We start from the raw sequence: 54212 nt of genomic DNA, 5'->3' as shown, positions 1-54212 counted from the left end.
TCAGGTGCTGACCCGGCTCCGTCAGGATGTGCCGGCGCTCTCCGCGCACCTGCCGAGGGTGGCTTGTGCCCAGGGCGAAAGCCTGGTGCGGCGGTCTGACGCAGTGGATCCGCGCCAGCCCCTGGTGTTGTTGCCCCCGGTCAGTGGTGGTGGCGGCCCCGGTCAAGGGAGGAGCGCGTGATGCAGCGGATTACCGAAGCTCCGCTGGACGTGAACACCCTTCTGGCGGAGACCGAGAACGACACCTGCGGCGCATTCGTGGTCTTCGGTGGGGTTGTGCGCAACCACCATCAGGGGCGCGGCGTTGCGGGCATGCGTTACACCGCATATGGCCCCATGGCCGAAAAGGTACTGGAAGAGCTGGAGCAGGAGACGGTGCAGCGGTTCGGTGTTGCGGAGTGCCGCATCATGCATCGCATCGGCGAGCTCGGGATTGGCGAGGCAAGCGTGCTGGTGGCAGTGCGCTCCGCGCACCGGGCGGACTCCTTCAACGCCGGCCAGTACGCCATCGATACCCTCAAGGAGCGTCTGCCGGTGTGGAAGGAGGACTTCTACACCGATGGCAGCAGTGGCTATCAGGACGGTGTGCCCCTGGAGACGTCCGAAGTGGCGGAGTCGGGGCGGGGGAGCGGTGACCATGAGTGATGCCGTGACACCGGACGCGAGCGGCTTTGTGTCTCTCCCCATCGCGGTGCTGACCGTCTCGGACAGCCGCACCGTTGACGACGACAAGTCCGGCGACCTGCTTGCCGGCCGCATTACCGCCGCCGGCCACACCGTTGCCGATCGCGCGCTGGTGCGTGACGACGTCTACCAGGTGCGCGCGGTGGTCTCCCGCTGGATCGCCGATGAAGGCGTCAAGGTGGTGATCAGCACCGGCGGCACCGGCATTACCGGGCGCGACACCACCCCCGAGGCCGTCACGCCGCTGCTGGACATGGAAGTGAGCGGTTTCGGCGAGCTGTTCCGCCACCTGTCCTGGCAGGAGATCGGCAGCTCCACGATCCAGTCCCGTGCCGTCGGTGGCGTCGCCAACGGCACGCTGGTGTTCGTGCTGCCGGGCTCCTCGGGCGCCTGCGCCACGGCGTGGGACGGCATTCTGCTGGCACAACTGGATCGCCGTCACAAACCCTGCAACTTCGTGTCCCTGATCCCCCGGCTCCGGGAGCATCTGCACCGTTGACGCCCGGTGGCGCGGTTGTGTGGGCGGCGGCGGTGGCTATGCTGTAGATTGAACAACAGCGAACAATACAGACCACCCATGGAGGCCCCATGAAGCCACGTCATCTTCTACTCATCTGCGCGGCAGCGACGTTGCCGCTGGCCATGCAGGCCCACGCCGTCGAGGATACGCCCCAGGCGAGCGCCGAGTTCCTGGATAACGACGGCGAGGTCGTCGGTCACGCGCGCATCGAGCAGGGGCCTGTTGGCGTAATCATCAATCTGGAACTGAGTGATCTTCCCGAAGGCTGGAAGGCCATTCACATCCATGCCAAGGGTGAGTGCCACGACCACGAGGATGGGTTCCAGGCCTCCGGCGGGCACCTGAACCCGGACGATGCCAAGCATGGCTTCATGAACCCCGAAGGCCCCGATGCCGGCGATCTGCCCAACTTCTACGTCCACGACGATGGCACTGCCATGGCCGAGATGTTCAACGAGCGGGTCAGCCTGGACGGCAGTGTCGGCGCCAACATGATGCATGAGGATGGCACCGCCCTGGTTATCCACGAAGCGCCCGACGACCACATGAGCCAGCCCATCGGTGGCGCCGGTGCGCGGATCGCGTGTGGTGTGGTGGAATCCGACGACTGATCGTCACGGCGAGGGCGCCCGCCGCGGCGCCCTCGCGTCATCTGCAGGACAATCTGGCCCGGGATGGCCCCTATGGTGAGAGGGTGCCTATGCGTCGCAGAAGCTTCGTGACAGCGTGCGCTGTTGGTGTGGGGTGTCTTGGGGCCGGGCCGAACTGGCTGTTTGCCAATGGCGAGGCAACACCGCGCCGCTATGAGTCCGTGCGGCTCGTCGATGGACGCGGGGAGCCCCTGCGGGCCGGCGACGTCGAGGAAGGCCGGAATTACGTTTTTCATTACCCCTACAAGGCGACCCCCTGCTTCCTTCTGGATCTCGGCCGGTCCGTCGAGGCGCGCAACGGTCTGCGTACCCGGGATGGGGCCACATACGACTGGCCCGGCGGGGTGGGGCCGGCCGGCTCGCTGGTCGCATTCTCCGCCATCTGTGCCCACAAGATGGCCCACCCCACCTCCCAGGTGAGCTACATCGGTTTCCGCAAGCCCGGCGAGGGCGCCAACGGCGGCAAGATCACCTGCTGCGCCGAGAACAGCGTGTACGATCCCTACGCGGGCGGCGATGTGGTCTCGGGGCCGGCGGAGCAGCCGCTGGCGGCGGTGCTGCTGGAGCACGACGCGGACGACGATGGGCTCTATGCCACGGGGACACTCGGCGGCGAGCTGTTTCAGCGCTTCTTCGACGAGTTCCAGGCGCGGCTCGCCATGGAGTATCCCGGTGGTGAGCCCGATGCCCGGGTCAGGGACTACTCGGAAGTGCTGCCCATGTCGCAGTTCAGCGGGAACGTCATGCGCTGTTGAGCGCCGGGCCGGCTCAGCTGCGGCGTGCCTGGCGCAGCAGGCTCAGCACCTCGTCCGCGCCGCTGCGGCGGGCAATGGTCTCCACGGAGTTGCCGGCGTTGTCCTCGGCGCCAGCGTCCGCGCCCAGATCGAGCAGGGTGCGCACCATGTCGCGGTCGCCCCGCTCCGCGGCGCGCATCAGGGGCGTCCAGCCGTAGACGTCGCGGGCGTCCTTGTCAGCACCATGCTCCACCAGCAGGGTGACCGTCTCCCCGTGGCTCTTGGCGGCAGCCAGCAGCACCGGATTCCAGCCGTGACGGACCGTGTGGTTCGGGTCCGCCCCGGCCTCGATCAGGCGCTCCGCCGTTGCCGCGTGGCCGTTGACGGCGGCATACATGAGTGCGGTGCCGCCCTTGGCGTTGCGGGCGTCGACGCTGGCCCCCGCCTCAAGCAACGCGTTCACCAGCGCCAGCTCCCCCGACTCGGCGGCCCACATGAGCGCGGTCTTGTCCTCATGCTCCCCCGCGTCCATGGCGGCATCCGCGTTGACCCCGTCATCGAGTAGCGCCGCCACCTGCCCGGTATCCGCGTCGCGCACGGCGTCGATCAGAGCGCTCTCCGAGGCATGATCACCGTCATGATGCCCCGGAGCCGGTGCCGAGGCGACGAAAAGCAGCAATGGAAACGCCAAGAACCGCACACGATGCGTTATCATGGATTTTGGATTCCCGTTTGCAAGAACACAGTGATCACCAAGCAAATAACACCCGTGGCGGGAATGCAAGCACAACCCGCACGGGCCCGGCGGAGGTTGGTATGAGCGAAGTAACCCGGACGGACGTGGAAGCCCGGTTGCAGGCGTACACGGAACCCCATCTGGGCAAGGATCTCGTTGCGGCGGACTGCGTTGAAGACATCCGCGTCGCCGGCAGCAGGGTCGCCATTGATCTGGTTCTCGGGTTCCCGGCCAAGCGGTGGGAGCCGGGTCTGCGCCAGGCCGTGCAGGAGACGGTGCTGGAGCTGGACGGCGTGGACGAGGTCCAGGTTGGCATCCGTTCCGCCGTGGAGACCTACGGTACGCAAAGCGGCACGTCCCTGGTCCAGGGGGTGAAGAACATCATCGCGGTTGCGTCCGGCAAGGGTGGCGTCGGCAAGTCCACCACCGCAGTCAATCTGGCACTGGCGCTCGCCACGGAAGGGGCGCGCGTGGGCATTCTTGACGCTGACATCTACGGCCCCAGCATACCGCGGATGATGGGCATCAGCGGCAAACCCGATTCCCACGACGGCAAGAAGCTCGAGCCCTTGCAGAACTACGGCGTGCAGGTCATGTCGTCGGGCTTTCTCATCGACGAGGAAACCCCCATGGTCTGGCGTGGGCCGATGGTCACCCAGGCCCTGGAACAGCTACTGCGGGACACCAACTGGCAGGAGCTGGACTACCTTGTGGTGGACATGCCGCCCGGCACCGGCGACATCCAGCTGACCCTGTCGCAGAAGGTGCCCGTCAGTGGTGCCGTGATCGTGACCACGCCCCAGGACATCGCACTGCTGGATGCGCGCAAGGGGCTGCGCATGTTCGAGAAGGTGAACGTGCCGGTGCTCGGCGTGATCGAGAACATGAGCACCCACATCTGCAGCCAGTGCGGCCACGAGGAGCACATCTTCGGCGACGGCGGGGGTGCCCGCATCGCGGAGCAGTACGAGGTGGACCTGCTCGGGTCGTTGCCGCTGTCGCTGCACATCCGTGAACAGGCCGACGGTGGCAAGCCCACGGTGATCTCGGAGCCGGACAGCGCCGCCGCCGAGACCTACCGCGAGATGGCGCGACGGGTCGGTGGCAAGCTGTCGCAGCAGTCCACGGACAAGGGCAGCCGCTTCCCGAAGATCGTCGTCAACAAGGAAAGCTGAGTCCCGGGTGCCGCGCTACGGCGCGTCCCCGGCTTCTGCCGCCAGCATCGCTTCGTAGCCCGAGCGGTAGTCCGGGTAGAGAAAGCGGTAACCGCTGTCGAGCAGGCGCTGATTGCGGCAGCGCTTGTTGCTGCTGCGCACGCCACCGGCGCTGCCCTCGGTGCGGGGGCAGGGCGGCAGCCCAAGGCGCTCCGCAAGCCAGTCCACCAGTTCCACCTGGGTGCACGGGGTGGAGTCGACGCCCAGATAGACCGGCGCGGGATCCGCCAGCGTGAACGCGTGCAGCAGGGCGCCCACGCAGTCATCCCGGTGGATGCGGTTGGTGTACTGGGGTGGCTCGGCCACCACCGGGTCGCCGTTGCGCACCTTCTTCAGCATGCGCGTCCGCCCCGGCCCGTAGATGCCCCCGAAACGCAGGATCACCGCCGGGTGCCGGCTTGACCGCAACAGGGTCTCCGCCTCCAGCAGGCGCTTGCCGGAGAACCCGTCCGGCTCGGTGGGCGTGTCCTCATCCACCCAGCTGCCATCGGTGACGCCGTACACGGCCGTGCTGGTGACCATGATGATGCGCCGGGGCGACTGCGCCTGGGCGTCCAGCTGCGCCAGCAGGTTGCGCATGCCTTCGACGAACGCGAGCCGGTAGGCCTCGTCCTCGAAGCGCCCCGGTGTTGCGATGAAGTAGACCGTGTCCAGATCGGGGGGCAGCTCCGGCAGCCCGTCGGGCCGGGAGAAGTCGCCTGCCACGGGCGTGATCGCCGCCGGGACCAGCTCCGGGCGGCGCCGCAGTCCCCATACCGAGTGACCCTCCGCCGCCAGCCGTTCGCCAACGCCGCCGCCCAGGTCACCACAGCCGGCGATGAGTACGTTCGCCATGACGCATCCTCTGGTTGTCTCGTCGGTTGTCGTAGAATACGGCGTTTCCCGCGCCGCCGCGCGGGCTGCCAATGCCCCGGGATGCTACTGGAACCACGCCCATGAGTGCGAGTCGTCTGCAACGAATCCAGCAGGTGCTGAACCAGCGCCAGCCCGACCTTACCGCCGTCATGGCGGGCGTCCACAAGGAGCACAACGTCTCCGCCGTCATGCGCACGTGCGACGCCGTTGGCGCCTGGGAGATCCACAGTGTCGGCCAGGACGGGCGCCTCGTCATCAAGCGCACGGCGGCGGCCGGCGTGCAGCGCTGGGTGCGTTTACACCAGCACCCCGACGTGGCCGAGGGGTGTCGCGCGCTGCGGGATCGTGGCTTTCAGCTGGTCGCCGCGCACCTGTGTGACGAAGCCGTGGATTTCCGGGAGGTGGACTACACCCGCCCCACGGCGCTGGTTCTGGGTCGGGAGAAGCTGGGAGTGCCGGAGGCCGCCCTGGCGCAGGTGGACACCGCCATCCGCATTCCCATGGCTGGTTTTACCGACTCCCTGAACGTGTCCGTCGCCGCGGCGGTCGTGCTCTACGAGGCGCAGCGCCAGCGGCTGGAAGCGGGCCTGTACGACCAGCGCCGGCTGGATGACGAGACCTACCGGCGGACGCTGTTCGAGTGGGTCCAGCCGAAGATCGCCCGCTACTGTCGCCAGCGCGGGTTGCGTTACCCGGAACTGGACGATGAAGGGCATGTTGTCGGCGGTATCGAAGCGCTCCAGGGGGTGGATGCATCCTAATGGGCGTACCAGCGCCGCTCCATGGCGCGGTAGACCCGTTCCGGGTACCAGGTCTGGCCGAGACTGCCGTTGTAGCGGGCCAGCGCGCGGGTGAGGTTGCCGTTCTCCTTGTCCAGGTAGTGGCGGAGAATGGTCGTGCCGAAGCGCAGGTTGGTCTGGATGTCGAACAGGTTGTCGTCGTCCTGGCCGATTTCGTCGAGCCAGAACGGCATGATCTGCATCATGCCGCGGGCGCCCACCGATGAGATGGCGTAGCGGTTGAAATTGCTCTCCACCTCGATCACGGCCAGCACCAGCTCCGGGTCGAGTTCGGCGCGCGTCGCTTCGAAGTGGATCATGCGCAGGAGTTCGAGGCGTTGGTCTGCGTCCGGCACCTGGCTCGCCAGCCGCTGACTCATGTCCATGAGCCAGACCTGGGCGACGTAGCGGTTCTCGAAACTCTCCGACTCGTCCACCGCCTGCTTGAGCCGCTCGCGGAGTTCCGGCTCCACGGGTTGCCGGTCGGCGTCCTCCCGGGCAGCGGCCGGCTGCACGATCAGGGCCAGGGCCAGCGCCAGAAGGCCCAGCCGCAGGCCGGTCTGCCGGCGGGGCTTACTGCCCGAGCCTGGCGAGCAGATGGTCCACCACGTCATCGACGGCGACGTCCTGGTTGTCCGTGTCGCGGCGTCCGCGGTACTCCACGGTGCCCTGATCGAGCCCGCGTTCGCCAATGGCGATGCGGTGCGGGATGCCAATGAGTTCCATGTCGGCGAACTTCACGCCCGGGCGGGCGTCCCGGTCATCGAGCAGGGCATCCACACCGGCGTCCAGCAGCGCCTGATAGATGCGCTCGGCGGCGGCCGCAACCTTCTCCGACTTGTTCATGTTGATGCCCACCACCGCGACGGTGAACGGGGCGATGGCCTCGGGCCAGATCATGCCGTTGGCATCGTGGTTCTGCTCGATGGCTGCGGCGACGATGCGGGAGACGCCGATGCCGTAGCAGCCCATGGCCACGGGCTTGCTGGCGCCGTTTTCGTCCAGCACGGTGGCGTCCATGGCTTCACTGTACGTGGTGCCGAGCTGGAAGATGTGGCCCACCTCGATGCCCCGGGCGACACCGAGGGTGCCCTTGCCGTCGGGGCTGGGGTCGCCGGCGCCGGCATCGCGCAGATCGGCGGGCTGGGGCTCGCCGGCATCGCGCGCCCAGTTGACGCCGGTCAGGTGCTCGCCGTCGCGGTTTGCCCCGCAGACGAAATCGGCCATGACCGTGGCGGCGTGATCGGCGATCAACGGCACGTCCAGGCCCACCGGCCCCACGGAGCCGGGCCCGCACCCCGCGGCCTGGCGGATCGCCGCCTCGTCGGCCATGGTCAGCGGCGCGGCCACGGCCGGGTGCTTCTCGGCCTTGAGCTCGTTCAGGCTGTGGTCGCCGCGCAGCAGCAGGGCAACCACCGGGGTGTCGGTGCCGCGCACCAGCAGCGTCTTCAGGCAGCGCTCCAGGGGCACGTCCAGGGACGCCGCCAGTTCGTCCATGGTGTGAACGCCGGGGGTCGGCACTGTGGTCATGTCGGCGGCCGGGGCCGGACGCGGCCGTGTTGGCGGCAGGGTCGGCGCCAGCTCCACGTTGGCGGCATACTCACTGCCATCGGAGAAGACGATGGCATCCTCGCCGGAGTCGGCCAGCACGTGGAACTCGTGGGAGACGCTGCCGCCGATGGCGCCGGAGTCGGCCTGCACCGGGCGGAAGTGCAGTCCGGTGCGCTCGAAGATGCGGCTGTAGGTGTCGTACATCACCTGGTAGGTCTCGGCGAGGGAGTCGTGGTCCAGGTGAAAGGAGTAGGCGTCCTTCATCAGGAACTCGCGGGCCCGCATGACACCGAACCGCGGGCGGGTCTCGTCGCGGAACTTGGTCTGGATCTGGTAGAGGTTGAGCGGCAGCTGCTTGTAGCTGCGGATCTCCCGGCGCACCAGGTCGGTGATCACTTCCTCGTGGGTGGGGCCATAGCAGAAGTTGCGCTCGTGGCGGTCCTGGAAGCGCAGCAGCAGGGGACCGAACTTGTCCCAGCGGCCGGTCTCTTCCCACAGCTCACCCGGCTGTACCGCCGGCATGAGCAGCTCCACGGCGCCGCTGCGGTTCATTTCTTCACGCACGATGGTTTCCACACGTCGCAGTACGCGCAGCCCCAGTGGCATCCAGGTGTACAGGCCGGCGGCCAGCTTGCGGATCATGCCCGCGCGCAGCATCAGCTGGTGGCTGACGATCTCCGCATCCGCGGGGGTTTCCTTGGTGGTCGACAGTGGGAAGCGCGACAGTCGCATCGGTGATTGTGATTCCTTGTTGACGAATGGAACGGGCGCCGTGTCCGGCCGGGCCGCACAGAATACCCCACCGGCGCGCCGCGAGCGAAGATCGGCGAATCGAGCCGGGGTCGCCGGTCAGCAGTGCTCGTCCAGGAACGTCTGCGCTTCATCGAGCCGCGCTTCCCGTTCCTCCGGCTCCAGGATCTGGACGTCGCCGTCTTCCGTCTGCACCCGGCGCACCGATTCGTCGGCATAGACTTCCGCATTGTGCCGGGCGTCCTCGCACGCTTCGGCCAGCACGCCTTCCGGCTGCTCTTCATCGGCCCCGGACTCCTCCTCGACGGCCGGTTCGTCCGAAGGCCCCGAGTCCGCCTGGTCGTCGTCCGTTGCCGGTTCCTCGGGTTGGCTTGCCGGCCCCGGGGCGCCGTCCAGGCGTTCGGCATCCACCTCGGGGGGAGGGTTTTCGCCGAAGTGGACGTGGCCGTCGTCGTCGGTCCACTGGTAGATGCCGGCACTGGCGGTCGTCGCCACCAGCAGGGCCAGGCTTGTGAAGATCAGTCTGTTCATGGGTCTATCAACTCCTTGTCGCCTTGACGTCCCTGGTGATCCACAGTAATTTTGCCCCCTTTCACCGGTTCCCGGGCAAGGGCTGCGGTGTGCGTCGCCGGCCGTAACAGGTGGCGCCCCTGGCGGTTTGCCCGTGGGCTGTTTCTCATGCGTTTGCCACTGCCGTCGGGCGCCTTGGCCATGTCGATCCGCTGCGGTCTGTCAGGCCCCGCGGCGGGAACGCTGGACGGATTCCTGGATTTATGCGGCACATCATATCCATCCTGGTCGAGAACGAGTTCGGTGCCCTGTCCCGGGTGGCCGGCCTTTTCTCGGCGCGGGGCTACAATATCGAATGTCTGACGGTGGCGCCCACCGACGATCCTACACTTTCGCGCATGACGCTGGTGACGATCGGCGACGACAGCATCATCGAACAGATCATCAAGCAGCTCAACAAACTGCTGGATGTGGTGAAGGTCATGGACATGACCGAGGGCAGCCATATCGAGCGGGAGATGATGCTGGTCAAGGTGGCTGCGTCCTCCGGTGAGTCCCGGGAAGAGATCAAGCGCCTCAGCGATATCTTCCGTGGCCGCATCCTCGACGTGACGGAACGCATCTACACCGTGGAGCTGACCGGGAACAGCGCCAAGCTCGACGCCTTCATCGACACGCTGGGCCACAACACCATTCTCGAGGTGGTGCGCTCTGGCGTGATCGGGATTTCCCGGGGCGAGAAACACCTGCGGGTCTGATCGGCACACTGGACAGCCGCGACCCGACTCAACGCGACGAATTCAACCTGACTGTAACGGGGGCAGAATGAAAGTTTACTACGATAAGGACGCCGACCTTTCCATCATCCAGAACCGGAAGGTGGCCATTATCGGCTACGGCTCGCAGGGTCACGCCCACGCGAACAACCTGAAGGAGTCCGGTGCCTCCGTGGTGGTTGGTCTTCGTGAAGGCTCCGCGTCCGCCGAGAAGGCGCGCGCCGCCGGCCTGGATGTGGCCAGCGTCGAAGAGGCCACCAAGCAGGCGGACTTCGTCATGATTCTCACCCCGGACGAGCACCAGGGGCGGATCTACAGCGACAGCATCGAGCCCAACCTGAAGAAGGGCGCCACCATCGCGTTCGCCCACGGTTTCAACATCCACTACGGCCAGATCGAGCCGCGCGCCGATCTGGACGTGGTCATGGTGGCACCGAAAGGGCCGGGCCACCTGGTGCGTTCCACCTATGTCGAGGGCGCCGGCGTGCCCTGCCTGGTGGCGATCCAGCAGAACAGCTCCGGTCAGGCGAAGGAAGTGGCCATCTCCTATGCCTCCGCCGTGGGTGGCGGCCGCGCCGGCATCATCGAGACGTCCTTCCGTGAAGAGACGGAAACCGACCTGTTCGGTGAGCAGGTGGTGCTGTGTGGCGGTCTGACCGCGCTGATCCAGGGCGGCTTCGAGACCCTCACGGAAGCGGGCTACAGCCCCGAGATGGCGTACTTCGAGTGCCTGCACGAGGTGAAGCTGATCGTGGATCTGCTCTACGAGGGCGGTATTGCGAACATGCGCTACTCCATCTCCAACACGGCGGAGTACGGTGATTTCGTCAGCGGTCCCCGCGTGATCAACGAGGAGTCCCGCAAGGCGATGAAGGAAATCCTGCAGGACATCCAGGATGGCACCTTCGCCCGCGACTTCATGCTGGAGAACCAGGCCAATGCGCCGACCCTCAAGGCGCGTCGCCGGATCGCCCGCGAGCACTCCATCGAGGTGGTGGGCGAGAAGCTGCGGGACATGATGCCCTGGATCCGCCAGAAGCAGCTGGTGGACCGCAGCAAGAACTGAGTGCCACGGCCGGGCCCGGCCCCTGCAACGGGGGCCGGGGCCGCTTCGGGCCCCTTGGCCCGACCGCATCTATGTTATTGTCGGAGCCTGCCGACATTGCTTTCTCCAGCTGAGCGGATCGACCCGGCATGGCCGTAGAGCAGCAACCCAAAAGACGGCGGGGCATTTATCTACTGCCCAACCTGTTCACCACCGCAGGCCTCTTCTTCGGTTTCTTCGCCATTATCTCCGGCATCAACGGCGAGTTCCATCTGGCGGCCATCGGGATCTTCGTGGCCATGGTCATGGACGGGCTGGACGGCCGGGTCGCGCGCCTCACCAATACCCAGAGCGATTTCGGTGTGCAGTTCGACAGCCTGTCGGACATGGTCTGCTTCGGTCTGGCGCCGGCACTGATCATGTATCAGTGGGCCCTGGGTGATCTGGCCGGGCTGGGGACCATCTGGAGCAAACTGGGCTGGATCGGCGCTTTCACGTATGCCGCCTGTGCCGCCCTGCGTCTGGCCCGCTTCAATACCCAGGCGGGGGTGGCCGAGAAGCGCTACTTCCAGGGGCTGCCAAGCCCGGCGGCAGCGGCCGGGCTTGCGAGCATGGTGTGGTTCGGGACCTCGCTCGGGTTCGACGGCAGCGCCGCCAAGGTGTTTGCCCTGATGATCACGGTCGGGGCGGGGCTGCTCATGGTCAGCAACTTCCGTTACTACAGTTTCAAGGAAGTGGACTTCCGCTACCGTGTCCCCTTCATCTTTCTTGTGGCACTGGTGGTGGTCATCGCCTTTGCCTCGGTTCATCCGCCGCTGGTGCTCTTCATCGGGTTTCTTGTCTACGCGCTCTCCGGCCCCGGCATGACGCTCGTGCAGCGGCGGCGCCAGCGGGTTGGTGCGCGCCGGGGACCGTAATGGACAACCGCCGGTTGCAGCTGTTGCAACGCATGGGAGTGGACGTCTGGGTGCGCCGCGAGGCGGAGGCACAGGGCGACCCGGTGCCCGACGTCGGGGAACCGGAGCCGGTAACGCCGGTCACCGCGACCGCGGAGGAGGCGTCGCGCCCCGGGGCCCCTGCCGCTGACACCGCCCCCGCCCCACCCGACGCCACGGCCGAAACCGGCATCGAGTCCATGGACTGGGAGGCGCTGGCGGAGTCCGTGGCCGGCTGTACCCGGTGTTCCCTCTGCGAAAGCCGCACGCGCACGGTCTTCGGCGTTGGCCGCCGGGACGCCGACATTCTCGTGGTCGGTGAGGCGCCCGGTGCGGAGGAGGATCGCCAGGGCGAGCCTTTTGTCGGGCGTGCCGGGCAGTTGCTGGACAGCATGCTGCGGGCGCTGGGCTATGGCCGGGAACAGGTCTTCATTGCCAACATGCTGAAGTGTCGTCCGCCCCGGAATCGCGACCCGGATCCTCGGGAGGTGGAGGCGTGCCGGCCCTACCTGGCGCGTCAGATCGAGCTGGTCCAGCCCGCTGTCATCCTGGCGGTGGGCCGTATCGCGGCGCAGAACCTCCTGGGTGACGAACGCCCGCTGCGCATGCTCCGCCGCCAGGTCCATACGCTGCAGACCCACGCCACCCCGGTGGTGGTGAGTTATCATCCGGCGTATCTCCTGCGCTCGCCGGCCGACAAGGCCAAAGCGTGGGACGACCTCAAACGGCTGCGCGAGCTGGTGCCCGCGCGATCAGGTGAAGGGGGAACGGCATGAATGCGGTGGTGACCGCGGAATCGCCGGAAATGCGCCGAATGCGCGAGCACGACGTGCCGGAGGTGCTGGCCATCGAGCGCAGCGCCTACGCGTTTCCCTGGACCGCGGCCGTGTTCCGTGACTGCCTGCGCGTCGGCTACGGGTGCTGGGTGCTCCTGAACGAGGGGCGTGTCTCCGGCTACCTGGTGATGTCGGTGGTGGCCGGTGAGGGCCATGTGCTGAATCTGTGTGTCGATCCGGCCTGCCACGGCCGCGGGTTCGGCCGCCAGTTACTGGAGTCCGGTATCGAGCATGCCCGGCGCCTGGGGGCGGAAACGGTCTTTCTGGAAGTGCGCCCGTCCAACCGTCGGGCGGTGGATCTTTACTACCGCAACGGCTTCTGTGAAGTGGGTGTGCGCCCGCAATACTACCCGGTCGCGGGTGGGCGGCGAGAGGATGCACTGATCCTGGCGCGAGACCTCGGGAGTGTGTCGCAGGCCGGCCAGGGTGATGTGCACGGGGACAGTGATGGATGAGGGAGTGGACATGAGTGACCACGATGGCGAGCAGCGCAAGCCGACAGTCTGGGAAGTCGTCCAGAGCGTGCTGGCGGGAGCGCTCGGCGTCCAGACCAACGAAGCCCGCAAGCGGGATTTCAAGAGCGGCAGCCCGATGCCTTACATCATCGGCGGTGTGATCTTCACCGTGGTGCTGATCGTGGTGCTTGTGGTGGTGGTCAACGTGGTGCTGAGCAGCGCCGGCGTCTGAGCGGCTCCGGCGCGGCGTGCCGGGGGCGGCGGAACGCCGCCCCCGGGTGGTCCTTACAGCCGCTCGATGCGTGCGTACTGGTCGTCAAGCTGTTGCAGGGTGGCGCGCCGGTCGTCCTGACGCTGGCGCTCCTGCTCCACGACGCTGGCCGGCGCTTTCTCCACGAAACTGCTGTTGGCCAGCTTCTGCTCGGTTTTCTCCAGTTCCTTGCGAACCTTGGCGCGCTCCTTGTCCAGCCGGGCCAGTTCCGCATCCTTGTCGATCAGCCCTTTCATGGGCACGAGGATCTGCATCTCCCCCACCAGGGCGATGGCGGCTTCCGGCGGCTCGTCGTTGCTCTCCAGCCACTGGATGCGCTCCAGCCGGGCGAGGTGGCTGACGAACACGCCGTAGTCGTCCAGTCGGCGCCGATCGTCTGCACCGCCCTTGTTCAGCAGCACCGGCAGGGCCTTGTTGGGGGAGATGTCCATTTCGCCCCGGATCCGGCGCACACCGAGGATGAACGTCTGGATCCAGTCCACGTCGGCCTCGGCCGCGGTGTCCTTCAGGGTGTCGTTCTCGACCGGGAAGGGCTCCCGCATGACCGTGGGGCCGGCCTTGCCGGTAAGCGGGGCGATGCGCTGCCAGATCTCCTCGGTGACGAACGGGATCATGGGGTGGGCGAGGCGCAGCACGGTCTCCAGCACGCGCACCAGGGTCTGGCGCGTCCCCCGCCGCAGGGCGGCGTCGTCGGATGTCTGCAGGACGGGCTTGGAGAGCTCCAGGTACCAGTCGCAGTATTCGTTCCAGATGAATTCGTATAGCGCCTGGGAGGCCAGATCGAGCCGATAGGCGTCGATGTTGCGGTTGACCTCCTCGATGGTGCGCTCCAGCCGTGAGCGGATCCAGCGATCGGCCACGCTGTAGCGCACGTCGGCGGTGGCGTCGACACCGCAGTCTTCGCCTTCCGTATTCATGAGCACGTAGCGGGCGGCGTTCCAGAGCTTGTTGCAGAAGTTCCGGTAGCCGTCCGCGCGCCCCATGTCGAAGACCACGTCGCGGCCGGTGGTGGCCAGCGAACAGAAGGTGAAACGCAGCGCGTCGGTGCCGTGGGAGGCAATACCGTCGGGGAATGCCTTGCGGGTCGCCTTGTCGATCTTCCGGGCGAGCTGGGGCTGCATCATGCCGGAGGTGCGTTTCTCCACCAGGGATTCCAGGTCGATGCCGTCGATGATGTCGATGGGGTCGAGCACGTTGCCCTTGGACTTGGACATCTTCTGGCCTTCGGAGTCACGCACGAGGCCGTGGATGTACACCTCCCGGAACGGCACGTCGTCCATGAACTTCATGCCCATCATGATCATGCGGGCAACCCAGAAGAAGATGATGTCGAAGCCGGTGACCAGCACGCTGGTGGGGTAGAACGTGCGCAGGGCGTCCGTGTCCTCCGGCCACCCCAGGGTGGAGAAGGGCCACAGCGCCGATGAGAACCAGGTGTCGAGCACGTCTTCGTCCTGGGTCAGGCTGACATCCCGGCCGTGGTGGGCACGCGCCTTTTCGTGGGCGGCCGCCTCGTCGCGGGCGACGAAGATGTTCCCCTCGTCGTCGTACCAAGCCGGAATGCGATGACCCCACCAGATCTGACGGGAGATGCACCAGTCCTCGATGCGGCGCATCCACTCGAAGTAGGTGTTCTTCCAGTTGTCGGGGACGAAGCGGATACGGCCGTCCTCGACCGCCTCGATGGCGGGCTTCGCCAGCGGCTCAGCGCGGACGAACCACTGATCGGTGAGAAACGGCTCGATCACCGCGCCGGTGCGGTCTCCACGGGGGACCATGAGCGTGTGTTTCTCGGTGGCGGCCAGCAGGCCTTGCGCGTCCAGGTCGGCGACAATGCGTTCGCGTGCGGCGTAGCGGTCCAGCCCCTGATACGCCGCCGGTGCATTGTCGTTAATGTGCGCGTCTTCCGTGAGGATGTTGATCTGTTCCAGGTCGTGGCGCTTGCCGACCGCGTAGTCGTTGAAATCGTGGGCCGGCGTGATCTTCACGCAACCGGAGCCGAACTCCGGGTCCACGTAGTCGTCGGCGATCACCGGGATACGGCGGCCGGTGAGGGGCAAGTCCACGGTCTGGCCGATCAGGTGCTGGAAGCGCTCGTCCTCCGGGTGCACGGCCACGGCGGTGTCACCCAGCATGGTCTCCGGCCGGGTGGTGGCGACGGTGACGTGCCCGCTGCCGTCGGTCAGCGGGTAGCGCATGTGCCAGATGTGGCCTTCTTCCTCTTCGGAGACCACTTCCAGGTCAGAGACGGCGGTAAGCAGCACCGGGTCCCAGTTCACCAGGCGTTTGCCGCGATAGATGAGGTCTTCGTCGAACAGGCGCACGAACACCTCGCGCACGGCGCGGGAGAGGCCGTCGTCCATGGTGAAGCGCTCGCGCGACCAGTCCACCGAGGCGCCCATGCGCCGCAGCTGCCGCGTGATGGTGCCGCCGGACTGCTGTTTCCACTCCCAGATGCGTTCCACGAACGCCTCGCGCCCGAGGTCGTGCCGGCTCTGGCCCTCGGCATTGAGCTGGCGCTCCACCACCATCTGGGTGGCAATGCCGGCGTGGTCGGTGCCCGGCTGCCACAGGGTATTGTGGCCATGCATGCGGTGATAGCGGGTCAGCACATCCATGATGGTGTCCTGGAACGCGTGCCCCATGTGCAGCGTGCCGGTGACGTTGGGCGGCGGGATCATGATGGAGTACGGCGTGCCTGTGCCGCTGGGGGCGAAGTGGTTTTCGTCTTCCCAGCGGGCGTACCAGCGCTGCTCGATCTGGTGAGGGTCGTACGTCTTGTCCATGCCTAGCCTTGTCAGTCAGTTGGTCGTCTCAGGAGTGTCCGCGTCTGTGTCGCCGTCGCGCCGGTCGAAGCCCAGGCTGTTGCGCAGTGTTGCCGTGCCGGCACGCAGCGCCCGTTTCCGCACCACCGGCAGGATCCGTTCGGCCCGGTACTGGAGGTCCATGGAGATAGACTCCGGCCACGCGGCGGCCAGGCCTTCTCTGGGGACCGGTCGGGTCGGCAGCCAGAGCCCCTGGGCGCGAAGCCGCTCGCCCGGTATGACCGCGTCCCTCAGCACGGGAATGCGCCGACGTCTGTTCATGTCTGCCCCACCTTGCGGTGCTCGGGTTCGATGCCCTGGTCGCGATACCAGCGAAAGCGTTGCCGTGCACTGCGTCGCACATCCGGGTCGTTGTCACCGATCTCCACGATGCGCTGGAAGGCCTTCGGTTCAGCCACCGGTTTGCCGGCCAGGTTCACCAGCAGGTCGCCGGTACCGTGCGAAGGTGCGTCGCCCGTGCCGATCAGGACCGGCTCGTCAGGCGCGCCAGGGCCGTCGATGGCGTGCGGAATGAAGCTGCGATCCCGGAATGTCCACAACAGCTCGTCCAGCGTCTGCGCCGTGCCGTCATCGTCCACACGCAGAAAAACGCGATGCCCGCGCTCACGCGCCTTGTCGGTCAGGCGGCAGGCGTAGACCAGCCGCGCGCGTGCGTCGTCGGAATCCAGGATGTGGAAGTCGACCTGAACCACGGCCTAGCGCTTCACACGATCAATGAGCCACTGGGCGAGCAATGGCACCGGTCGGCCCGTAGCGCCCTTGTGTTCGCCCGATTTCCACGCCGTGCCGGCGATATCCAGATGCGCCCAGCGGTATTTTCGCGCATAACGGCTCAAAAAACACCCGGCGGTAATGGTGCCGGCCGGCTGGCCGCCGATGTTGGCCATGTCGGCGAAGTTGCTCTTGAGCTGCTCCTGGTACTCGTCACCCAGAGGCAGCTCCCATGCACGGTCCCCGGCGCTCTTGCCGGCCCCGAGGAGCTCGTTGACCAGCCCGCCGTTGTTGCCCATCAGGCCGTGGGTGTGGTGGCCCAGGGCGACGATGGCGGCGCCGGTCAGCGTGGCGATGTCCACCACCGCCGCGGGGTGGAAGCGCTCGGCATAGGTGAGGGCGTCGCACAGCGCCAACCGGCCTTCGGCGTCGGTGTTGAGGATCTCGATGGTCTGACCGGACATGCTGGTGACGATGTCCCCGGGCTTGATGGCCCGACCGTCGGGCATGTTCTCCGCCGCTGCCACGATCCCCACCACGTTGATGGGCAGGCCCAGCTCCGCGACCGTCTGCATGGTGCCGAACACGCTGGCGGCGCCACACATGTCGAATTTCATCTCGTCCATGGCCGCGGAGGGCTTGAGCGAGATGCCGCCGGTGTCGAAGGTGATGCCCTTGCCCACCAGGGTGTACGGCGCGCTGTCCTCGTCGCCGCCACGGTAACGGAACACGATCAGGCGCGCCTCTTCCTGGCTGCCGCGGGACACGGCGAGCAGGGCGCCCATGCCGAGTTCGTCCATGGTGTTCTCGTCCAGCAGCTCCACTTCCAGCCGCGTATGGCGCGCGGCGAGATCCACCGCCTGTTCGCCGAGGTGCCGGGGCGTGCAGTAGTTCCCGGGCAGATTGCCGAGATCACGGGCGGCGTTCATCCCGCGGCCGATTGCCGCCCCTTCCAGCGCGGCCTGTTCGCCGTCGGCCAGCTCCCGGCGGCTGGGGACGCTGAACGTCATCCGCCGCAGGTTCAGCCGGGCGGATGGTTGCTTATCCGTCTTGAGGCGGTCGAAGCGGTACTGCAGCGTTTCGATGGTGCGGGTCGCGGTGCGGATGCGCCAGAAGATGTTGCGCCCCTTCACGCTGATCTCGGGCAGGTAGCAGGTGGCTTCCACGGCACCGGAGTTGCGCAGCGCCTCCGCCATGGTCTCGACGGCCTTGATGTAGGCGCGATCATCGCAGTCGCGCTCCCGGCCAAGACCCACGAGCAACACCCGGTCACAGACGAGCTCGGAAATCCGGTGGAGCATGAGTGCCTGGCCGGCGCGCCCGTCCATGTCGCCGCGCCGGACCAGCTGCGACAGATAGCCATCGCAGGCCTGGTCGAGCTGGGCCGCGGCGCTGGAGAGGCGCCGGTTCTCGAAAACACCCACGACCACGCAGGCTGAACGCTGCTTCTCCGGATTACCGCTCTTGACGGTGTAGTCCATGTGCAACTCCTCGGCCGCTGCCTTGTCCGTGAACACAACCGCGATGTAGTTCTGAGACGCGCGTCGCCCGGCCCCGGCTGGTATGCTCGGGGGCCATTCGTTAACGTGCGCGCCGGGCAGTCTAACGCAGATTTTCCCGAGAATCCCGGGTGCCACCGTTGCAGAGGAGAGGGTCCGGCTTGGGGCTTTCCATCGTCAGTCGCTACCTGATCAGGGAGATCGCACAGGCCTGGCTGGCGGTCACGCTGGTGCTGACAGCCGTGCTCTTCACCAACCGGCTGGTGCGATATCTGGGCGACGCGGCCAGCGGCAGCCTTCCCGGCGACATGGTGCTCCAGCTCATGGGGTACAAGGCCCTGAGTTATCTGGCACTGGCCATTCCCGGCGCTTTCTTCCTCGGTATTATCCTGGCGCTGGGCCGGCTGTACCGAGACAGCGAGATGGCGGCTCTCGGCGCCTGCGGGATTGGTCCCCGGGAGCTCTACAAGGCGCTGATCCTGCTCGCCGCCCCCCTGGCGCTGTTGATCGCCTGGCTGGCGCTGGAGGTGGGCCCCTGGGCGGCGCGCGAGGGGCGCGAGGCGGAGCAGCTCGCCAGCGAGGCGGTGGAGATTCAGGCCATTCGTCCCGGCCGGTTCATCCAGTCCGGGCAGGCGGACGGTATGTTCTACATCGAGCGCTTCTCGGAAGACGGTGAGCGCATGCGCAACGTCTTCCTGCAGACCCGCCAGGGCGGTGAGCAGATCCTGCTGGCCGCGAACGAGGGCTACGTGGAGGCAGACCCGGACACCGGCGATCAGTACCTGGTGCTGCTGGACGGGCGTCGCTACGACGGCGACCCGGGTGGCGGGCGCTGGCGCGAGTACGAGTACAAGGTCCATGGTGTCCGGATTGCGGAGGGCGAGCCGCCGGATGTGCGCGTGCGCCGTGACGGCATGCCCACCAGGGAGCTGCTGGCCTCGGACGATCTGCGGGACATCTCCGAGTTCCAGTGGCGGGTCTCCATGCCGATCATGGTGATCACCCTCGGGCTCATGGCCATCCCGCTCAGCCGCAGCTCGCCTCGGGATGGTCGCTACGGGCGACTGCTGCTGGCCGTGCTGGTGTATGCCATCTACTCCAACGGCCTGACCGTCAGCCAGGGCTGGCTCGAGGACGGCACCGTGCCACCGTGGATCGGGCTGTGGCCCGTGCACCTCCTGGTGGCTGCCATCGCCGTCGTCTGGCTGTCGCGCCAGTACGGCCTGCTGCGACCTCGACGCCGTCCGGACACCGGCGGGGAGGGCGCCACATGAGAATCCTCGACCGCTACATCGCGAAAGCGGTAATCGGTGGCAGCCTGACCGTGCTGATGATCATCGTCTCCATGGAGCTGATCTTCTCCTTCGTGGAGGAGAGCGGCGACATCGACGGTGAGTACACCGCCTTCCAGGCGCTGCTGCACGTGGGGCTGACCGGCCCGCAGCGCGCCTACGAGGCCTTCCCCATTGCGACGCTGATCGGCAGCCTCATGGCCCTGGGCGGCATGGCCGCCCGCTCCGAGCTGGTGGTCATGCGGGCCGCCGGCATGTCGGTGCTGAACATCGGACGGTCGGTGATGATTGCCGGGCTGCTGCTGGCGGCCCTGTCGGCCGCCATCGGCGAATGGGTGGCGCCACCGGCCGAGCGCGCCGCGCAGGACGTGGAGGCGCAGGCGCGCGGCGGCGACGTGTCCATGCTCAGCCGTGATGGTTTCTGGGCGCGCGACGGGCGGCGTTTCATTCGCGTGGGTGCGGCGCCGAACGCCGAGTTGCTGGAGGACGTACAGATCTATGCCTTTGACGAGCGCCGTGCACTGGAGCACGTGATCACCGCCAACCGCGCCGAGTTCCAGGGCGACGGCTGGCTGCTGCACGGCGTGGAACAGAGCCGGTTCGGTGGCAACGGTGTCGCCGTGGAGCGTGACGACACCTACCTGTGGGAGGCGGGCCTGCACCCGGATGTTCTCGACGTGGTGGTGGTCGACCCCCAGACGCTCTCCATGGCGGAGCTGTGGACCTACATCGGCTATCTGCAGCGTAACGACCTGGAGAGCGAGCAGTACGAGCTGGCGCTGTGGCTCAAGATCGGCACGCCGCTGGCCACCCTGACCATGCTGCTGCTGACCATTCCACTGGCGTTCGGAGCGCTGCGCTCCACCGGCGCCGGGCAGCGGATCTTCGTGGGGGTGATGATCGGCATCGCGTTCTACCTGTCGAACCGGCTGCTCAATCACCTGGGGCTGGTGTACGGCATCCCGCCCATGATCAGCGCGCTGCTGCCGACCATGGTCTGCCTTGCCGTCGCCATCTACTTCACGTCGCGGATTCGTTAGGGGAACACGGAATCAGTCCCGTCGCGCGCGGTGTTCGATCAGGGGGAGCGGGGCGTGGCCGGTTCGTGTACCAGCTGCGTTCCCGCCAGCAGATCGTGCCAGGCCGGCCTGCGCCGGCCACCCAGGCTCCACAGGAAGACGCCCACCAACGGGAGCCACGCGATTGCGGCAAGCCCGGCCGTGAAGCTCCAGAGGTAGATCAGAAACAGCGGCAGCCACGCCATCACTGCAGCGCCATAGCGCAGCGCCGCGTCGCGCAGGGTCACGGGCCGCCCGTCAGCGCGCAGCACCCGGAGCCGCCAGGAGCGCATGCCCAGGGTCTGTCCGCCGCGGGTCCAGCAGATGGCGAAGAAGCCGAAGACAACCAGCAGCAGGTACGCCTGGTAGAAGACGGTCCGGGGGCCCAGCCCGTCCAGCGCCTCGCCGCCCGTCACGGGTAACAGCAGTGCGGTCGCGGCCATGATGATGGCCAGCACCAGCATCGAGTCGTAGGTGAGCGACGCCAGTCGCCGCAGCAGGCTCGGTGCGGTTGCAGTGGCGGTCATAAGGTTTCGCGTCAGGCTGTGTTGGTCGGGAAGGGGTGAAAGTGGCGCTCCCACGGGGACTTGAACCCCGGTTTCCGCCGTGAGAGGGCGGCGTCCTGGACCGCTAGACGATGGGAGCGCGGTTGCTCTCGCGGGCGTCAAGGCAGTACGTGTCTGCATAGCGCCAGCGAGGGTGGTATTATACGCGCTCACTTCAACGGCTCAAGCTTGGACTCCGTGACAGAACAGGAACTGGATCAATTGCGGGCGCAGGTGCGCGTGATACCGCGCTCGGAGCATCAGATCTCGCGCAGCCAGATCAGTGACCACGCGCTCAAGGTGCTCTACCGGCTGAAGAACGCCGGATTCGAGGCCTACATGGTAGGGGGTGGGGTCCGCGATCTGTCGCTGGGGCGGGAGCCCAAGGACTTCGACGTGGCCACCGACGCGAAGCCGGAGGAGGTCAAGGATCTGTTCCGGAACTGTCGCCTCATCGGGCGGCGTTTCCGTCTTGCGCACGTATTCTTCGGGCGGGACATCATCGAGGTGGCGACCTTCCGCGCCCTCCACGACCCGGAGAACGGTGACGGCGACGGGGATGTGGCCATGGAGGATGGCATGATCCTCCGCGACAATGTCTATGGCACCGTGGAAGAGGATGCCCTGCGGCGCGACTTCACCATCAACTCCCTGTACTACAATATCGCCGACTTCTCCGTCGTGGATTTCGCCAACGGCATGGATGACCTGGAAGCGGGTCGCCTGCGGTTGATTGGTGATCCGGACGCGCGCTACCGGGAAGACCCGGTCAGGATGCTGCGTGCCGCGCGCTTCTCCGCCAAGCTCGGCTTCCAGATCAGCCCGGAGACGGGTGAATCCATCCCCGAGATGGCGCCGCTGCTTGCCAACATCCCCCAGGCGCGGCTGTTCGACGAGATCATGAAGCTGCTCATGGGCGGTGTCGGTGCCGAGACCTTCAGCGTGCTGCGCCGCTACGGGCTGTTCGAACAGCTCTTCCCGCAGACGGAAGCCGCATTGGCGGGGCCGTCGGGAGACGTGTGGGATCTGTTCATCCTGCGGGCGCTGGAGAATACCGATCGCCGGGTGAACGAGGACAAGCCGGTGACCCCCGCCTTCCTGTTCGCGGCACTGCTGTGGCCGAGTGTCAGCGAGCGCGCACAGGCGCTGGAGGCCGAGGACATGCACCCGACCCAGGCGTTGCAGGAAGCCATCGGTGAGGTGGTCGCGGCGCAGCTGGAGCGGGTTGCCATCCCCAAGCGGTTCAGTGTGCCCATGCGCGAGATCATGCTGCTGCAGCCGCGTCTGGCGCGTTTCCGTGGCAAGCGTGCGAACCGGCTGCTGAGCCATCCACGCTTCCGGGCCGCCTACGATTTCCTGTTGATTCGCGCCGCCGCCGGCGACGCGCCCCAGGAACTCGCGGACTGGTGGACGCAGGCGCAGGAAACCCCGGGCCAGCAGCCCCCGGCCCAGGACGCGACGGGCGAGGGCAAGCCGCGCCGCCGCAGACGCCGCCGGCGGCGCCGCGGCGGAGACCAGCCGGCGCCATCGGAATGAGTGGGGCCACCGTCACGGCCTGCATCGGGCTGGGCAGCAATCTCGATGGGCCGGCCGCCCAGGTCCGGCGGGCCGTTGATGCCCTGGCTGCCCATGACGGCATGCAGGTGACGGCGTGCTCGTCCCTGTATGCCTCGGCGCCCATGGGCCCTCAGGATCAGCCCGATTACATCAATGCCGTGGCTGTCGTGGAGACGGCGCTGACGCCATCGGAGTTGCTGGATGCGCTCCAGGCCCAGGAGGCGGCCCAGGCCCGTCGCCGCGACCGCCGGTGGGGTCCGCGGACCCTGGACCTGGACCTGCTCACGTACGGTGATGCGACGATCAGTACCGAACGGCTGCAGGTGCCGCACCCCGGCCTGCACCTGCGCGCCTTTGTGCTGTATCCTCTCGCCGAACTGGATCCCGCGCGCCGCGTGCCGGGCCTTGGGCCAGTGCAGGAGTTGCTTGCGGCATGTTCCGATGACGGTATCCGCCGCCTGGGCGATCACGAGAACGAGTGGAACCGCGCCTGATGAGTGAGCGCAATTATCCCGGCTATCTAGTGGTGGAGGGGCCGATCGGCGTTGGCAAGACCAGCCTCGCCCGGCGGCTCGCGGCCAGTTTCGGCAGTGAACTGCTGCTGGAGGGGGCGGACGACAATCCGTTTCTCGAGCGGTTCTATGCCAACCCGCGGGATGCGGCATTCCCGACGCAGATGCACTTCCTGATGCAGCGCGCCGAACAGCTTCGCGGTCTGCGCCAGGCGGACCTGTTCGAGACCACGCGCATCGCCGATTTTCTGTTCCAGAAGGACCGCCTGTTCGCGCAGCTTACCCTGAATGCCGACGAGTTCGACCTCTACCGCCGCGTCTACGACCATCTGGCGCCGGATGTGCATCCGCCGGATCTGGTGATCTACCTGCAGGCGCCCGTCAGTATCCTCATGGAGCGGATCCGCAAGCGGGGCATCGCCCATGAGCAGAAGATCGACGCCGAGTATCTCCAGCGGCTCAGCGATGCGTATGTGGAGTTTTTCCATCACTACGAGCAGGCGCCGCTCCTGATCGTTAATGCCGCCGAGATCGACCTGGTCAACAGTGACGCCGATTACGGCCAGCTGCTGGAGCGGTTGCAGACGGTTGGCAGTGGTCGTCACTTCTTCAATCCGGCACCGATTGGCTGAAGCCCGGATTCCGTCCCTGTGTGTTAGCGTCTGGAGTGCTTATGTACGCCGGTGAATCCCGTAAACGTCCCGTCACGGTGGCCTCGCTGGCCAGGATGAAGGCCGCAGGCGAGCCCATCGCCTGCCTGACCGCCTACGATTACTCCTTCGCGGCGCTGACGGACGCGGCAGGCATGGATGTCATTCTCGTCGGAGACTCCCTGGGCATGACCATGCAGGGGCGGGAGACCACACTGCCCGTGACCATGGAAGACATCATCTACCACGCCCGCTGTGTGGCCGCGGCCCGCCCGCGCGCGCTGCTCATGGTGGACATGCCGTTCATGAGCCATTCCACGGTGGACGACGCCCTGCGCAATGGCGCCCGGCTGATGAAGGAGGGCAACGCCCAGATCATCAAGCTGGAAGGCGGCCGCGAGCAGACCGAGGCGGTCAGCCGGCTCACAGGTGCCGGTGTGCCCGTGTGTGCCCACCTCGGCCTGCAGCCGCAGTCGGTCCACAAGCTGGGCGGCTACCGGGTCCAGGGCCGGGAAGCCGACGATGCCGAGGCCATGGTGGCGGATGCCCGGGCGCTTGCCGATGCCGGGGCCGATGCCATCCTGCTGGAGTGTGTGCCCGCTGCACTGGCCGCCCGCGTGACCCGCGAAGTGGACGTGCCCGTGATCGGGATCGGCGCAGGCGCCGACACCGACGGGCAGATCCTGGTGCTGCAGGACATCCTCGGCATCACGCCGGGCAAGACGCCGAAGTTCTCTCACAACTTCATGGCCGAGGCGGACACCATCCAGGGGGCGGTGGAAGCCTACGTGCAGGCGGTCCGCGATCACCGCTTCCCTTCGGCCGAACACAGCTTCTGAGTCGCCCATGGATACCTTTCACCAGATCGAGCGCATGCGCAATCAGGTCCGTCGCTGGCAGGCGGCGGGTGAGGTGGTGGGGTTCGTGCCCACCATGGGCAATCTGCACGAGGGGCATCTGCGCCTGGTCCGTCATGCCCGCCGCGTGAGCGACCGGGTGGTGGTGAGCGTGTTCGTCAACCCCACCCAGTTCGGCCCCGGCGAGGATTTCGACGCCTACCCCCGCACGCTGGAGGCGGACAGCGAGCACCTGCTGGCGGAGGGCGTGGACGCGCTGTTCGCGCCCACGGTGAACGAAGTCTACCCGCGCGGCCTTGACCATCTGGTGACGGTCCACGTCCCCGGGCTTTCGGACATCCTCTGCGGTGCCCACCGTCCCGGTCATTTCACCGGCGTGGCCACGGTGGTGTGCAAGCTCTTCGGCATGGTGGGGCCGGACCTGGCGGTGTTCGGGCGCAAGGATTACCAGCAGTTCCAGGTGATCCGGCGCATGGTCACCGACCTGAACCTGCCGGTGGAGGTGATCGGCTCCGAGACCGCGCGGGAGCAGGATGGGCTGGCGCTCAGCTCGCGCAATGCCTACCTGGAGCCGGCGCAGCGCGACACCGCGCCGGCGCTGTACCGGGAGCTGCATCGCATCGCCACGGCGCTCCGCGGCGGCGAGCGGGATTTCCTGCAGCTGGAAGCCGATGGCTGGAAGCATCTCACCCAGGCCGGTCTGGCACCGGACTACGTCAGCATCCGCCTGCGGGACAACCTGGCGGAACCCGTGCCGGATCTGCCCGCCAGCGCCTTCGTGGTGCTGGCCGCCGCGTGGTTGGGCCGCGCGCGCCTGATCGACAATATCGAAGTGGCCGACCTGGCGTCGTGAACGCCGGCGCAGGCGCGCTCATGAGCGCAGTCGCGCGACCATCTCCCGCACCAGCGGCTTCATGAAGTAGCTCTTCTCCGGGGCCAGATCCGCCGCCCGCCCGCGCGCGGCGAGCGCGTCCTCCACCACCGGACCGATGGCCGCCACCAGCGTGCGGCCCATGCCGCGTTCAAGTGCATCCCGGCAGTTGGCCCCCTCCGCGACCTCCCAGAGGCGCTGTACCTGGGACTTGCTGGTGAAGGCGATCACGTCGATGCTGCCCGCATCCAGGGCCTGGATCAGCTCCATGACGGCGGGATCGTCCCGGTCGGAGAGATACACGTAGGGGGCCACCGGATCCGCTTCGGCGCCGGCGTCGTGCAGGGCCTCCATGAGCGGGCGATTCGGCTCCTCGCCGTAGAGCTGCACGCCCACCCGGTGACCGTTCAGATCCAGCGCCGCCAGCGTGTCGATGACGCCGGCGCTGGTGGGTTGCTCCGAGAGCAGGTCGGGCTTGAGGCCGAGGGGGCGGAGCGCACGCCCCGGTTTCGGGCCGCGGGCGATGATGCGCGGATGGCTCAGCGCGGAGATGAACGCCTTGTGCTGGCCCCGTCGTTCGGCAAAGCCCAGCAGGCGGCGAAGTCCTTCGCCGGTGAGCAGGATCAGCTCATCCGGCGGGTTGTCGCAGAAGCGATCCAGCCATCCGTGCACCGCCTCTTCATCAGGGCTGTCGGCGATGCGTACCAGTGGGCACCGGAACGCGGCAGCGCCGCGCTCCTCCAGCATGCGGGCGAAGAGGTCCAGTTCACGGCTTTCCGGAACGGCGACCGTCAGACCCTCGAGTTCCTGCTCACTCACGAATGGTCTCCTTGTGGTTGATGGCGTTGCAGCGCCCAGGCGACGTGCTCCCGGACCAGCGGCGACGGATGGTCTCTGCGGTGGCGCAATGCCTCGATCACGGCAGGCCCGGAAGGCGCATTGCCCAGGGCGACGGCGAGGTTGCGTAGCCACCGCTCGTGGCCCAGTCGGCGAATGGCCGAGCCCTCCGTATTGCGCAGAAACGTCTGCTCGTCCCACTGGAACAGGGTGATCAGGCTGGCGGCGTCCAGGCCGTGGCGTGGGTGGAAGGCCGATTCGTCCGTGGGCCGGGCGAACTTGTTCCACGGGCACACCATCTGGCAGTCATCACAGCCAAAAATGCGGTTTCCCATCAGCGGGCGCAGCGACTCGGGGATGCTGCCCTTGTGCTCGATGGTCAGGTAGGACACGCAACGCCGGGCGTCGAGCTGGTACGGCCCGGTGATTGCCCCGGTGGGACAGACATCGATGCATGCCCGGCAGGTGCCGCAGTGGTCGGTGGCGGGGGTATCCACCGGCAGGGGCAGGTCAGTGTAGAGCTCGCCCAGGAAAAACCAGGAACCGGCCTGGTGGTTCAGCAGCAGCGTGTGCTTGCCGATCCAGCCGAGGCCGGCCTTCTCCGCCAGCGGCTTCTCCATCACCGGTGCACTGTCCACGAACACCCGGTATCCGGCGGAACCGGATGCGTCTTCGATCCGGGAGGCCAGCTGCTGCAGCCGCTTGCGCATGAGCTTGTGGTAATCGCGCCCGAGCGCGTAGCGGGAGACGAACGCGCGGGCGGGGTCGTTGAGGGTTGCATCGCCATCGGCGGCGGTGTCGGCGGGGTGGTAGTCCATGCGCACGCTGATGACCCGCCGCGTCCCGGGCAGGAGCTGTTCCGGGCGGGTGCGCTTGCGGCCGTGGCGGGCCATCCAGTCCATGTCGCCCTGCCGGCCCTCGGCCAGCCACTGATCCAGCCGCTGCTCCGCCGTCTCCAGCCGGGTGTCGGTAATCCCTACCTGCTGAAAGCCGAGCGCACGCGCCCAGCCGCGGATGTCCCCGGCAAGGGTCTGCAGGTCGTGGTCGGCCAGCGCGTGGTCGCTTGTCGCGTTCATGGGCGCCAGTGTACCGCGCCTCGGGCATGACGCCCCAGTGTCGACAAGGGGGCGACCATGGGCCGGCCGGGCGCCGGCAGGTATACTGCACCCCATGTCGACTCTGCCTCACGCACTCTATCGCCCCGAACAGGTGGCGGAAATGGATCGCCGTGCCATCCAGGACCACGGCGTCCCCGGGCTGGCGCTCATGGAGTGCGCCGGAGCCTCGGCCTACGACGCGCTGCGCGCCGCCTGGCCGGACCGGCGCCACCTGTGTGTTCTCTGTGGCGGTGGCAACAACGGTGGCGACGGCTACGTGATCGCCGAGCTGGCGCGTCGTGACGGGCTGGTCGTGGATGTGCTGGCGTTGTCCGACCCGGGGCGCCTGCGTGGTGATGCGGCCACGGTTGCCTCCCGATACGCGGTGTCCGGCGTGATTGCGCCGTTCCAGGGGGAGCTTCCCGATGGTTGTGACATGGTGGTCGACGCCATGCTTGGCACGGGCCTCCAGCGCCCGGTGGAGGGCGAATACCGGGAGGCGGTGGAGGCCGTGAACGCCAGCGGGCTGCCGGTGATGGCCGTGGATATTCCCTCGGGCATCCACGGTGGTACCGGTGCCGTGCTGGGAGCAGCCGTGCGCGCCGACGTGACGCCAACCTTCATCGGGCTGAAGGCGGGGCTCTTCACCGGCGACGGCCCGGGGTACGCCGGCAGGGTCGTCTACGATGGCCTGGATGTGCCCGCGGCAGTCTACGAGGGGATCGAGCCGGCAGCCCGGCGCACCGGTTACGACGGGCTGCGACATCGCTTCCCGCGGCGGGAGCGCACGGCACACAAGGGGCGCTACGGGCATGTGCTGGTTGTGGGCGGTGATGCCGGCATGGGCGGCGCCGCACTCATGGCCGCGCGGGCGGCGGCGCGATGCGGCGCCGGGTTGGTCAGTGTGGTTACACGGCGCGAGCACGCGCCGGGGTTTCTCGCCGCCCAGCCGGAGCTCATGGTACATGGCGAGGAGCAGCTCGCCGCGCTGTTGCAGCGGGCCAGTGTGGTTGTTCTCGGCCCGGGGCTGGGGCGTTCGGACTGGGGGCAGGCAGTCTACCGGGAGGCGCGTGGATTCCCCGGGCCCCAGGTGCTGGATGCGGATGCGCTCAATGCCCTGGCCGACGCGCCGGATCACCATGACAGCCAGGTGCTCACGCCCCACCCGGGCGAGGCCGGGCGCCTGCTGGGGCTGACTTCGGCACAGGTCCAGGAGGACCGGTTCGCAGCGGTGCACGCGCTCGGCACGCACTACGGCGGGGTCGCCGTGCTCAAGGGGGCCGGTACCCTCGTGCAGGGCGCGGACCAGCCGCCCGCCCTGTGTACCGACGGCAACCCGGGCATGGCCTCCGGCGGCATGGGCGACGTCCTCTCCGGGATCATCGGCAGTCTCATCGCCCAGGGTTTTTCGCCCGTTGATGCCGCCGAGGCGGGTGTCTGCCTGCATGCGGCGGCAGCGGACCGGGCGGCAGGGGCAGGGGAGCGCGGGCTGCTGGCCACGGATCTGTTGGTTGAACTGAGAGCGTTGCTGAATCCGTCATGACTGCACCGGTGGTGACCGACGAGACGACAGGCGAAGGCACGGTCTGGCTGCCGGAGGAGGCCGCCACCGCCCGCTTCGGTGCGCGACTCTGGCGCGTCTGGGGGGGTGAGCAGCAGTGTGTCATCCTGCTTGAGGGCGACCTCGGCGCCGGCAAGACCACGCTGGTGCGTGGCCTGCTCAGGGAGGCGGGGGAGCGGGGCAGCGTGCGCAGCCCCACCTACACACTGATCGAGCCCTACACGCTGGGGGCCCGGCGTGCTCTGCACCTGGACCTGTATCGGCTCGGTGACCCGGAAGAGCTGGAATTCCTCGGGTTGCGTGACGAGCTCGGGGCCGGGACGCTTGTGCTGGTTGAATGGCCGCAGCGGGGCCACGGTGCACTGCCCGGGGAAGACCTGGTCGTGAATCTGGCGCACGCCGGAGACGGGCGGCAGGCGGGGGTGTCCGCCCGTTCGATGCAGGGGGCGGCCATGCTCCGGGAGCTCGCCGGCGGATCGTGATTGATAAGTCAATAAAATCAAATGATTGTGCTCTTCCCTTGATGTTCTTCTTGCAATCGTTGCCTCAACCGGGTTAACGTCTCCGCAAATGTCTGCCAGAACAAGCGCCCGGGCCATGGCACGTCTGCTCACCCTGCTAATGCTGTTCGTTGTCTCCAGCACGCTGGTCGCCAGTCAGGTGCAGGTGGAGAACGTGCGCACGTCCGCGGGTTCCGAGCGCACCCGGGTGGTCTTCGACCTGAGCGGAGAAGTCGACCATCGCGTCTTCAATCTCAAGGATCCCGACCGGGTTGTCATCGACATCACCGGTGCTGCACTCTCCGATGCCTCCAGCATCAGCGACGCCGGCCTCGTCCAGCGTATGCGCAGTGCCGCCCGTGGCGAGGGGGATCTGCGCGTCGTGCTGGACACCGACGGCCCGGTGCGGACCCAGTCCTTTCTCGTGAGACCCAATGACCAGTACGGTCACCGGCTGGTTGTGGACCTGCATCCGGGCGAGGAGCGGGATGAGCCCGTGCGCACCGCCGAAGGCAGTGCCCAGCGCGATTTCGTGGTGGCCATCGATCCCGGCCATGGCGGCCGTGACCCCGGGGCGATCGGGCCTACGGGGCTCACCGAGAAGGAGGTGGTCCTCGAGGTCGGGCGCAAGCTCTACCACCTGCTGGACGAGGCGCCCGGGATCAAGCCACTGATGATTCGCGATTCGGACATCTACGTGCCGCTGTCCGAGCGCCGCGAGACGGCCCGGTCGAACAATGCGGACATCTTCGTCTCCCTGCATGCGGATGCCACCGAGAGCGGCGGCCCGCGTGGATCCTCGGTCTATACCCTGTCGCAGACCGGGGCGTCCTCCCAGGCGGCCAGTCTGCTGGCACAGCGTGAGAATGCGGCCGATCTTCTCGGTGATATCTCGTTGTCCGACAAGGACGACATGACCCGCTCCGTGCTGGTGGATCTCTCCCGGGGGGCGACCCTGGAGGCGAGTGTCGAACTGGCCGGCGATGTCCTTCACGAACTGGCGGGTGTCGGCCCCATCCACCGGGGTGATGTGGAACGCGCCGGGTTCGTGGTGCTGAAGTCCCTGGACATGCCCTCCGTGCTGGTGGAGCTTGCGTTCATATCCAACCCCGAAGAGGAGCGCCGTCTGAGAGAGGCGGACCATCAGTGGGATCTGGCGCGTGCCGTGGCCAGCGGTGTGAACAGCTACGCGGAGCGCCATCGGCCATCGGGGGCGCGCATGGCCTCAAGCGGGCGGGAATACGAGGTCCAGAGTGGCGATACGCTCAGCGGGATTGCCAGCGAGCACCGCGTCAGTGTCTCGGATCTGCGATCCGCCAACGACCTCAACGGGGACGTCCTGTCCGTGGGCACGACCCTGCGCATTCCGGAGTAATCGGCCGCCGGGGAGTCGGGCAAGGGTGGCCGGCGGTGTGCGGCGTGCGCCATAATGCCGGCGTCTTCCGCCAACGATGCCGTTTGCCACCGTCCATGTCTGCTTATCGTCCCATCAGGCCTCTTCCCGAGCAGCTCATCAACCAGATCGCCGCCGGTGAAGTGGTTGAGCGCCCCGCCTCCGTGGTCAAGGAGCTGGTGGAGAACAGTCTTGACGCGGGCGCCGACCGCATCGACGTGGATCTCGAGACCGGCGGCAAACGCCTGATTCGCATCCGTGACAACGGCCAGGGTATTCCGCGGGAGCAGCTGGCGCTGGCGCTGAGCCGGCATGCCACCAGCAAGATCGGTTCTCTGGATGAGCTCGAACGCGTTGGCAGCCTCGGGTTTCGCGGCGAGGCGTTGCCGAGCATTGCGTCGGTGTCACGCCTGCGGCTGACCTCCCGCGTGCGGGCCGATGAGCACGCATGGCAGGTGGAGACCGATGGTGACGAGGTGCCGCCGGAGCCCGCACCCGCCGCGCACCCCGAGGGCACGACCGTGGAGGTGCGAGATCTCTTCTTTAATACCCCGGGGCGTCGCAAGTTTCTCAAGGCGGACCGTACGGAACTCGGCCACATCCAGGAGCTGATCCGGCGGCTGGCGCTGGCGCGTTTCGATGTCAGCATTCACGTTCGCCACAACGACAAGCCCGGTCTGCAGGTGGCGGCCGCCCGGGACCAGGACGCCGCCGAGGAGCGGCTGGCGCGTCTGCTGGGGCGCGGGTTCGTCGAGCAGTCCCTGCGCGTTGATGTGGAGGCGGCAGGGCTGGCGCTTCGGGGCTGGGTCGCGCTGCCGACGTTTTCCCGGACCACCGCCGATCTCCAGTATCTGGTGGTCAACGGCCGCGTGGTGCGTGATCGCATGGCCTCCCACGCCATTCGCCGGGCCTACCAGGACGTCCTCTACAAGGATCGCTATCCCGCCTACGTGCTGTACATGGACGTGGACCCCGGCCAGGTGGACGTGAACGTGCATCCCGCCAAGCACGAGGTCCGGTTCCGCGATGGGCGACTGATCTACGATTTCCTGTTCCGTCACCTGCGGCAGGCGCTGGAGTCGGTCCGGCCCGAGGCCCCCGGTGGCGCTGCGGCGCCCGGTGCGCCGCCGTCTTCTGCTGATCGGGAGCTGCCGCGGAGCGGAGCTGCGGCACCGCCACCGCGTGCATCATCCGCGCCGGCGCCGCGCCAGGACGGCTTCGGGTTCGGTGTCCGGGAAGCGCAGGCGCTCTACGGCGCCACCGGCACACCCGATGTCCGGGAAGCGGGGATGGCATCCGCCGGCGCGGCGTCGAACGAGGCAGAGGGGGTGGACGACGGGGCGGCGGTTGAGGTACCCGGCGATCAGGGGCCACCGCTCGGTTACGCACTGGCGCAGATCCACGGGGTGTTCATTCTGGCGCAGAACGCCGATGGCGTCGTGCTGGTGGACATGCACGCGGCCCATGAGCGCATCGTGTACGAGCGGATGAAACAGCAACTGGCGGCGCAGGGGGTTTCGGCCCAGCCGCTGCTCGTCCCCGTCAGCGTTGCCGTGGCGCCGGCGGAGGCCGAGCTCGCGGAGCGGCATCACGACGCCTTCTCGCGCCTCGGGTTCGAGCTGGACCGGGCCGGCCCCGAAACCGTGCTGGTGCGACAGGTGCCGGCGCTGTTGCGCAATGCCGACGCCGGGGCACTGGTGGCCGATGTGCTTGCCGATCTGCGTGACTGCGACGATGCGTCACGGCTGGAGGCACGGTTGAATCACGTGCTTGGAACCATGGCCTGCCACGGGTCCGTGCGGGCCAACCGGCAGCTGACCCAGGCAGAGATGAACGCGCTGCTGCGGGACATGGAGAACACGCCCAACAGCGGCCAGTGCAACCATGGCCGACCCACCTGGACCCGGCTGGCCATGGCCGACCTGGACCGGCTCTTTCTGCGCGGGCAGTAATCCGTGGCCGCGCAAGCGCACCCCCTGATCTGCCTGATGGGCCCCACCGCGTCCGGGAAGACCGGGGCGGCACTGGCCCTTGCCCGGCGCTTCCCCGTGCACATCATCAGTGTCGACTCCGCACAGGTTTACCGGGGCATGGACATCGGCACGGCCAAGCCGTCACGGGAGGTGCTGGAGCGCGTGCCCCACGGGCTGGTCGATATCTGTGATCCGGCAGATGCCTACTCGGCGGCGCGGTTCTGCGAGGATGTGCCCGTGGAGGTGCGCAAGGCCCGGTCGGCGGGGCGGGTGCCACTCCTGGTGGGGGGCACCATGCTCTATTTCCGGGCACTGGAGCACGGTCTGGCCGATTTGCCAACCGCGGACGCGGAATTGCGCGAGCGCATGGAAGGGGAAGCGGCGGCACGGGGCTGGGATGCGCTGCACCGGGAGCTGGCGGCAGTCGACCCGGAGAGCGCGCGGCGGATTCACCCCAATGACACACAGCGCATCCAGCGGGCCCTGGAGATCTACCGGCTGAGTGGTTCGACCATGACCGCGTTGCTCGCCGATGTGCGGCGGCCGGAGCCGGTTGGAACGCTGGTGAAGTACGTGTTGGCACCGCCCCGGCGCGAGACGCTGAACGCCCGTATCGCGCAGCGTTTTGATGCCATGCTGGACAATGGTTTTGTCCAGGAAGTCGAAGCATTGCGCGCGCGGGGTGATCTCGGATTGAACCACCCGTCCATGCGCGCTGTCGGTTATCGGCAGGTCTGGCAATATCTCGACGGCGCGTTCGATCGGGCGCAACTGCGGGAAAACGGCATCGTGGCAACGCGTCAGTTCGCCAAACGGCAGGTGACGTGGCTGCGCAAGGAGACGGATGCCGTGTGGATGGACCCCGATCGGGATCCCGTGGTTGATCGGCTGACGCACGTGATCGAGAGTATGTCGTGAGGGGGTAACATCGCCGAAACGACGCAGTTGCCTGTGCTAGACTGGCTGCGGGTTTGCAAAGAGGCTCGAAGCGAAGGCGTCTACGCGTGAATCCGCGATAAGAACAAGTTCAACGGGAATTTGAAGGGGTCAAAAATGTCCAAGGGACAGTCGCTGCAGGAACCTTTTCTCAACGCGCTGCGAAAGGAACGGATTCCGGTGTCTATCTATCTGGTCAACGGTATCAAGCTGCAGGGGCAGATCGAGTCCTTTGACCAGTTCGTGGTTCTGCTGCGGAATACGGTGAACCAGATGGTCTACAAGCACGCGATTTCTACCATCGTACCTGCCCGGAACGTCAAACTTCCGCCGGCGGAGCAGGAGCGAGGCGCTTCGGATCTTGGTAACGCATGAAACACCTGGGGCGGTAGCCTCTGAACTCAAACTGTTTGATCGGCCCGGCGGTGGCGAGCGGGCGGTGCTGGTGCATCTCGACATGGAAGGGCGCGGCGTGGCCGACGCCCTGGACGAGTTGCACTCGCTCGCGGAGTCCGCCGGTGCCGATGTGGTCGATAGTTTCGTCAGCCGGCGCGACCGGCCCGATCCCCGGTACTTCATCGGCCGTGGCAAGGTCGACGAGCTGGCGGCACTGGTGGCGTCCGGCGAAGCAGACCTGGTGCTGCTCAATCATGCGCTGTCGCCGAGCCAGGAGCGTAACCTGGAGGCGGCGTTGCGCTGTCGCGTGCTTGACCGCACGGGGCTGATCCTGGACATCTTCGCCCAGCGTGCGCGCACCCACGAAGGCAAGCTGCAGGTGGAACTGGCGCAGCTCCGGCACGTGGCCTCGCGGCTCGTTCGCGGGTGGTCGCACCTGGAGCGCCAGAAGGGCGGCATCGGGCAGCGGGGCCCGGGTGAGACGCAGCTGGAGATGGACCGCCGCATGCTTGGCGTGCGCATCAAGCAGCTGGAGAAACGGCTTGCGCGGGTCCGCCAGCAGCGGGAGCAGGGGCGGCAGGCGCGCCGGAAGCAGGATGTGCCGACGATCTCGCTGGTGGGTTACACCAATGCCGGCAAGTCCACCCTGTTCAACCGCCTTACCGAGGCGGAAGTGTATGCCGACGATCGGCTGTTCGCGACCCTGGACACCACACTGCGACGGGTCAGCGTGGATAGCGGCGAGCACGTCATTCTTGCCGATACCGTCGGCTTCATCCGGGACCTGCCCCACCAGCTGGTGGCGGCGTTCCGGTCGACCCTGGAAGAGGCGACCGAGTCCCAGCTACTGCTGCACGTGGTGGATGCCAGTGAGGACGACCGCGACGGCAGCATCGAACAGGTCGATTCCGTTCTCGAGGCCATTGGCGCGAACGAGATCCCGACCATCCGCGTTTTCAACAAGATTGATCAGGCCGGGCGGGAGCCGGGTGTGGTCGTCGATCCGGAAACCGGGCTGACGGAAGTCTGGGTGTCCGCGCAGGACGGACGTGGCATGGACCTGCTGTTGACGGCCATTGCCGACGCCGTCGCCGCCGAGCGCGTGCAAGGCCGGCTCACGCTGGCTCCGGACCAGGGCCGGCTGCGTGCGCGGCTGTTCGACCTGGGGCGGGTCCTGGAGGAAGCCTGGACCGAAGACGGCGAACTGCTTCTGGATGTGGACATCCGCCGTCGCGATCTGGAGCGTCTGTACGAAAAGGAGGGCCTCACGGCCCCGCTGGAAGCCGCGGTGCCGTGATATGTTGCGGGGCAGCGTCGGAGATCATTACAATCCGTTTCGGTCTGTGGCCCGCCCGCATTCCAATAATTAATCCTGTCTACGGAGAACAGTATGTCCTGGAACGAACCCGGTCGTGGGAATCGGGACCCGTGGGGCGGCTCAGGGAATCAGGGGCCACCTGATCTCGACGAGGTGATCAAGAACGTCAAAGGCAAGTTCGGCGGCCTGTTCGGTGGCAAGGGCGGTTCCGGCGGGAACGGTGACAGCCAGGGGAACAGTGGCGACGGCTCGGGCCCGCCGGGCGTCAGCGGCACGGCCATTGGCGCCATTATCGGTGTTGCCGTTCTGGTCTGGCTTGCCTCCGGTATCTATATCGTCGACGAAGGCTGGCGTGGTATCGAGAAGCGCTTTGGCGCCTATCACCAGACAACCATGCCCGGGCCGCACTGGCGTCCGCCGCGACCCATCGGCACCGTCGAGCGGGTCAACGTCGAGGAGGTCCGGGTCTCCGAAGTGGGGTATCAGACCGGTGGCGGCGATCGCCGGCGGCACGTGCCGCGCGAGGCGCTGATGCTGACCCAGGACGAGAACATCGTCGACGTCCAGCTTGCCGTGCAGTACCAGGTGGAGGATCCGGCGAAGTACGTGTTCAACTTCCGTGACCCGGACCAGAGCCTCAAGGATGTGACCGAGAGCGCCCTGCGTGAGACGGTCGGCAAGCGGCGCATGGACTTCGTGCTCACGGAGGGGCGGACCGAAGTGGCCCAGGAGACCCGCCGCCTGCTCAGTGAGGCGATGGAAACCTACGGGACGGGGCTGCGCGTCGTGAGTGTGGACATGCAGGACGTCCAGCCGCCGGAAGAGGTGCAGTCGGCTTTCGAAGACGCCATCATGGCGCGCGAGGACGAGCAGCGGAAGATCAACCAGGCCAACGCCTACCGCAACGAAGTGATTCCGCGGGCCCAGGGTGAAGCGGCCCGGGTGCGCGAGGAAGCACAGGGGTATCGCGAGCAGGTGGTCGCCGAGGCGGAGGGTGAAAGCGCCCGCTTCCTGGCCGTGCTGCGTGAGTACGAGCAGGCGCCGGAGGTTACGCGCACCCGTCTGTACCTCAATACGGTGTCGGATATCTACTCCCGCAGCCAGAAAGTCTACATGACGGGCGATGCCGCGGACTCGCTGCTCTATCTGCCGCTGGACCGCATGGGTGACAGACAGTCGCGCAACCATGCCGAGCGGGATACGGGGCCGTTGGATCCCGACATTCTCGACCGCCGTCTGACCACGCAGGACCGGCAGCAGCCCAGCGGCTCCCGTAGTCGGGGCGACCTGCGTTCGCGGGAGGCCTATTAATGCAATCGTTGAAGTCAATTGGTGGCATCGTTCTGGGTGTTGCCCTGGTGGTGGGCTATTTCTCGGTGTTCACGGTGGACGAGACCGAGAAGGCGCTGATGTTCCGGCTGGGTGAAATCCAGCGTGCGGATTACGAGCCCGGGCTGCATTTCAAGATGCCGTTCGTCAACAATGTGCGGAAGTTCGACGCGCGCGTGCAGACCCTCGATGCCGAGCCGGAGCGCTATCTCACCGGTGAGCTCAAGAACCTCATCGTCGATGCTTTCGTGAAATGGCGCGTCTCCGACGTGCGCGAGTACTACACCACGGTGGGCGGCGACCCGGTCCGGGCCAATGCGCGCCTCAACGAAAACATCAAGGACGGGCTGCGAAGCGAGTTCGGTCGTCGCACCATCCAGGATGTGGTCTCCGGTGAACGGTCGCAGATCATGGACATCCTCAGCGAGGAGGCGAACAACTACGCCGCCAGCCTGGGAATCGAGGTGCTCGAGGTCAGGCTGAAGCGGGTGGACCTGCCGCCCAACGTCAGTGAGTCGGTGTTCCAGCGCATGGTGGCCGAGCGTGAGCGGGTCGCCCGCGACATCCGGGCCAGCGGTGACGAAGCCTCCGAGCGCATTCGCGCCGATGCGGACCGGCAACGCACCGTGCTGGTGGCCGAAGCGCGCCGGGATGGCGAAGAGCTGCGTGGTGAAGGTGAGGCCGAGGCGGCCGGTATCTTTGCCCAGGCCGCGGAGCAGGACCCGGAGTTCTTCAGCTTCATCCGCAGTCTGCGCGCCTACGATCGCGCCTTCCGGGGTGAAGACGACGTCCTCGTCCTGACGCCGGACAGTGATTTCTTCCGCTACCTGGAAGATCCAACGGGCGGTAATGGCGGTGACTGAACGGCCCGAGCCCCATGGCGGGCCGTTCAGCTGAAGACTGACAGCACTGTTGGAACCGGGCGGTTGGTATGACCGCCCGGCTTTTTTTGGAGTCGGCATGGCATCGTTCGAACTGTTCATGACGGCGATTGCCCTGGTCCTCATCGTCGAGGGCATTCTGCCGTTTCTCAGCCCGCGGCTGTTGCGGCGCTACCTTGAGCAGGTCCAGGCCATGGACGATCGCAGTCTGCGGCTCGGTGGCCTTGCCGCGATGCTGAGCGGCCTCGGGCTGTTGTACTTGTTTGGCGCATGAGGGAGCCTCCAGGGCCATGAAAGAAGCAGAATTTTCCCGGGCCAACCGCTGGCTCCTGCCCGACGGTGTGGACGAAGTCCTGCCGCCGCGTGCGGCGGCTCTGGAAGTCCTCCGGCGGGAGTTACTGGATGCCTGGCGGAACTGGGGGTACGAGCTGGTCATGCCTCCGGTCATCGAGTACCTGGACTCCCTGTTGATTGGCACCGGGCCGGATCTCGATCTGCAGACCTTCAAGCTCACCGATCAGCTTTCAGGCCGCATGATGGGCATCCGCGCCGACATGACACCCCAGGCCGCCCGGATCGATGCCCATCAGCTCAAGCGCTCCGGGCCCACGCGTCTGTGCTACCTCGGTACCGTGCTCAACACGCGCCCGGAAGGCCCCGGCCGCAGTCGCAACCCGGTGCAGCTCGGGGCGGAACTCTTCGGCCATGGCGGCGTGGAGAGCGACGTCGAAATCATCGCCCTGATGATGGAGACACTGCGCATTGCCGGGTTGCCCACGCCCCACCTGGATATCGGGCATGTGGGTATCTACCGGGCGCTGGCCAGCGAGGCCGGTCTGGACCTCGATACGGAGAACCGCCTCTTTGACTGCCTGCAGCGCAAGGCGGCCGGAGAGATCCGCGATCTGTTGGAGGGCGTGGCGCCGGGCCCGGCACGGGATCGGCTGGCCGCGCTCACGCACCTCAATGGCAGCGTGGAGGTGCTGGATCACGCGGGTGAGCAGCTCGCCGGCGCCGGCGAGAGTGTGCAGACCGCCCTGAGGCACTTGTGGGCACTGTCGTCCGCAGTCGAGCGGCAGATCCCCGAGGTGACCTTGCACTTCGATCTGGCGGAGTTGCGTGGGTACCGGTTCCACACCGGTGTCGTGTTTGCCGCCTTTGCACCCGGTTGCGGCCAGGAAGTGGCCAGGGGTGGACGTTACGATGGGATCGGCGAAGTCTTTGGTCGGCCCAGGTCGGCGACCGGTTTCAGTGCCGATCTCAAAAACCTGCTTGCGCTGAGTGAGCGGGAGCTTGAGCCCCGGCCTACGGGCATTCTGGCGCCGTGGGGGGACGCCAGTGATCTGATGACCGCGGTCAGGGAGCTGCGGGCGAACGGCGAGCGGGTTGTGGTCGAGCTTCCGGGGGCGACGGTGTCGCCGGAGGAGCTCGGCTGCGACCGGCAGCTTGTTGAAAGCAACGGCGCCTGGAAAGTGGTGCCGTTAACCGAGTGATTCGAATGCGGCCACACGCCGCTCACGGGCAACTGGAACGGACAGCATGGCAAACAATGTGGTGGTGATCGGCACCCAGTGGGGTGACGAAGGGAAGGGCAAAGTGGTTGATCTGCTGACGGAGCGCGCGGCTGCGGTTGTGCGCTTTCAGGGTGGTCACAACGCCGGGCACACACTGGTCATTGATGGTGAGAAGACCGTCCTGCACCTGATTCCGTCCGGAATCCTCCGTGAGGGGGTGCACTGTCTTATCGGCAACGGTGTGGTGCTGGATCCGGCGTCCCTGTTCCGCGAAATCGACACCCTGGAAGCTCGCGGCGTACCCGCCCGCGAGCGGCTGCGGGTGAGCCCGGCCTGTCCGGTGATCCTGCCTACCCATGTGGAGCTGGACAAGGCGCGCGAGAAGGCGCGTGGCAAGACTGCCATCGGCACCACGGGCCGGGGCATCGGGCCGGCGTACGAGGACAAGGTTGCGCGCCGGGGGATCCGCGTCGCGGATCTGCTGCGCCCCGAGGTGCTCGCACCGAAGCTCCGTGACCTGATCGCCTTCCACAACTTCGTGCTGGAACAGTATTTCGGCGAGCCGGCACAGCCGTTCGAGGCGGTCTACGACCAATGCCTGCAGCACGCCGAAATGCTGCGGCCGATGGTCGAGGACGTGATCAGCATTCTCCACGCCCACCGGCGGGCCGGGAATCGCATCATGTTCGAAGGCGCACAGGGTGCGCTGCTGGACATCGACCATGGCACCTACCCGTACGTGACGTCGTCCAACACCACCGCGGGTGGTGCGGCCTGCGGCACGGGCATGGGGCCGCGTGACATCGACTACGTCCTGGGCATCACCAAGGCCTATACCACGCGGGTCGGCGGCGGGCCGTTCCCCACCGAGCTGGATTGCGAGGTCGGGCGCCACCTGGCGGAGAAGGGCAACGAGTTCGGGGCCACTACCGGGCGTGCACGCCGCTGTGGCTGGTTCGACGCCGCGGCCTTGCGGCGCTCGGCGCAGGTGAACAGCATTTCCGGGCTCTGCATCACCAAGCTGGACGTGCTGGATGGCCTGGAGACCGTGCGCATCTGTGTTGGCTACCAGTGCGGCGGGCGGTGGCAGGACGTGCCGCCGCTGGGCGCGGAAGCCATGGCCGATTGCGAGCCGGAGTACATCGAATTGCCGGGCTGGAGTGGTTCCACGGCCGGGCTGACCTCGCTGGAGGCGCTGCCCGAGAACGCCCGTGCCTATCTCGACAAGCTGTCCGAACTGGTCGGCGTGCCCGTGGACATGATTTCCACCGGCCCGGATCGCAACGAGACAATCATGGTGCGCCATCCTTACGACGAGGATGTGGTCTGAACGGCGCGCCGCTGCCTGCAGCGTAGGGTGGACCTTCAGGTCCACCTTCGCGGCGGGACAGAGCTTGCCGCAGCCGTAGGGCGGACCTTCAGGCCCACCATCACACCGGAAAACGTTTCGCGGCCACAAACAAAAAAGGCGGCCGATTGGCCGCCTCTTTTGTTTGTGTCTGGTGCCCAGGAGAGGACTTGAACCTCCACGGGGTTGCCCCCACTAGCACCTGAAGCTAGCGCGTCTACCATTTCCGCCACCTGGGCCTTTCGCCGGGAACCAACCCGGGTCAGGGCGCGTACTTTACCGAGGGGGGTGGGGCCTGTCAACGGCCGCAAGGCGCCTTTTGCGTTGCATGGCTGTGGTGTTCGCGTATGCTCGTCCCGCAACGGTGCCACGCAGCTCTTGAGCACGCGTGAGCCGCCCCCACACAACGAACAGCCTCGTACGGAAACGGGGCCAACAGATGAGAACCGGAGTTAACCAGAGTTTATGACACGAAAGCGAAAGCAGGCTGATGCCGGCGTGGATCCTTACCGGGAACGCGAGGCACAGAAATACGACAACCCGGTGCCCAGTCGTGAGCACCTGATGACGTTCATTGCCGATCAGGCGCGTCCCCTCACGCGTGACGAACTGGCCCAGGCTCTCGGCCTGAGCGATCCCGATTCCCTCGAAGGGCTGCGCCGCCGGCTGATCGCCATGGAGCGTGACGGGCAGGTGGTGCGCAACCGTCGCCGCGGCTACGTGCTGGTGGATAATGAAGAGCTCGTGCGGGGCCGGGTGATCGGTCACCAGGACGGCTACGGCCAGCTTGCCCCGGATGTTGGGGGGGAGCGGATCTTCATTTCGCCCCGGGACATGCGCCTCGTCATGCACGGCGACCGCGCGGTGGTGCGCGTGACCGGCGTCAATCACGAGGGGCAGCCCTCGGGCATCCTCGTGGACGTTATCCAGCGCGCCAACAAGACCGTGGTGGGCCGTTTCTTCCAGGAGAGCGGCGTCGGTTTCGTGGTGCCCAGCAACAAGCGCATGCACCACGACATCATTGTGCCGTCCCAGTCCCAGCAGAATGCCGGCAATGGAGAGCTGGTGGTGGTGCAGATCACCCAGCAGCCCCAGGCCCGGCGCCAGCCCATTGGTGAGGTCATCCAGGTGCTCGGTGAGCACATCCGCCCCGGCACCGAGATCGAGACCGCCCAGCTGATCTACGGCATCCCGGTAGAGTGGCCGGAGGCGGTGACGAAGGAGCTGGAGCGGCTCCCGGATGAAGTGCCGGAGGCGGACAAGAAGGGTCGCAAGGATCTGCGCAACCTCCCTCTGATTACCATAGACGGCGCCGACGCCCGTGACTTCGACGATGCCGTCTACGCCGAACCGAAGCCGTCCGGCTGGCGGCTGGTGGTCGCCATCGCGGATGTCTCCCACTACGTCAAGCCCGGCTCGGCGCTGGACAAGGAGGCCCGTAACCGGGGCAACTCGGTGTACTTCCCCCGCAACGTGGTGCCGATGCTGCCGGAGAAGCTCTCCAACGGCCTGTGCTCGCTGAATCCCGACGTGGATCGCCTGTGCATGGTCTGCGACATGCTGATCACCACCGGCGGCGAGATCCGGCGGTCGACGTTCTATCGCGCGGTCATGCGCTCCCACGCGCGCATGATCTACGAGGACGTGGCGCGCATTCTCGTGGATCAGGACGAGGCCCTGCAGGCGAAGTACGCACCGATCCTGCCGCAGCTGGATCACCTCTACGGGGTTTATGAATCCCTGCGCAAGGCGCGCAACAGGCGCGGTGCCATCGATTTCGAGACCACGGAAACCCAGATTCTCTTCGATGATCACGGCTCCATCGCGGATATCCGGCCCACGGAGCGGACCGATGCGCACCGCCTGATCGAGGAGTGCATGCTGGCGGCGAACCAGGCCACGGCGCGGTATCTCCTCAAGCAGCGCTTGCCAACCCTGTTCCGCAATCACGATGGCCCGGACGAGGATCGCCTGGACAATCTCAACCGCTTCCTGGCGGAGACCGGACTGGCGCTCGGGGGCGGCGACGATCCGCAGCCGGCCGACTATGCCAAGCTGCTGCGCAGTGTACAGAACCGGCCTGATCGACACCTGATCCAGACCGTGATGCTCCGGTCGCTCCAGCAGGCGGTCTACCACCCGGTGAACAGCGGTCACTTCGGCCTGGCTATGGAAGAGTACGCGCACTTCACGTCACCGATCCGGCGGTATCCGGACCTGCTGGTCCATCGCGGTATTGCGCACGTGATCGAGGGCGGTAAGGGGACGACTTTCCCCGTGGGGCAGGATGAACTCCTGGGCCTCGGCGAGCAGTGCTCCATGACCGAGCGCCGTGCCGACGAGGCAACCCGGGATGCCGAGTCCATCCTCAAGTGCCAGTACATCCGTGACAAGGTGGGTCAGGAGTACGACGGCGTGGTGACGGGAGTCACCGGCTTCGGTCTGTTCGTGGAGCTGGACGGCCTGTACGTGGATGGTCTGGTGCACGTCACCCAGCTGGAGAACGACTTCTTCCGCTTCGATCCCATTGGCCACCACCTGACCGGGGAACGCACCGGGCGGGTGTACCGCCTGACAGACCGGGTGCGCGTCCGGATCGACAAGGTCGACCCCGACGAGCGCAAGGTCGATCTGGCCATGCTGGGTCCGCTGGATGCCAACGGCGAGCTGGCCGAACCGGTGACCGACGGTAGCAGGGGCGGTCGCAAGCCCGGCAAGGGCGGTAAAGGTGGCCCCGGCAAGCGTGATGGCGGCAAAGGGCGCCGGCGCCGCAGCGGGGGCAAGAAGCAGTGAAAGCCGGTGAGCTGATCCACGGCATGCATGCCGTGCGCGCCGCCCTGCGCTTCGACCCCACGGGTGTGGTCGAGGTCTGGGTGGAGCGCAATCGTCGGGATCAGCGCATGGGGCAGCTCCGGGACGAGCTCGCCCGCACCGGCGCACGCATCCAGGAGGTGCCCCGCCGGGAGCTGGACCGCCTCAGCGACGGTGCGTCTCACCAGGGTGTGGTCATCCGCTACCGTGGGCCCGAACCCCAGGGGCTTGATGCCCTCGAGGCGCGCCTGGATGCCATGGACGAGGCGCCGTTTCTGCTGGTTCTTGACCAGGTGCAGGACCCCCACAACCTGGGGGCGTGCATGCGCACCGCCGATGCCGCCGGGGTGCATGCCGTGATCGCGCCCCGGGACCGGGCGGTCGGGCTGACGGCCACGGTGCACAAGGTCGCGTCCGGAGCCACCGCGAACGTGCCGTTCTTTCAGGTCACCAACCTGGCGCGCACGCTGGACGCTCTCAAGAAGCGTGGCATCTGGCTGGTGGGGGCGGCTGAACAGGCGGAGCAGCCCCCCTGGGCCTTGGACCTCTCCGGCCCGCTGGGCATCGTCATGGGCGCGGAGGAGGACGGCCTTCGCCGCCTCACCCGCGAGGCCTGTGATTTTCTCACCCGTATTCCCATGGCCGGCAAGGTGTCGAGCCTGAACGTCTCCGTCGCCACCGGCGTGCTGCTCTACGAGGCGGTGCGCCAGCGATGAGGTCCGGGCCGTTGGCGGGTGGCTGCTTCCCAAGCGGGTGTACCTCACGTTATAATCCCGCGCTTGCCCGGGCGGCGCCCGGGCTTTCAGGGCCGCACTGGCCCGTCCCTGCCTTTCGGGGTCACGAAAGGCTTCTCCGGGGTTCGCCCCGAGTAACCACAGGGAGTTACCAATGAGGCATTACGAAGTCGTATTCATGGTCCATCCGGACCAGAGCGAACAGGTTCCGGCCATGACGGAGCGGTACCGCGGCATTATCGAGAATAATGGCGGTACGATTCATCGTCTTGAGGACTGGGGCCGTCGCCAGCTCGCCTACCCCATTCGCAAGCTCATCAAGGCGCACTACGTGATGTTCAACGTGGAGTGCGGCAAGGATGCGCTCGACGAACTGACCTCCACGTTTCGTTTCAACGATGCTGTCATCCGGCACTTCGTGCTCTCCCGCGACGAGGCCGTCACCGACGCTTCGCCGATGATGAAGGAGAAAGACGAAACCAGGGACCGTGGCCGCCGTGAGGACCGTCCGCGTGACGAGCAGCGTTCGGACGCGCCGGCGGAAGAAGCCCAGACCGAGGAAACTGCCGGCAGCGAAGCCGAGAGCTGAGCCTGGCGGGGAGTCTGCGGATGGGCAGTGATACCCAGCCGCCCTGGCCGGACAATCGTCTGGCATTGACGGGCCAGCTGCTGGACGATCCGCAAACCCGCATGACTCCCGCCGGTGTCCCTGTGAGCCGCTTCACCCTGGAACATGAATCGGGTCAACCGGAAGCCGGCCAGCATCGCGAGGTGCGGTTCCGCATTGCCGTTCATGCCAGAGGGCAGGCGCTGCAGGATGTGATCGGCAGGTTGCGGGCGGGGAGCCCGGTCCGGGTGCTCGGTTATCTCGGGCGCTCCGGGCACCGTCCCGAACAGCATCGGCTGGTGGTCTTCGCGAGGCGAATCCAGCCGCTAACGAATGAAACGCAAGGAGTCGAGTAATGGCACGTTTTTTCCGTCGCCGTAAGTATTGCCGCTTTACCGCCGAAGGCGTGAAGGAGATCGATTACAAGGATCTCGCCACGCTGCGGAATTACGTCACCGAAACGGGCAAGATCGTCCCGAGCCGGATCACCGGCACGAGCGCCCGGTACCAGCGGCAGCTGGCGCGCGCCATCAAGCGGGCACGCTATCTGTCCCTGCTGCCGTACACGGATCGCCACTAACAGTCCGGGCGCGCATCGCGGGGCGGTTCCGTGAAACCGGTGCTGGCGTTCATCATGCAGGGCCGGTGGCAGCCGCTGCTGGTCATGGTCGCGGCGACGCTGCTGCCGCTGCTTGCCTGGCTGGGCGGTGCCGTTCTCGCGCTGGTCACGCTCCGGCGTGGAGCAGCGGAGGGTGGTCTGGTCATGGCGGGCGCTGCGCTGGCCATGGGCACCGCCTTTGCCGCCATGGGCGTGAACCCCATGGTCTCCGTGGGCGGGCTGCTGGAATACTGGCTGCCGGTGTTCGTGCTCGCCGTGGTCCTGAGGGCCACGGTGTCGCTGCCGCTGACCGTGCTTGTCAGTGCCGGATTGGGCGGTGTTGCCCTGGCAGTCTGGTACGCCGTGGTGCAGGACCCGGCCGCCTTCTGGGCGCGCTCGCTCGACGGGATGTTCGAGGGAGAGGAGGGGGTGGATCTGATCCGCTCGCTCAGCCCGGTGATGTCCGGGTTCTGGATTCTCGGGCTGTGGACCCTGTCGCTGGGCAGTCTGTTGCTGGCTCGCTGGTGGCAGGCGGTCCTGTACAATCCCGGGGGATTCCGTGAGGAATTCCACGGGTTGCGGCTGGACTGGCGGTTCGCGGCCGCGACGCTGGTCGTCATGCTGCTGGCGACATTCACGGGCCCGGGGCTGGTTTACGACCTGTCCCTGCTGGTGTCCGGGGTGTTTGCGGTACAGGCGCTGGCGGTGGCGCACTGCGTGGCGCACGCGCGGGGCTGGCACTGGATGATGCTGGTGCCCGTGTATGGATTGATGCCGTTTCTGTTCAAGCTGTACGCCCTACTGGGTATTCTTGATACCTGGTTTGATCTGCGGCAACGCCTGATCAGGGAAAACGGTGGGTGAGCCGGCTGGGCCGGTTCGGGCTTTGAAAATCATTGGGGTTGGAACGATGGAAGTCATTCTCCTGGAAAGGGTAGAGAACCTGGGTAACCTGGGTGACAAGGTCACTGTGCGGCCCGGCTACGGCCGCAATTTCCTGGTGCCGCATGGCAAGGCAAAGCCGGCGACGCCGGAGAACATCAAGTATTTCGAAGAGCGTCGCGCAGAGCTCGAGAAGGCTGCTGCAGACGCGTTGGCCGCTGCCCAGGCGCGCCGCGACAAGGTGGCCGAAGTGACGCTGACCATCGCCGCGAAGTCGGGTGACGAAGGCAAACTGTTCGGCTCGGTTGGCCCGGCGGATATTGCCGATGCCGCGGAGCAGGCCGGGCTGGAGCTCGCCAAGCACGAGGTGCGCATGCCCGAGGGGCCGATCCGCGTCGTGGGCGAGTACGATGTGGATGTGCATCTGTACACCGACGTCGACACCACCGTGCGCGTCGTGGTGGAGAGCACCTGAGGGTGTGGCTCCGGCCCCGGGGGCCGCGGCCACGGGTCGCGGGCGCCGGGGTGGTGCAGTATCGGGTTACGGCCGGGGGCACCCGGTAACCGGTTCCGGATGAGGGGTGGCGGGTTACTCCATGGCTGAATCGAATCCCGCGCAAGAGCTGGACATCTCCGCCCTGAAAGTGCCTCCGCACTCGCTGGAGGCGGAACAGGCCGTCCTTGGCGGGCTGATGGTCGATAACGAGGCCTGGGACAACGTCGCCGACCGGGTCAGCGAAGACGATTTCTACCGTCACGACCACCGTCTCATCTTCCGCGCACTGGGAGCGCTTGCCGAGCAGCAGCGTCCCATGGACGTGGTGACCCTCGCCGAGGCGTTGCGCACATCCAACGAACTCGATGATGCGGGCGGCATGGGGTATCTGGGCAGCATCGCGGCGGAGACCCCCAGCGCCGCCAACATTGCCGCGTATGCAGACATCGTGCGCGAGCGATCCATTCTCCGGCAGATGATCCGCGCGGGCACGGAGGTGGTGAGTTCGGCGTTCAAGCCGGATGGTCGTGAAAGCAAGGACCTGCTGGAAGAGGCCGAGCGCCTGATCTTCCAGATCGCGGAGACCAGCGGGCGTTTTCAGCAGGGGTTTGTCGGCGTCCGCGATATCCTGCCAACGGTTGTTGAGCGCATCGACACGCTCTATCACCAGGATGGCAGCGTGACCGGTGTGCCCACCGGGTTTACCGACTTCGATCACATGACCTCCGGGCTGCAGGGCGGCGATCTGGTCATCGTTGCCGCGCGGCCCTCCATGGGCAAGACCACCTTCGCCATGAACATCGCCGAGCACGTGGCCCTGAAGGACGACGCGCCGGTGGCGGTGTTCAGCATGGAAATGCCCGGCGATGCACTGGCCATGCGCATGCTCTCGTCCCTCGGCCGCGTCGAGCTGCAGAAGATCCGCACCGGTAATCTTGACGACGACGACTGGCCACGGCTGACCTCGACCATGAGCCTGCTCTCCGAAGCCAGGCTGTTCATCGACGACTCCCCCGGGCTCTCCCCCCAGGAAATGCGGGCGCGGGCGCGCCGGCTGAAGCGCGAGCACGGCCTGTCCATGATCATGGTGGACTACCTGCAGCTGATGCAACTGCCCGGGTTCAAGGAGAACCGGACCGCGGAGATCTCCCAGATTTCCCGTGGTCTCAAGGCCATGGCCAAGGAGCTGGATGTGCCGGTGATCGCACTGTCCCAGCTGAACCGCTCCCTGGAGCAGCGCCCCAACAAGCGCCCCGTCATGTCGGATCTCCGCGAGTCCGGTGCCATCGAGCAGGATGCGGACGTCATCGTGTTCATCTACCGCGACGAGGTGTACAACGAGGACAGTCCGGACAAGGGCAGCGCCGAGATCATCATCGGCAAGCAGCGTAACGGCCCCATCGGCACCTGCAGGCTGACATTTCTTGGCCAGTACACGCGCTTCGAGAACTATATTCACGACGTCTACGGGGGCGAGGGCTGGCAGTGAGCCGGAACACGCGGGCGGTCATCAGCGTTGCTGCGTTGCGCCACAACCTGGCCGTGGCCAGGGAGGCGGCCGGCGGGGCGCGGGTGATGGCAGTGATCAAGGCCAACGGCTATGGCCACGGTCTGCTCCGGGTGGCCCATGCGCTGCGCCACGCCGACGCCTTCGCGGTGACCTCTCTGGAAGAGGCGATTCCCTTGCGCGAGGCGGGGTTTGCCCACCCGATCCTGTTGCTCGAGGGGCCGTTCGAGCCCAACGAGATCCAGCTGGTGAGCCGGTATCGCCTGGACATGGCCGTACACTCGGACTGGCAGATCAGCGTCCTCCAGGGCGCACGGTTGACGCGGCCGGTGAACGTCTGGCTCAAGGTGGATTCCGGCATGCACCGGCTGGGTCTGCCGCTTGATGCGGTTCGTGATGCCCACGAACGGTTGTCCGGGCTGTCCGGCGTGTCGCCCCATCTGCGGATGATGACCCACCTGGCGGAAGCGGATGACCCCCATTCCGGGGCAACGCCGCGGCAGTGCCGTGCGTTTGCCGACACGGTCGCAGGCCTGCGGGGTGAACGCTCCCTGGCCAACTCGGCCGGGCTGCTCGGCTGGCCCGACACCCGCGCTGACTGGGTGCGCCCCGGCATCATGCTGTACGGGGCGTCGCCGTTCGGAGCAGGCTCTTCACTGCACGCCCCCCTGCGACCGGCGATGACGCTCACGACCCGCATCAACGCTATCTACCAGCACCGCGCGGGCGATGCCATCGGCTACGGCGGCACCTGGACCTGTCCCGAGGACATGCCGGTGGCGGTGGCCGCCATCGGTTATGGTGACGGCTATCCCCGCCACGCCCCTTCCGGCACACCCGTCCTCGTCAACGGTGAGCGGGTGCAGCTCATTGGCCGGGTCTCCATGGACATGATCTGCCTGGATCTGCGCGGCCTGAGCGAACCCGCCGAGGTGGGGGACACCGTGACCCTGTGGGGGGACGGCCTGCCGGCGGAAGAAGTGGCCGAGCATGCGGGGACCATTGCCTATGAACTGTTCTGCACCGTGACCCAGCGGGTGCATTTCCAGGAAGAACGGGACCCCCATGGCGCGGACGAAGACTGAATACAGCTGCACGGCCTGCGGGGCGACCACCCCGAAGTGGTCGGGGCAATGTCCCGAGTGCGGCGCCTGGAATACGCTCGAGGAGATCGTGCGGGCGCCCGAGCGCCCGGGGCAGCCCACGGGGGCGCGGCAGTATGCCGGAGACGCCGGCGTCACCACGCTCGGCCAGGTGGCGCTGTCGGAGGAGGCGCGTTTCTCCACCGGTCTGCAGGAGCTGGACCGGGTCCTCGGTGGTGGTCTCGTGCACGGCGGCGCCGTGCTCCTGGGGGGCGATCCCGGCATTGGCAAGTCCACGCTGCTGCTGCAGACCATGGCGCATCTCGCGTCCCGCGACAGTGTGCTCTACGTCACCGGTGAAGAGTCACTGCGCCAGGTGGCATTGCGCGCCTCCCGGCTGGGCGTGGCCGCCGACGCCCTCGAGGTGCTGGCCGAAACCTGCGTGGAGGCCATCCTCGAGCACGCCAGGCAGCGCCGCCCGCGGGTGCTGGTGGTGGACTCCATCCAGACCGTCTTCACCGAAGCGCTGCAGTCCGCGCCGGGCGCGGTCGCCCAGGTGCGCGAGAGCGCCGCGCGGCTGATCCGCTACGCCAAGCAGACGGAGACCAGTGTCTTTCTGGTCGGCCACGTCACCAAGGATGGCCAGCTCGCGGGCCCGCGGGTTCTGGAGCACATGGTCGACACCGTGCTGTACTTCGAGAGTGAGGGCGGGAGTCGCTTTCGGCTGCTGCGTGCGGTCAAGAACCGCTTCGGGGCGGCGAACGAGCTGGGCGTGTTCGCCATGGACGAAAGCGGCCTCAAGCAGGTCAAGAACCCGTCGGCCATCTTTCTCTCCCGGCACAGCGAGCCTGTGAGCGGCAGCGCCATCATGGTGACCCGCGAGGGCAGTCGGCCGCTGTTGGTGGAGGTCCAGGCGCTGGTGGCGGAGAGTCCGTCGTCGACGCCGCGCCGGGTTGCCGTGGGTCTCGACGGCAACCGGCTGGCCATGCTCCTGGCCGTGCTGCTACGCCACGGCGGCGTCATGACGGGGGATCAGGATGTGTTCCTGAATGTGGTCGGCGGTGTGCGTGTGGCCGAGACGGCCAGCGACCTGCCGGTGCTGCTGGCGGCGCTCTCCAGCCTCCGTGACCGCCCGCTGGCTTCGGATTGCGTGGTTTTCGGCGAGGTGGGGCTGGCGGGGGAAATCCGGCCGGTTCCCAATGGTGAGGAGCGGCTGGGCGAGGCGGTGAAGCACGGCTTCCGGCGCGCCGTGGTTCCGGCCAAGAACGCGCCTCGTGGTCGTCAGGCCGTCAACGGTCTGGAGGTCATTCCGGTCGAGCGCCTGCAGGAGGCCATGGAGGCGGTGTTCAGCCGCTGATGGAGACGGCGTGTCAGGATGAAGCGTGGCCCTCGTCGGCCATTTCGGCGAGCTCTCGCCGCAGTATGTCCGCGTCGCCGAGGTTGAGTTCCACCAGGCGCCGCAGGTGCCCCATGCTCTCGATATCGATGTGCGTGCAGTGGAAGCCCACGCGCTGATCGCGGCGGTGCGCAGCCTCCAGGGTCATCTCGATGTGGAGCTCGTCGGTCAGGGGGATGTCGAGCCGGCACTGTTCAGCATCGGAGACGGTGCCGGTTTCCGGTAGCAGGACCAGAACGCCCTTCAGGGAGATGTCCACGATCCGCACATCCAGTGTGTCCGCCGCGGTATTCAGCCGTGCCGGGCTGTCGAACTGAATCCGGCTGAACTGCCGTCTTTCTGTGGAAGGTGCCATTCGGGGTCTCTCGCCGCTGGTTTTCACTGCTACCTTAGCACCGCTGCGTGGTGGCGGCGACGTGCTGCCTCAGATCGGGTCTCGCGCCTCGGCGGCTTCCAGCGTGTTCGAGAGCAGGGTGGCGACCGTCATGGGCCCCACGCCACCGGGCACCGGCGTGATCCAGCCGGCCCGCCGGCTGGCGGTGTCGAAATCGACGTCGCCGGTCAGTTTCCCGGAGTCCAGCCGGTTGATGCCCACGTCCACGACCACGGCACCTTCCTGGATCCAGTCGCCCGGCACGAATCCCGGGCGACCGACCGCGGCGACCAGCACGTCGGCGTTACGGATCTTTGTCTCCAGGTCGCGTGTGCGACTATGGCAGATGGTGACCGTGCACCGTGCGTTGAGCAGCTCCAGCGCCATGGGGCGACCGACGATGGTGGATTGCCCCAGAACCACGGCGTCCTTGCCGGGCAGGGAGACGCCGGCGTCCTCCAGCAACGTCATCACGCCGCGGGGCGTGCACGAGCGCAGCCCGGGCAGCTTCAGGGCCAGGCGCCCCATGTTCACCGGGTGGAACCCGTCCACGTCCTTCGCCGGGTCGATCCGGTCGATGACGCGCTGGGCATCGATCTGCGGTGGCAGCGGGAGCTGCACCAGAATGCCGTCAATGGACGGGTCCGCGTTGAGGGCGTCGATCAGCTCAAGGAGCGATTCCTCGCCCGTGGTCGCGGAAAGGTCGTAAGCGTAAGACGTGATGCCGACCTCTTCGCATTGCGCCCGCTTCTTGCTGACATACACCTGGGATGCCGGGTTGTCCCCGACCAGAATGACCGCCAGCCCCGGTTCGCGCCCTCCTGCTCCGGTACGCCGGGCAACGCCGGCGGCAACGGATTGACGTAGTCGAAGGGCAGCGGCCTTACCGTCGAGGATTTCTGCGGTCATTGGGCTGTTGTGGCTCCGTGTGAGTCGAGGCGGTCAGGATGGTCGGAGATTCTCGCACGCGGCATTCGAAAGCGACAAGCGTACAATTGACGCACCGATGCCGGCTGCGTATCATTCTTCGCTCCGCAGCCGGGATGTCGTTCGGGGCTGATTGGAGCGACTCTTCGGGGTGTGGCGCAGCCTGGTAGCGCGCCTGCTTTGGGAGCAGGAAGTCGGGGGTTCGAATCCCTCCACCCCGACCATGACTCTCGCGCCAGGTCATGACAGGATGTAACCGAGCGCCCGTAGCTCAACCGGATAGAGCATCGGCCTTCTAAGCCGAGGGTTGCAGGTTCAAGTCCTGCCGGGCGCGCCAGTCCGGTCGGCAATGCGGACAAGTCGGTAACAATGGTGGGCGTAGCTCAGTTGGTAGAGCCCTGGATTGTGATTCCAGTCGTCGTGGGTTCGAGTCCCATCGTCCACCCCACTTCTTTCGTCTCGGGCCGTTAGCTCAATTGGTAGAGCAGCTGACTCTTAATCAGTAGGTTCTAGGTTCGAGTCCTAGACGGCCCACCAGGATTCCGTTGAGAGCCAGGCGCCCGCCTGGCTTTTCTTTTCCCTCCGCGCCACGCTATTGTGGTCTGGTTGCCACGCAACGATGTGTTGCTGCCTGGCAACGGTCTTCTCTGGCCGGGGCGTCCGGTTCAGGGCTGAACGTAACTCGAATGCCCTCGCGTTCCCTGAGGGGCCGGAGTACTGCGGTCCTGGGCGTCGCGGGATATCGCGTCTCGATGACCGAACGGATCCAGCCCAGGGTGCTCCGCCAATGATCCCGACTTATCTCTTGCGTCCCTATTGTTGCGGAAAGGCAACGGTGGCCGTGCTGTTCCTGATTGCCGTGCTCGCTCTTGGCGGTTGCGAGGTCGAGTCGGAAGAGGAGTCGGATACGGAGGTGGCGCCGCCCGAGGTTCCCGTCCGCGAGGTTGAGCGGGAGCCCGTTTCGGTCGAAAGGACCTACACGGGGCGTACTTTCGGCGCCAGACAGGTCAACATTCGCGCCCGCGTCGACGGGTTGCTGGATCGGCGTGGGTACGCCGAAGGCTCCATCGTCGAAGAAGGCGCGGAGCTGTTCCGTATCGACCCGTCCCCCTACGAGGTGATCGTGCAGAGCGCGGAAGCGGAGCTGGAGCGTGCCGAGGCCGAGCAGCGGCAGGCGGAGCGCGAGTGGCAGCGGGTCTCCGATCTCTACGACGACGACGCCGCCAGTGCCCGGGAGCGTGATGAGGCGCAGTCCGAGCTGGAGCTGGCCGGCGCCGGGGTGGCCCTGGCCGAGGCGGAGCTTGCCGAAGCGCGGATCGACCTGGACTTCACTGTGGTCGAGGCGCCCATGCGGGGCGTTGCCGGGATGGAGGAGTCGCCGGAGGGCAGCTTGATCGATGCAGGTGACCTGCTGACGACGGTGACCCAGCTCGACCCCATTCATGTGCGCTTTGCGATTCCGGAAGGCCACATGAGCGCTTACGGAGCGCAGATTCGCAGCGGCACCGGGATTACCGTCGTCCTGCGCAATCGGGACGGCAACGAATACAGCGAACACGGGCGGATTGACTACACGGAGGCGTCCGTCGACCCCGACACCGGGACCGTGGACGCCCGCGCCGTGTTCCCGAATCCGAACGAAGAGCTGATGCCCGGTCAGTTCGTCCGGCTGGCTGTGTCCGGCCTCCACGCCGGCTGGGGATTCCGGATACCCCATGCCGGCCTGGTGGATGACCAGGACGGGCCGGCGCTCTACCTGCTTGATGACGACGATCGGCTCAGGAAGCGGCACATCACGGTCGGGCTGGACCTTGGCGACGACTTCCTCGTGACCGATGGTCTTGAAGACGGGGACCGCGTGATCGTGGGCGGAATCGCCGACCTCGAAGAGGGGGACCGCGTCGATCCGCAGCCGTCCCCGCGGGATGAAGACGATGATCCGCGGGACGTGCTCGGTGTCCTGCCGCCAGCGGATGAAGACCTCTCCGAAGAGGAGCTGGAGGACGACGAGGACGACGAGGACGACGAGGACGACGAG

Annotated in this window: 57 protein-coding genes and 6 tRNA genes (1 of these 63 cut by a window edge); 47 read left to right on the top strand and 16 right to left on the bottom strand. The window is 66.8% G+C overall.

Annotation, left to right across the window (positions count from 1 at the left end):
- From BMZ02_RS04650 to BMZ02_RS04630, 5 genes are all read left to right on the top strand, one after another.
- Window positions 1-181 carry the 3' portion of a MoaD/ThiS family protein gene (locus BMZ02_RS04650; protein ID WP_245753935.1) on the top strand. 92 nt of this gene lie to the left of the window's left edge, so only the last 181 of its 273 coding nucleotides appear in the window; its start codon lies beyond the left edge, outside the window; it ends in the stop codon at window positions 179-181.
- A complete protein-coding gene (locus BMZ02_RS04645; RefSeq protein ID WP_091640281.1) occupies window positions 181-645 on the top strand; it encodes a molybdenum cofactor biosynthesis protein MoaE in 465 nt (154 codons plus the stop codon). The genes BMZ02_RS04650 and BMZ02_RS04645 overlap by 1 nt, the downstream gene beginning before the upstream one ends.
- Window positions 638-1183, top strand: coding sequence for a molybdenum cofactor biosynthesis protein B (moaB, locus tag BMZ02_RS04640; protein WP_091640279.1), 546 nt, complete (start codon window positions 638-640; stop codon window positions 1181-1183). Before BMZ02_RS04645 ends, moaB begins: the two co-directional genes overlap by 8 nt.
- An 89-nt stretch (window positions 1184-1272) precedes the next feature.
- Entirely contained in the window at window positions 1273-1815 is a 543-nt protein-coding gene (locus BMZ02_RS04635) for a superoxide dismutase family protein (protein ID WP_091640277.1), read from the top strand.
- Window positions 1816-1904: 89 nt separating this feature from the next.
- Window positions 1905-2609: a Rieske 2Fe-2S domain-containing protein gene (locus BMZ02_RS04630; protein WP_091640275.1), complete on the top strand. Its 705-nt coding sequence runs from the start codon at window positions 1905-1907 to the stop codon at window positions 2607-2609.
- 13 nt (window positions 2610-2622) lie between these two features.
- Here BMZ02_RS04630 and BMZ02_RS04625 read toward each other — a convergent pair whose 3' ends face one another.
- A complete protein-coding gene (locus tag BMZ02_RS04625; protein ID WP_091640273.1) occupies window positions 2623-3303 on the bottom strand; it encodes an ankyrin repeat domain-containing protein in 681 nt (226 codons plus the stop codon).
- Window positions 3304-3404: 101 nt separating this feature from the next.
- Between BMZ02_RS04625 and apbC the strand changes: the two genes are divergently transcribed.
- Window positions 3405-4499, top strand: a complete 1095-nt coding sequence (apbC, locus tag BMZ02_RS04620) for an iron-sulfur cluster carrier protein ApbC (protein ID WP_091640271.1) — start codon at window positions 3405-3407, stop codon at window positions 4497-4499.
- A gap of 15 nt (window positions 4500-4514) precedes the next feature.
- Here apbC and BMZ02_RS04615 read toward each other — a convergent pair whose 3' ends face one another.
- Window positions 4515-5372, bottom strand: coding sequence for an SDR family oxidoreductase (locus BMZ02_RS04615; RefSeq protein WP_091640270.1), 858 nt, complete (start codon window positions 5370-5372; stop codon window positions 4515-4517).
- 101 nt (window positions 5373-5473) lie between these two features.
- Between BMZ02_RS04615 and trmH the strand changes: the two genes are divergently transcribed.
- Window positions 5474-6154: a tRNA (guanosine(18)-2'-O)-methyltransferase TrmH gene (trmH, locus tag BMZ02_RS04610; RefSeq protein WP_091640268.1), complete on the top strand. Its 681-nt coding sequence runs from the start codon at window positions 5474-5476 to the stop codon at window positions 6152-6154.
- On the opposite strand, the gene BMZ02_RS04605 is transcribed toward trmH, so the two are convergent.
- From BMZ02_RS04605 to BMZ02_RS04595, 3 genes are all read right to left on the bottom strand, one after another.
- Window positions 6151-6786: a lytic transglycosylase domain-containing protein gene (locus BMZ02_RS04605; RefSeq protein WP_091640266.1), complete on the bottom strand. Its 636-nt coding sequence runs from the start codon at window positions 6784-6786 to the stop codon at window positions 6151-6153. The two genes, trmH and BMZ02_RS04605, sit on opposite strands and share 4 nt — an antisense overlap.
- A complete protein-coding gene (locus tag BMZ02_RS04600; RefSeq protein ID WP_091640265.1) occupies window positions 6746-8455 on the bottom strand; it encodes a proline--tRNA ligase in 1710 nt (569 codons plus the stop codon). Before BMZ02_RS04600 ends, BMZ02_RS04605 begins: the two co-directional genes overlap by 41 nt.
- Before the next feature lie 117 nt (window positions 8456-8572).
- Window positions 8573-9004: a DUF4124 domain-containing protein gene (locus BMZ02_RS04595; RefSeq protein WP_091640263.1), complete on the bottom strand. Its 432-nt coding sequence runs from the start codon at window positions 9002-9004 to the stop codon at window positions 8573-8575.
- Window positions 9005-9246: 242 nt separating this feature from the next.
- On the opposite strand from BMZ02_RS04595, the gene ilvN reads away from it, so the two are divergent.
- From ilvN to BMZ02_RS04565, 6 genes are all read left to right on the top strand, one after another.
- Window positions 9247-9741 (top strand): acetolactate synthase small subunit, encoded by a 495-nt coding sequence (ilvN, locus tag BMZ02_RS04590; RefSeq protein WP_091640262.1) that lies wholly within the window; start codon window positions 9247-9249, stop codon window positions 9739-9741.
- A 67-nt stretch (window positions 9742-9808) separates the two neighbouring features.
- Window positions 9809-10825: a ketol-acid reductoisomerase gene (gene ilvC / locus BMZ02_RS04585; RefSeq protein WP_091640260.1), complete on the top strand. Its 1017-nt coding sequence runs from the start codon at window positions 9809-9811 to the stop codon at window positions 10823-10825.
- A 128-nt stretch (window positions 10826-10953) separates the two neighbouring features.
- Entirely contained in the window at window positions 10954-11721 is a 768-nt protein-coding gene (gene pssA / locus BMZ02_RS04580) for a CDP-diacylglycerol--serine O-phosphatidyltransferase (RefSeq protein ID WP_091640259.1), read from the top strand.
- Window positions 11721-12515 carry a uracil-DNA glycosylase gene (locus tag BMZ02_RS04575; RefSeq protein WP_091640257.1) on the top strand — a complete coding sequence of 265 codons (795 nt, stop codon included), beginning with the start codon at window positions 11721-11723 and terminating at the stop codon, window positions 12513-12515. The genes pssA and BMZ02_RS04575 overlap by 1 nt, the downstream gene beginning before the upstream one ends.
- Window positions 12516-12553: 38 nt before the next feature.
- Window positions 12554-13030, top strand: a complete 477-nt coding sequence (gene rimI, locus BMZ02_RS04570) for a ribosomal protein S18-alanine N-acetyltransferase (RefSeq protein WP_425425065.1) — start codon at window positions 12554-12556, stop codon at window positions 13028-13030.
- A gap of 10 nt (window positions 13031-13040) precedes the next feature.
- A complete protein-coding gene (locus BMZ02_RS04565; RefSeq protein WP_091640254.1) occupies window positions 13041-13262 on the top strand; it encodes a DUF2970 domain-containing protein in 222 nt (73 codons plus the stop codon).
- Between the two features lie 53 nt (window positions 13263-13315).
- Here BMZ02_RS04565 and BMZ02_RS04560 read toward each other — a convergent pair whose 3' ends face one another.
- From BMZ02_RS04560 to BMZ02_RS04550, 4 genes are read right to left on the bottom strand one after another with little or no spacing between them, the layout of a single operon-like run.
- Window positions 13316-16087 (bottom strand): valine--tRNA ligase, encoded by a 2772-nt coding sequence (locus BMZ02_RS04560; RefSeq protein ID WP_091640253.1) that lies wholly within the window; start codon window positions 16085-16087, stop codon window positions 13316-13318.
- Window positions 16088-16102: 15 nt separating this feature from the next.
- Complete coding sequence (locus BMZ02_RS18725; protein ID WP_139209142.1) at window positions 16103-16387, bottom strand: hypothetical protein; 285 nt, start codon at window positions 16385-16387, stop codon at window positions 16103-16105.
- Complete coding sequence (locus tag BMZ02_RS04555; protein WP_091640251.1) at window positions 16384-16818, bottom strand: DNA polymerase III subunit chi; 435 nt, start codon at window positions 16816-16818, stop codon at window positions 16384-16386. The genes BMZ02_RS18725 and BMZ02_RS04555 overlap by 4 nt, the downstream gene beginning before the upstream one ends.
- Window positions 16819-16821: 3 nt before the next feature.
- On the bottom strand, window positions 16822-18318 hold the full coding sequence (locus tag BMZ02_RS04550) for a leucyl aminopeptidase (RefSeq protein WP_091640249.1): 1497 nt from the start codon (window positions 18316-18318) through the stop codon (window positions 16822-16824).
- A 179-nt stretch (window positions 18319-18497) separates the two neighbouring features.
- On the opposite strand from BMZ02_RS04550, the gene lptF reads away from it, so the two are divergent.
- Both lptF and lptG read left to right on the top strand, forming a co-directional pair.
- Window positions 18498-19610 carry an LPS export ABC transporter permease LptF gene (gene lptF, locus BMZ02_RS04545; RefSeq protein ID WP_245753934.1) on the top strand — a complete coding sequence of 371 codons (1113 nt, stop codon included), beginning with the start codon at window positions 18498-18500 and terminating at the stop codon, window positions 19608-19610.
- Complete coding sequence (lptG, locus tag BMZ02_RS04540; protein WP_091640245.1) at window positions 19607-20668, top strand: LPS export ABC transporter permease LptG; 1062 nt, start codon at window positions 19607-19609, stop codon at window positions 20666-20668. The genes lptF and lptG overlap by 4 nt, the downstream gene beginning before the upstream one ends.
- 38 nt (window positions 20669-20706) lie before the next feature.
- On the opposite strand, the gene BMZ02_RS04535 is transcribed toward lptG, so the two are convergent.
- Together BMZ02_RS04535 and BMZ02_RS04530 are read right to left on the bottom strand one after the other, a co-directional pair.
- Window positions 20707-21213 (bottom strand): RDD family protein, encoded by a 507-nt coding sequence (locus BMZ02_RS04535; RefSeq protein ID WP_091640244.1) that lies wholly within the window; start codon window positions 21211-21213, stop codon window positions 20707-20709.
- 42 nt (window positions 21214-21255) lie between these two features.
- A tRNA-Glu gene (locus BMZ02_RS04530) sits at window positions 21256-21331 on the bottom strand.
- Window positions 21332-21429: 98 nt separating this feature from the next.
- Here BMZ02_RS04530 and pcnB point away from each other — a divergent pair.
- Genes pcnB through panC form a run of 5 tightly spaced genes read left to right on the top strand, consistent with a single transcriptional unit; the run spans window position 21430 to window position 25660 of the window.
- A complete protein-coding gene (gene pcnB / locus BMZ02_RS04525) occupies window positions 21430-22767 on the top strand; it encodes a polynucleotide adenylyltransferase PcnB (RefSeq protein WP_091640428.1) in 1338 nt (445 codons plus the stop codon).
- Window positions 22764-23282, top strand: a complete 519-nt coding sequence (gene folK, locus BMZ02_RS04520) for a 2-amino-4-hydroxy-6-hydroxymethyldihydropteridine diphosphokinase (RefSeq protein WP_091640242.1) — start codon at window positions 22764-22766, stop codon at window positions 23280-23282. Before pcnB ends, folK begins: the two co-directional genes overlap by 4 nt.
- On the top strand, window positions 23282-23932 hold the full coding sequence (locus BMZ02_RS04515) for a deoxynucleoside kinase (protein ID WP_091640241.1): 651 nt from the start codon (window positions 23282-23284) through the stop codon (window positions 23930-23932). The genes folK and BMZ02_RS04515 overlap by 1 nt, the downstream gene beginning before the upstream one ends.
- A gap of 41 nt (window positions 23933-23973) precedes the next feature.
- Entirely contained in the window at window positions 23974-24789 is an 816-nt protein-coding gene (panB, locus tag BMZ02_RS04510) for a 3-methyl-2-oxobutanoate hydroxymethyltransferase (protein ID WP_091640239.1), read from the top strand.
- A gap of 7 nt (window positions 24790-24796) precedes the next feature.
- The gene (gene panC / locus BMZ02_RS04505) at window positions 24797-25660 is read left to right on the top strand and encodes a pantoate--beta-alanine ligase (RefSeq protein WP_091640238.1); all 864 of its coding nucleotides are present in this window, start codon (window positions 24797-24799) and stop codon (window positions 25658-25660) included.
- Window positions 25661-25678: 18 nt separating this feature from the next.
- Here panC and BMZ02_RS04500 read toward each other — a convergent pair whose 3' ends face one another.
- Entirely contained in the window at window positions 25679-26497 is an 819-nt protein-coding gene (locus tag BMZ02_RS04500) for a uroporphyrinogen-III synthase (RefSeq protein WP_245753932.1), read from the bottom strand.
- Window positions 26494-27591, bottom strand: coding sequence for a tRNA epoxyqueuosine(34) reductase QueG (gene queG / locus BMZ02_RS04495; protein WP_091640236.1), 1098 nt, complete (start codon window positions 27589-27591; stop codon window positions 26494-26496). Before queG ends, BMZ02_RS04500 begins: the two co-directional genes overlap by 4 nt.
- Window positions 27592-27685: 94 nt before the next feature.
- On the opposite strand from queG, the gene BMZ02_RS04490 reads away from it, so the two are divergent.
- The 12 genes from BMZ02_RS04490 to BMZ02_RS04435 all read left to right on the top strand — a co-directional run bounded on the left by BMZ02_RS04490 (window position 27686) and on the right by BMZ02_RS04435 (window position 40743).
- Window positions 27686-29155 carry an NAD(P)H-hydrate dehydratase gene (locus BMZ02_RS04490; protein WP_091640234.1) on the top strand — a complete coding sequence of 490 codons (1470 nt, stop codon included), beginning with the start codon at window positions 27686-27688 and terminating at the stop codon, window positions 29153-29155.
- Window positions 29152-29655 carry a tRNA (adenosine(37)-N6)-threonylcarbamoyltransferase complex ATPase subunit type 1 TsaE gene (tsaE, locus tag BMZ02_RS04485; RefSeq protein ID WP_091640233.1) on the top strand — a complete coding sequence of 168 codons (504 nt, stop codon included), beginning with the start codon at window positions 29152-29154 and terminating at the stop codon, window positions 29653-29655. Before BMZ02_RS04490 ends, tsaE begins: the two co-directional genes overlap by 4 nt.
- Window positions 29656-29743: 88 nt before the next feature.
- Window positions 29744-31048 carry an N-acetylmuramoyl-L-alanine amidase gene (locus BMZ02_RS04480; protein WP_245753931.1) on the top strand — a complete coding sequence of 435 codons (1305 nt, stop codon included), beginning with the start codon at window positions 29744-29746 and terminating at the stop codon, window positions 31046-31048.
- A 95-nt stretch (window positions 31049-31143) separates the two neighbouring features.
- On the top strand, window positions 31144-33018 hold the full coding sequence (gene mutL, locus BMZ02_RS04475; RefSeq protein WP_091640230.1) for a DNA mismatch repair endonuclease MutL: 1875 nt from the start codon (window positions 31144-31146) through the stop codon (window positions 33016-33018).
- 36 nt (window positions 33019-33054) lie between these two features.
- Window positions 33055-33957, top strand: a complete 903-nt coding sequence (gene miaA / locus BMZ02_RS04470; RefSeq protein ID WP_091640228.1) for a tRNA (adenosine(37)-N6)-dimethylallyltransferase MiaA — start codon at window positions 33055-33057, stop codon at window positions 33955-33957.
- Window positions 33958-34092: 135 nt separating this feature from the next.
- Complete coding sequence (gene hfq / locus BMZ02_RS04465) at window positions 34093-34350, top strand: RNA chaperone Hfq (protein WP_091640226.1); 258 nt, start codon at window positions 34093-34095, stop codon at window positions 34348-34350.
- 31 nt (window positions 34351-34381) lie between these two features.
- A complete protein-coding gene (gene hflX, locus BMZ02_RS04460) occupies window positions 34382-35668 on the top strand; it encodes a ribosome rescue GTPase HflX (RefSeq protein WP_091640425.1) in 1287 nt (428 codons plus the stop codon).
- Between the two features lie 93 nt (window positions 35669-35761).
- The gene (gene hflK / locus BMZ02_RS04455) at window positions 35762-37000 is read left to right on the top strand and encodes an FtsH protease activity modulator HflK (protein WP_091640224.1); all 1239 of its coding nucleotides are present in this window, start codon (window positions 35762-35764) and stop codon (window positions 36998-37000) included.
- Complete coding sequence (hflC, locus tag BMZ02_RS04450; protein WP_171909803.1) at window positions 37000-37881, top strand: protease modulator HflC; 882 nt, start codon at window positions 37000-37002, stop codon at window positions 37879-37881. Before hflK ends, hflC begins: the two co-directional genes overlap by 1 nt.
- 97 nt (window positions 37882-37978) lie before the next feature.
- Window positions 37979-38173, top strand: coding sequence for a DUF2065 domain-containing protein (locus BMZ02_RS04445; RefSeq protein WP_091640223.1), 195 nt, complete (start codon window positions 37979-37981; stop codon window positions 38171-38173).
- Window positions 38174-38189: 16 nt separating this feature from the next.
- A complete protein-coding gene (locus BMZ02_RS04440; protein ID WP_091640221.1) occupies window positions 38190-39392 on the top strand; it encodes an ATP phosphoribosyltransferase regulatory subunit in 1203 nt (400 codons plus the stop codon).
- 46 nt (window positions 39393-39438) lie between these two features.
- Window positions 39439-40743 carry an adenylosuccinate synthase gene (locus BMZ02_RS04435; protein WP_091640220.1) on the top strand — a complete coding sequence of 435 codons (1305 nt, stop codon included), beginning with the start codon at window positions 39439-39441 and terminating at the stop codon, window positions 40741-40743.
- Window positions 40744-40913: 170 nt separating this feature from the next.
- On the opposite strand, the gene BMZ02_RS04430 is transcribed toward BMZ02_RS04435, so the two are convergent.
- A tRNA-Leu gene (locus BMZ02_RS04430) sits at window positions 40914-41000 on the bottom strand.
- Window positions 41001-41226: 226 nt separating this feature from the next.
- Between BMZ02_RS04430 and rnr the strand changes: the two genes are divergently transcribed.
- From rnr to radA, 10 genes are all read left to right on the top strand, one after another.
- A complete protein-coding gene (gene rnr, locus BMZ02_RS04425) occupies window positions 41227-43554 on the top strand; it encodes a ribonuclease R (RefSeq protein WP_091640218.1) in 2328 nt (775 codons plus the stop codon).
- Complete coding sequence (gene rlmB, locus BMZ02_RS04420; protein WP_245753928.1) at window positions 43551-44288, top strand: 23S rRNA (guanosine(2251)-2'-O)-methyltransferase RlmB; 738 nt, start codon at window positions 43551-43553, stop codon at window positions 44286-44288. The genes rnr and rlmB overlap by 4 nt, the downstream gene beginning before the upstream one ends.
- 172 nt (window positions 44289-44460) lie before the next feature.
- On the top strand, window positions 44461-44895 hold the full coding sequence (rpsF, locus tag BMZ02_RS04415; protein ID WP_091640216.1) for a 30S ribosomal protein S6: 435 nt from the start codon (window positions 44461-44463) through the stop codon (window positions 44893-44895).
- Window positions 44896-44915: 20 nt separating this feature from the next.
- Window positions 44916-45269 (top strand): primosomal replication protein N, encoded by a 354-nt coding sequence (gene priB, locus BMZ02_RS04410; protein WP_091640215.1) that lies wholly within the window; start codon window positions 44916-44918, stop codon window positions 45267-45269.
- The gene (gene rpsR / locus BMZ02_RS04405; RefSeq protein ID WP_091640213.1) at window positions 45269-45493 is read left to right on the top strand and encodes a 30S ribosomal protein S18; all 225 of its coding nucleotides are present in this window, start codon (window positions 45269-45271) and stop codon (window positions 45491-45493) included. The genes priB and rpsR overlap by 1 nt, the downstream gene beginning before the upstream one ends.
- A 30-nt stretch (window positions 45494-45523) precedes the next feature.
- Entirely contained in the window at window positions 45524-46375 is an 852-nt protein-coding gene (locus BMZ02_RS04400; RefSeq protein ID WP_091640211.1) for a YybS family protein, read from the top strand.
- A gap of 46 nt (window positions 46376-46421) precedes the next feature.
- A complete protein-coding gene (rplI, locus tag BMZ02_RS04395) occupies window positions 46422-46868 on the top strand; it encodes a 50S ribosomal protein L9 (RefSeq protein ID WP_091640209.1) in 447 nt (148 codons plus the stop codon).
- A gap of 121 nt (window positions 46869-46989) precedes the next feature.
- Window positions 46990-48378 (top strand): replicative DNA helicase, encoded by a 1389-nt coding sequence (dnaB, locus tag BMZ02_RS04390; RefSeq protein ID WP_091640420.1) that lies wholly within the window; start codon window positions 46990-46992, stop codon window positions 48376-48378.
- Window positions 48375-49481 (top strand): alanine racemase, encoded by a 1107-nt coding sequence (gene alr, locus BMZ02_RS04385; protein WP_091640208.1) that lies wholly within the window; start codon window positions 48375-48377, stop codon window positions 49479-49481. Before dnaB ends, alr begins: the two co-directional genes overlap by 4 nt.
- Window positions 49462-50835, top strand: coding sequence for a DNA repair protein RadA (radA, locus tag BMZ02_RS04380; protein ID WP_091640206.1), 1374 nt, complete (start codon window positions 49462-49464; stop codon window positions 50833-50835). The genes alr and radA overlap by 20 nt, the downstream gene beginning before the upstream one ends.
- Window positions 50836-50848: 13 nt before the next feature.
- Here radA and BMZ02_RS04375 read toward each other — a convergent pair whose 3' ends face one another.
- Together BMZ02_RS04375 and folD are read right to left on the bottom strand one after the other, a co-directional pair.
- Entirely contained in the window at window positions 50849-51229 is a 381-nt protein-coding gene (locus BMZ02_RS04375; RefSeq protein ID WP_091640205.1) for a PilZ domain-containing protein, read from the bottom strand.
- A 69-nt stretch (window positions 51230-51298) separates the two neighbouring features.
- Window positions 51299-52156: a bifunctional methylenetetrahydrofolate dehydrogenase/methenyltetrahydrofolate cyclohydrolase FolD gene (gene folD, locus BMZ02_RS04370; protein ID WP_091640203.1), complete on the bottom strand. Its 858-nt coding sequence runs from the start codon at window positions 52154-52156 to the stop codon at window positions 51299-51301.
- Between the two features lie 165 nt (window positions 52157-52321).
- Between folD and BMZ02_RS04365 the strand changes: the two genes are divergently transcribed.
- From BMZ02_RS04365 to BMZ02_RS04345, 5 genes are all read left to right on the top strand, one after another.
- A tRNA-Pro gene (locus BMZ02_RS04365) sits at window positions 52322-52398 on the top strand.
- Between the two features lie 36 nt (window positions 52399-52434).
- Window positions 52435-52511 (top strand) — tRNA-Arg (locus tag BMZ02_RS04360).
- A gap of 35 nt (window positions 52512-52546) precedes the next feature.
- Window positions 52547-52622: transfer RNA gene (locus tag BMZ02_RS04355), tRNA-His, on the top strand.
- A 13-nt stretch (window positions 52623-52635) separates the two neighbouring features.
- Window positions 52636-52711: transfer RNA gene (locus BMZ02_RS04350), tRNA-Lys, on the top strand.
- A 298-nt stretch (window positions 52712-53009) separates the two neighbouring features.
- A partial coding sequence (locus BMZ02_RS04345) for an efflux RND transporter periplasmic adaptor subunit (protein WP_245753927.1) occupies window positions 53010-54212 on the top strand: 1203 nt, incomplete at its 3' end.

Origin of the sequence: Aquisalimonas asiatica (assembly GCF_900110585.1) — a bacterium.
Taxonomy (GTDB): domain Bacteria; phylum Pseudomonadota; class Gammaproteobacteria; order Nitrococcales; family Aquisalimonadaceae; genus Aquisalimonas; species Aquisalimonas asiatica.
Note: the sequence above shows the minus strand (reverse complement) of the source record. Positions and strands in the feature narration are given on the sequence as shown.

What these genes read in the sequence shown, in the direction of transcription:
- BMZ02_RS04645 (WP_091640281.1), top strand. Translation starts at nt 181, where the DNA reads ATGCAGCGGATTACCGAAGCTCCGCTGGACGTGAACACCCTTCTGGCG.
- moaB (WP_091640279.1), top strand. Translation starts at nt 638, where the DNA reads ATGAGTGATGCCGTGACACCGGACGCGAGCGGCTTTGTGTCTCTCCCC.
- BMZ02_RS04635 (WP_091640277.1), top strand. Translation starts at nt 1,273, where the DNA reads ATGAAGCCACGTCATCTTCTACTCATCTGCGCGGCAGCGACGTTGCCG.
- BMZ02_RS04630 (WP_091640275.1), top strand. Translation starts at nt 1,905, where the DNA reads ATGCGTCGCAGAAGCTTCGTGACAGCGTGCGCTGTTGGTGTGGGGTGT.
- BMZ02_RS04625 (WP_091640273.1), bottom strand. Translation starts at nt 3,303, where the DNA reads ATGATAACGCATCGTGTGCGGTTCTTGGCGTTTCCATTGCTGCTTTTC.
- apbC (WP_091640271.1), top strand. Translation starts at nt 3,405, where the DNA reads ATGAGCGAAGTAACCCGGACGGACGTGGAAGCCCGGTTGCAGGCGTAC.
- BMZ02_RS04615 (WP_091640270.1), bottom strand. Translation starts at nt 5,372, where the DNA reads ATGGCGAACGTACTCATCGCCGGCTGTGGTGACCTGGGCGGCGGCGTT.
- trmH (WP_091640268.1), top strand. Translation starts at nt 5,474, where the DNA reads ATGAGTGCGAGTCGTCTGCAACGAATCCAGCAGGTGCTGAACCAGCGC.
- BMZ02_RS04605 (WP_091640266.1), bottom strand. Translation starts at nt 6,786, where the DNA reads ATGACGTGGTGGACCATCTGCTCGCCAGGCTCGGGCAGTAAGCCCCGC.
- BMZ02_RS04600 (WP_091640265.1), bottom strand. Translation starts at nt 8,455, where the DNA reads ATGCGACTGTCGCGCTTCCCACTGTCGACCACCAAGGAAACCCCCGCG.
- BMZ02_RS04595 (WP_091640263.1), bottom strand. Translation starts at nt 9,004, where the DNA reads ATGAACAGACTGATCTTCACAAGCCTGGCCCTGCTGGTGGCGACGACC.
- ilvN (WP_091640262.1), top strand. Translation starts at nt 9,247, where the DNA reads ATGCGGCACATCATATCCATCCTGGTCGAGAACGAGTTCGGTGCCCTG.
- ilvC (WP_091640260.1), top strand. Translation starts at nt 9,809, where the DNA reads ATGAAAGTTTACTACGATAAGGACGCCGACCTTTCCATCATCCAGAAC.
- pssA (WP_091640259.1), top strand. Translation starts at nt 10,954, where the DNA reads ATGGCCGTAGAGCAGCAACCCAAAAGACGGCGGGGCATTTATCTACTG.
- BMZ02_RS04575 (WP_091640257.1), top strand. Translation starts at nt 11,721, where the DNA reads ATGGACAACCGCCGGTTGCAGCTGTTGCAACGCATGGGAGTGGACGTC.
- rimI (WP_425425065.1), top strand. Translation starts at nt 12,554, where the DNA reads ATGCGCGAGCACGACGTGCCGGAGGTGCTGGCCATCGAGCGCAGCGCC.
- BMZ02_RS04565 (WP_091640254.1), top strand. Translation starts at nt 13,041, where the DNA reads ATGAGTGACCACGATGGCGAGCAGCGCAAGCCGACAGTCTGGGAAGTC.
- BMZ02_RS04560 (WP_091640253.1), bottom strand. Translation starts at nt 16,087, where the DNA reads ATGGACAAGACGTACGACCCTCACCAGATCGAGCAGCGCTGGTACGCC.
- BMZ02_RS18725 (WP_139209142.1), bottom strand. Translation starts at nt 16,387, where the DNA reads ATGAACAGACGTCGGCGCATTCCCGTGCTGAGGGACGCGGTCATACCG.
- BMZ02_RS04550 (WP_091640249.1), bottom strand. Translation starts at nt 18,318, where the DNA reads ATGGACTACACCGTCAAGAGCGGTAATCCGGAGAAGCAGCGTTCAGCC.
- lptG (WP_091640245.1), top strand. Translation starts at nt 19,607, where the DNA reads ATGAGAATCCTCGACCGCTACATCGCGAAAGCGGTAATCGGTGGCAGC.
- BMZ02_RS04535 (WP_091640244.1), bottom strand. Translation starts at nt 21,213, where the DNA reads ATGACCGCCACTGCAACCGCACCGAGCCTGCTGCGGCGACTGGCGTCG.
- folK (WP_091640242.1), top strand. Translation starts at nt 22,764, where the DNA reads ATGAGTGGGGCCACCGTCACGGCCTGCATCGGGCTGGGCAGCAATCTC.
- BMZ02_RS04515 (WP_091640241.1), top strand. Translation starts at nt 23,282, where the DNA reads ATGAGTGAGCGCAATTATCCCGGCTATCTAGTGGTGGAGGGGCCGATC.
- panB (WP_091640239.1), top strand. Translation starts at nt 23,974, where the DNA reads ATGTACGCCGGTGAATCCCGTAAACGTCCCGTCACGGTGGCCTCGCTG.
- panC (WP_091640238.1), top strand. Translation starts at nt 24,797, where the DNA reads ATGGATACCTTTCACCAGATCGAGCGCATGCGCAATCAGGTCCGTCGC.
- queG (WP_091640236.1), bottom strand. Translation starts at nt 27,591, where the DNA reads ATGAACGCGACAAGCGACCACGCGCTGGCCGACCACGACCTGCAGACC.
- BMZ02_RS04490 (WP_091640234.1), top strand. Translation starts at nt 27,686, where the DNA reads ATGTCGACTCTGCCTCACGCACTCTATCGCCCCGAACAGGTGGCGGAA.
- tsaE (WP_091640233.1), top strand. Translation starts at nt 29,152, where the DNA reads ATGACTGCACCGGTGGTGACCGACGAGACGACAGGCGAAGGCACGGTC.
- BMZ02_RS04480 (WP_245753931.1), top strand. Translation starts at nt 29,744, where the DNA reads ATGTCTGCCAGAACAAGCGCCCGGGCCATGGCACGTCTGCTCACCCTG.
- mutL (WP_091640230.1), top strand. Translation starts at nt 31,144, where the DNA reads ATGTCTGCTTATCGTCCCATCAGGCCTCTTCCCGAGCAGCTCATCAAC.
- miaA (WP_091640228.1), top strand. Translation starts at nt 33,055, where the DNA reads ATGGGCCCCACCGCGTCCGGGAAGACCGGGGCGGCACTGGCCCTTGCC.
- hfq (WP_091640226.1), top strand. Translation starts at nt 34,093, where the DNA reads ATGTCCAAGGGACAGTCGCTGCAGGAACCTTTTCTCAACGCGCTGCGA.
- hflK (WP_091640224.1), top strand. Translation starts at nt 35,762, where the DNA reads ATGTCCTGGAACGAACCCGGTCGTGGGAATCGGGACCCGTGGGGCGGC.
- hflC (WP_171909803.1), top strand. Translation starts at nt 37,000, where the DNA reads ATGCAATCGTTGAAGTCAATTGGTGGCATCGTTCTGGGTGTTGCCCTG.
- BMZ02_RS04445 (WP_091640223.1), top strand. Translation starts at nt 37,979, where the DNA reads ATGGCATCGTTCGAACTGTTCATGACGGCGATTGCCCTGGTCCTCATC.
- BMZ02_RS04440 (WP_091640221.1), top strand. Translation starts at nt 38,190, where the DNA reads ATGAAAGAAGCAGAATTTTCCCGGGCCAACCGCTGGCTCCTGCCCGAC.
- BMZ02_RS04435 (WP_091640220.1), top strand. Translation starts at nt 39,439, where the DNA reads ATGGCAAACAATGTGGTGGTGATCGGCACCCAGTGGGGTGACGAAGGG.
- rnr (WP_091640218.1), top strand. Translation starts at nt 41,227, where the DNA reads ATGACACGAAAGCGAAAGCAGGCTGATGCCGGCGTGGATCCTTACCGG.
- rpsF (WP_091640216.1), top strand. Translation starts at nt 44,461, where the DNA reads ATGAGGCATTACGAAGTCGTATTCATGGTCCATCCGGACCAGAGCGAA.
- priB (WP_091640215.1), top strand. Translation starts at nt 44,916, where the DNA reads ATGGGCAGTGATACCCAGCCGCCCTGGCCGGACAATCGTCTGGCATTG.
- rpsR (WP_091640213.1), top strand. Translation starts at nt 45,269, where the DNA reads ATGGCACGTTTTTTCCGTCGCCGTAAGTATTGCCGCTTTACCGCCGAA.
- rplI (WP_091640209.1), top strand. Translation starts at nt 46,422, where the DNA reads ATGGAAGTCATTCTCCTGGAAAGGGTAGAGAACCTGGGTAACCTGGGT.
- dnaB (WP_091640420.1), top strand. Translation starts at nt 46,990, where the DNA reads ATGGCTGAATCGAATCCCGCGCAAGAGCTGGACATCTCCGCCCTGAAA.
- radA (WP_091640206.1), top strand. Translation starts at nt 49,462, where the DNA reads ATGGCGCGGACGAAGACTGAATACAGCTGCACGGCCTGCGGGGCGACC.
- BMZ02_RS04375 (WP_091640205.1), bottom strand. Translation starts at nt 51,229, where the DNA reads ATGGCACCTTCCACAGAAAGACGGCAGTTCAGCCGGATTCAGTTCGAC.
- folD (WP_091640203.1), bottom strand. Translation starts at nt 52,156, where the DNA reads ATGACCGCAGAAATCCTCGACGGTAAGGCCGCTGCCCTTCGACTACGT.